This is a genomic window from Achromobacter sp. 2789STDY5608615, from assembly GCF_001298995.1.
In the GTDB taxonomy this organism is placed as follows: domain Bacteria; phylum Pseudomonadota; class Gammaproteobacteria; order Burkholderiales; family Burkholderiaceae_B; genus Achromobacter; species Achromobacter insuavis.
On record NZ_CYTY01000017.1, the window covers coordinates 1 to 54,709 of the forward strand.

At 68.3% G+C, this 54,709-nt stretch carries 56 protein-coding genes, 1 tRNA gene and 1 pseudogene (1 of these 58 cut by a window edge); 38 read left to right on the forward strand and 20 right to left on the reverse strand.

Going from position 1 to position 54,709, the window contains the following annotated elements:
- Positions 1-374 precede the first annotated feature (374 nt).
- From rplM to erpA, 5 genes are all read left to right on the forward strand, one after another.
- Positions 375-803 carry a 50S ribosomal protein L13 gene (gene rplM, locus AOZ49_RS16185; protein ID WP_006217309.1) on the forward strand — a complete coding sequence of 143 codons (429 nt, stop codon included), beginning with the start codon at positions 375-377 and terminating at the stop codon, positions 801-803.
- A gap of 9 nt (positions 804-812) precedes the next feature.
- Positions 813-1,205 (forward strand): 30S ribosomal protein S9, encoded by a 393-nt coding sequence (gene rpsI, locus AOZ49_RS16190; RefSeq protein WP_006388641.1) that lies wholly within the window; start codon positions 813-815, stop codon positions 1,203-1,205.
- A 188-nt stretch (positions 1,206-1,393) separates the two neighbouring features.
- The gene (gene argC, locus AOZ49_RS16195; RefSeq protein ID WP_054432815.1) at positions 1,394-2,458 is read left to right on the forward strand and encodes an N-acetyl-gamma-glutamyl-phosphate reductase; all 1,065 of its coding nucleotides are present in this window, start codon (positions 1,394-1,396) and stop codon (positions 2,456-2,458) included.
- 41 nt (positions 2,459-2,499) lie between these two features.
- Positions 2,500-3,246 (forward strand): DUF6776 family protein, encoded by a 747-nt coding sequence (locus AOZ49_RS16200; RefSeq protein ID WP_054432855.1) that lies wholly within the window; start codon positions 2,500-2,502, stop codon positions 3,244-3,246.
- A gap of 86 nt (positions 3,247-3,332) precedes the next feature.
- Positions 3,333-3,704 carry an iron-sulfur cluster insertion protein ErpA gene (erpA, locus tag AOZ49_RS16205; RefSeq protein WP_006388644.1) on the forward strand — a complete coding sequence of 124 codons (372 nt, stop codon included), beginning with the start codon at positions 3,333-3,335 and terminating at the stop codon, positions 3,702-3,704.
- 86 nt (positions 3,705-3,790) lie between these two features.
- Here erpA and AOZ49_RS16210 read toward each other — a convergent pair.
- Positions 3,791-4,900: pseudogene (locus tag AOZ49_RS16210) on the reverse strand (anhydro-N-acetylmuramic acid kinase).
- Between the two features lie 79 nt (positions 4,901-4,979).
- Positions 4,980-6,395, reverse strand: coding sequence for a M23 family metallopeptidase (locus AOZ49_RS16215; protein WP_054476527.1), 1,416 nt, complete (start codon positions 6,393-6,395; stop codon positions 4,980-4,982).
- A gap of 259 nt (positions 6,396-6,654) precedes the next feature.
- Here AOZ49_RS16215 and tyrS point away from each other — a divergent pair, with 259 nt between their 5' ends.
- Positions 6,655-7,884, forward strand: a complete 1,230-nt coding sequence (gene tyrS, locus AOZ49_RS16220; RefSeq protein WP_054432812.1) for a tyrosine--tRNA ligase — start codon at positions 6,655-6,657, stop codon at positions 7,882-7,884.
- 72 nt (positions 7,885-7,956) lie between these two features.
- Entirely contained in the window at positions 7,957-8,613 is a 657-nt protein-coding gene (locus tag AOZ49_RS16225; protein ID WP_054432854.1) for a YbhB/YbcL family Raf kinase inhibitor-like protein, read from the forward strand.
- A 79-nt stretch (positions 8,614-8,692) separates the two neighbouring features.
- Here AOZ49_RS16225 and AOZ49_RS16230 read toward each other — a convergent pair whose 3' ends face one another.
- Complete coding sequence (locus tag AOZ49_RS16230; RefSeq protein WP_054432811.1) at positions 8,693-9,331, reverse strand: LysE family translocator; 639 nt, start codon at positions 9,329-9,331, stop codon at positions 8,693-8,695.
- Between the two features lie 205 nt (positions 9,332-9,536).
- On the opposite strand from AOZ49_RS16230, the gene glyA reads away from it, so the two are divergent.
- Together glyA and nrdR are read left to right on the forward strand one after the other, a co-directional pair.
- Positions 9,537-10,787, forward strand: coding sequence for a serine hydroxymethyltransferase (gene glyA / locus AOZ49_RS16235; RefSeq protein WP_054432809.1), 1,251 nt, complete (start codon positions 9,537-9,539; stop codon positions 10,785-10,787).
- Positions 10,788-10,993: 206 nt separating this feature from the next.
- Positions 10,994-11,473: a transcriptional regulator NrdR gene (nrdR, locus tag AOZ49_RS16240; RefSeq protein WP_006392798.1), complete on the forward strand. Its 480-nt coding sequence runs from the start codon at positions 10,994-10,996 to the stop codon at positions 11,471-11,473.
- 61 nt (positions 11,474-11,534) lie between these two features.
- Here nrdR and AOZ49_RS16245 read toward each other — a convergent pair whose 3' ends face one another.
- Positions 11,535-12,494 carry a GlxA family transcriptional regulator gene (locus AOZ49_RS16245; protein ID WP_054432805.1) on the reverse strand — a complete coding sequence of 320 codons (960 nt, stop codon included), beginning with the start codon at positions 12,492-12,494 and terminating at the stop codon, positions 11,535-11,537.
- A gap of 11 nt (positions 12,495-12,505) precedes the next feature.
- Positions 12,506-13,075 carry a cysteine hydrolase family protein gene (locus tag AOZ49_RS16250; RefSeq protein ID WP_054476529.1) on the reverse strand — a complete coding sequence of 190 codons (570 nt, stop codon included), beginning with the start codon at positions 13,073-13,075 and terminating at the stop codon, positions 12,506-12,508.
- A gap of 204 nt (positions 13,076-13,279) precedes the next feature.
- Between AOZ49_RS16250 and ribD the strand changes: the two genes are divergently transcribed.
- Complete coding sequence (gene ribD / locus AOZ49_RS16255; RefSeq protein ID WP_054476653.1) at positions 13,280-14,449, forward strand: bifunctional diaminohydroxyphosphoribosylaminopyrimidine deaminase/5-amino-6-(5-phosphoribosylamino)uracil reductase RibD; 1,170 nt, start codon at positions 13,280-13,282, stop codon at positions 14,447-14,449.
- 19 nt (positions 14,450-14,468) lie between these two features.
- Here ribD and AOZ49_RS16260 read toward each other — a convergent pair whose 3' ends face one another.
- Positions 14,469-16,967 carry a hypothetical protein gene (locus tag AOZ49_RS16260; RefSeq protein WP_054476530.1) on the reverse strand — a complete coding sequence of 833 codons (2,499 nt, stop codon included), beginning with the start codon at positions 16,965-16,967 and terminating at the stop codon, positions 14,469-14,471.
- Complete coding sequence (locus AOZ49_RS16265) at positions 16,954-18,177, reverse strand: DUF3142 domain-containing protein (protein WP_231690362.1); 1,224 nt, start codon at positions 18,175-18,177, stop codon at positions 16,954-16,956. The genes AOZ49_RS16260 and AOZ49_RS16265 overlap by 14 nt, the downstream gene beginning before the upstream one ends.
- 845 nt (positions 18,178-19,022) lie before the next feature.
- Between AOZ49_RS16265 and AOZ49_RS16270 the strand changes: the two genes are divergently transcribed.
- The 4 genes from AOZ49_RS16270 (at position 19,023) to AOZ49_RS16285 (ending at position 24,018) form a co-directional block, all read left to right on the forward strand.
- Positions 19,023-20,939 carry a PrkA family serine protein kinase gene (locus tag AOZ49_RS16270; RefSeq protein ID WP_369815811.1) on the forward strand — a complete coding sequence of 639 codons (1,917 nt, stop codon included), beginning with the start codon at positions 19,023-19,025 and terminating at the stop codon, positions 20,937-20,939.
- 12 nt (positions 20,940-20,951) lie between these two features.
- Complete coding sequence (locus AOZ49_RS16275; RefSeq protein WP_054432798.1) at positions 20,952-22,211, forward strand: YeaH/YhbH family protein; 1,260 nt, start codon at positions 20,952-20,954, stop codon at positions 22,209-22,211.
- Positions 22,208-23,758 carry a SpoVR family protein gene (locus AOZ49_RS16280; RefSeq protein WP_082380476.1) on the forward strand — a complete coding sequence of 517 codons (1,551 nt, stop codon included), beginning with the start codon at positions 22,208-22,210 and terminating at the stop codon, positions 23,756-23,758. The genes AOZ49_RS16275 and AOZ49_RS16280 overlap by 4 nt, the downstream gene beginning before the upstream one ends.
- Positions 23,759-23,927: 169 nt before the next feature.
- Positions 23,928-24,018 (forward strand) — tRNA-Ser (locus AOZ49_RS16285).
- Between the two features lie 178 nt (positions 24,019-24,196).
- Here the strand turns inward: AOZ49_RS16285 and AOZ49_RS16290 are convergent.
- A complete protein-coding gene (locus AOZ49_RS16290) occupies positions 24,197-25,054 on the reverse strand; it encodes a LysR substrate-binding domain-containing protein (RefSeq protein ID WP_054476533.1) in 858 nt (285 codons plus the stop codon).
- An 83-nt stretch (positions 25,055-25,137) separates the two neighbouring features.
- On the opposite strand from AOZ49_RS16290, the gene AOZ49_RS16295 reads away from it, so the two are divergent.
- The 3 genes from AOZ49_RS16295 (at position 25,138) to AOZ49_RS16305 (ending at position 27,378) form a co-directional block, all read left to right on the forward strand.
- On the forward strand, positions 25,138-25,518 hold the full coding sequence (locus AOZ49_RS16295; protein ID WP_054432851.1) for a tautomerase family protein: 381 nt from the start codon (positions 25,138-25,140) through the stop codon (positions 25,516-25,518).
- Positions 25,519-25,865: 347 nt separating this feature from the next.
- Positions 25,866-26,642 (forward strand): putative nucleotide-diphospho-sugar transferase, encoded by a 777-nt coding sequence (locus AOZ49_RS16300; RefSeq protein ID WP_231689804.1) that lies wholly within the window; start codon positions 25,866-25,868, stop codon positions 26,640-26,642.
- An 85-nt stretch (positions 26,643-26,727) separates the two neighbouring features.
- Complete coding sequence (locus AOZ49_RS16305; RefSeq protein ID WP_054432793.1) at positions 26,728-27,378, forward strand: DsbA family oxidoreductase; 651 nt, start codon at positions 26,728-26,730, stop codon at positions 27,376-27,378.
- Positions 27,379-27,484: 106 nt separating this feature from the next.
- Here the strand turns inward: AOZ49_RS16305 and AOZ49_RS16310 are convergent, their stop codons facing one another.
- Entirely contained in the window at positions 27,485-28,759 is a 1,275-nt protein-coding gene (locus tag AOZ49_RS16310; RefSeq protein WP_054476535.1) for a hypothetical protein, read from the reverse strand.
- Positions 28,760-28,782: 23 nt separating this feature from the next.
- A complete protein-coding gene (locus AOZ49_RS16315; protein ID WP_054476536.1) occupies positions 28,783-29,775 on the reverse strand; it encodes a Bug family tripartite tricarboxylate transporter substrate binding protein in 993 nt (330 codons plus the stop codon).
- 144 nt (positions 29,776-29,919) lie between these two features.
- On the opposite strand from AOZ49_RS16315, the gene AOZ49_RS16320 reads away from it, so the two are divergent.
- Positions 29,920-30,825 (forward strand): LysR substrate-binding domain-containing protein, encoded by a 906-nt coding sequence (locus tag AOZ49_RS16320; RefSeq protein WP_054432787.1) that lies wholly within the window; start codon positions 29,920-29,922, stop codon positions 30,823-30,825.
- Positions 30,826-30,983: 158 nt separating this feature from the next.
- A complete protein-coding gene (locus AOZ49_RS16325) occupies positions 30,984-32,462 on the forward strand; it encodes a glutamate-cysteine ligase family protein (protein WP_054476538.1) in 1,479 nt (492 codons plus the stop codon).
- A gap of 35 nt (positions 32,463-32,497) precedes the next feature.
- On the opposite strand, the gene AOZ49_RS32985 is transcribed toward AOZ49_RS16325, so the two are convergent.
- Both AOZ49_RS32985 and AOZ49_RS32990 read right to left on the reverse strand, forming a co-directional pair.
- On the reverse strand, positions 32,498-34,291 hold the full coding sequence (locus AOZ49_RS32985) for a patatin-like phospholipase family protein (RefSeq protein ID WP_054476540.1): 1,794 nt from the start codon (positions 34,289-34,291) through the stop codon (positions 32,498-32,500).
- Positions 34,288-35,202 carry a hypothetical protein gene (locus AOZ49_RS32990; RefSeq protein ID WP_054476542.1) on the reverse strand — a complete coding sequence of 305 codons (915 nt, stop codon included), beginning with the start codon at positions 35,200-35,202 and terminating at the stop codon, positions 34,288-34,290. Before AOZ49_RS32990 ends, AOZ49_RS32985 begins: the two co-directional genes overlap by 4 nt.
- A gap of 166 nt (positions 35,203-35,368) precedes the next feature.
- Here AOZ49_RS32990 and AOZ49_RS16340 point away from each other — a divergent pair, with 166 nt between their 5' ends.
- A complete protein-coding gene (locus AOZ49_RS16340; protein ID WP_231689805.1) occupies positions 35,369-35,812 on the forward strand; it encodes a CesT family type III secretion system chaperone in 444 nt (147 codons plus the stop codon).
- Between the two features lie 21 nt (positions 35,813-35,833).
- Here the strand turns inward: AOZ49_RS16340 and AOZ49_RS16345 are convergent, their stop codons facing one another.
- Genes AOZ49_RS16345 through sctW form a run of 8 tightly spaced genes read right to left on the reverse strand, consistent with a single transcriptional unit; the run spans position 35,834 to position 42,150 of the window.
- Positions 35,834-36,100, reverse strand: a complete 267-nt coding sequence (locus AOZ49_RS16345) for an EscF/YscF/HrpA family type III secretion system needle major subunit (RefSeq protein WP_054432779.1) — start codon at positions 36,098-36,100, stop codon at positions 35,834-35,836.
- Positions 36,101-36,110: 10 nt separating this feature from the next.
- Positions 36,111-36,383, reverse strand: a complete 273-nt coding sequence (locus AOZ49_RS16350) for an EscE/YscE/SsaE family type III secretion system needle protein co-chaperone (RefSeq protein ID WP_054432778.1) — start codon at positions 36,381-36,383, stop codon at positions 36,111-36,113.
- 25 nt (positions 36,384-36,408) lie between these two features.
- Complete coding sequence (sctD, locus tag AOZ49_RS16355) at positions 36,409-37,743, reverse strand: type III secretion system inner membrane ring subunit SctD (protein ID WP_054476544.1); 1,335 nt, start codon at positions 37,741-37,743, stop codon at positions 36,409-36,411.
- Positions 37,744-37,768: 25 nt separating this feature from the next.
- Positions 37,769-39,862 carry a type III secretion system export apparatus subunit SctV gene (gene sctV / locus AOZ49_RS16360; protein ID WP_054432775.1) on the reverse strand — a complete coding sequence of 698 codons (2,094 nt, stop codon included), beginning with the start codon at positions 39,860-39,862 and terminating at the stop codon, positions 37,769-37,771.
- 8 nt (positions 39,863-39,870) lie between these two features.
- Positions 39,871-40,230 carry a type III secretion apparatus assembly chaperone SctY gene (locus AOZ49_RS16365; protein ID WP_054476659.1) on the reverse strand — a complete coding sequence of 120 codons (360 nt, stop codon included), beginning with the start codon at positions 40,228-40,230 and terminating at the stop codon, positions 39,871-39,873.
- Between the two features lie 8 nt (positions 40,231-40,238).
- A complete protein-coding gene (locus AOZ49_RS16370; protein WP_054432774.1) occupies positions 40,239-40,646 on the reverse strand; it encodes a type III secretion apparatus assembly protein SctX in 408 nt (135 codons plus the stop codon).
- Positions 40,647-40,669: 23 nt separating this feature from the next.
- A complete protein-coding gene (locus AOZ49_RS16375; protein ID WP_054476546.1) occupies positions 40,670-41,050 on the reverse strand; it encodes a type III secretion system chaperone family protein in 381 nt (126 codons plus the stop codon).
- A complete protein-coding gene (gene sctW, locus AOZ49_RS16380; protein WP_054476548.1) occupies positions 41,047-42,150 on the reverse strand; it encodes a type III secretion system gatekeeper subunit SctW in 1,104 nt (367 codons plus the stop codon). Before sctW ends, AOZ49_RS16375 begins: the two co-directional genes overlap by 4 nt.
- 279 nt (positions 42,151-42,429) lie before the next feature.
- Here sctW and AOZ49_RS16385 point away from each other — a divergent pair, with 279 nt between their 5' ends.
- The 18 genes from AOZ49_RS16385 to sctS all read left to right on the forward strand — a co-directional run.
- Positions 42,430-43,098 (forward strand): hypothetical protein, encoded by a 669-nt coding sequence (locus AOZ49_RS16385; RefSeq protein ID WP_231689806.1) that lies wholly within the window; start codon positions 42,430-42,432, stop codon positions 43,096-43,098.
- A 145-nt stretch (positions 43,099-43,243) separates the two neighbouring features.
- Positions 43,244-43,846 carry a hypothetical protein gene (locus AOZ49_RS16390; protein WP_156350356.1) on the forward strand — a complete coding sequence of 201 codons (603 nt, stop codon included), beginning with the start codon at positions 43,244-43,246 and terminating at the stop codon, positions 43,844-43,846.
- A 40-nt stretch (positions 43,847-43,886) separates the two neighbouring features.
- Positions 43,887-44,183 carry a Btc22 family type III secretion system chaperone gene (locus AOZ49_RS16395; protein WP_054476551.1) on the forward strand — a complete coding sequence of 99 codons (297 nt, stop codon included), beginning with the start codon at positions 43,887-43,889 and terminating at the stop codon, positions 44,181-44,183.
- 29 nt (positions 44,184-44,212) lie between these two features.
- Complete coding sequence (locus AOZ49_RS16400; RefSeq protein ID WP_054432763.1) at positions 44,213-44,725, forward strand: SycD/LcrH family type III secretion system chaperone; 513 nt, start codon at positions 44,213-44,215, stop codon at positions 44,723-44,725.
- A 51-nt stretch (positions 44,726-44,776) separates the two neighbouring features.
- Positions 44,777-45,655, forward strand: a complete 879-nt coding sequence (sctB, locus tag AOZ49_RS16405) for a type III secretion system translocon subunit SctB (protein WP_054476553.1) — start codon at positions 44,777-44,779, stop codon at positions 45,653-45,655.
- A gap of 25 nt (positions 45,656-45,680) precedes the next feature.
- Positions 45,681-46,907, forward strand: coding sequence for a type III secretion system translocon subunit SseC family protein (gene sctE, locus AOZ49_RS16410; protein ID WP_054476555.1), 1,227 nt, complete (start codon positions 45,681-45,683; stop codon positions 46,905-46,907).
- Positions 46,908-46,942: 35 nt separating this feature from the next.
- On the forward strand, positions 46,943-47,404 hold the full coding sequence (locus AOZ49_RS16415) for a tetratricopeptide repeat protein (RefSeq protein WP_054476557.1): 462 nt from the start codon (positions 46,943-46,945) through the stop codon (positions 47,402-47,404).
- A 72-nt stretch (positions 47,405-47,476) separates the two neighbouring features.
- Positions 47,477-47,851: a hypothetical protein gene (locus AOZ49_RS16420; protein ID WP_231689807.1), complete on the forward strand. Its 375-nt coding sequence runs from the start codon at positions 47,477-47,479 to the stop codon at positions 47,849-47,851.
- 46 nt (positions 47,852-47,897) lie between these two features.
- Positions 47,898-48,314: a type III secretion system inner rod subunit SctI gene (gene sctI, locus AOZ49_RS16425; RefSeq protein WP_054432758.1), complete on the forward strand. Its 417-nt coding sequence runs from the start codon at positions 47,898-47,900 to the stop codon at positions 48,312-48,314.
- Positions 48,315-48,391: 77 nt separating this feature from the next.
- Complete coding sequence (sctJ, locus tag AOZ49_RS16430) at positions 48,392-49,156, forward strand: type III secretion system inner membrane ring lipoprotein SctJ (RefSeq protein WP_231689812.1); 765 nt, start codon at positions 48,392-48,394, stop codon at positions 49,154-49,156.
- Between the two features lie 2 nt (positions 49,157-49,158).
- Entirely contained in the window at positions 49,159-49,815 is a 657-nt protein-coding gene (locus AOZ49_RS16435) for a SctK family type III secretion system sorting platform protein (RefSeq protein WP_054476559.1), read from the forward strand.
- On the forward strand, positions 49,785-50,423 hold the full coding sequence (locus AOZ49_RS16440; RefSeq protein ID WP_054476562.1) for an HrpE/YscL family type III secretion apparatus protein: 639 nt from the start codon (positions 49,785-49,787) through the stop codon (positions 50,421-50,423). The genes AOZ49_RS16435 and AOZ49_RS16440 overlap by 31 nt, the downstream gene beginning before the upstream one ends.
- A 2-nt stretch (positions 50,424-50,425) precedes the next feature.
- Positions 50,426-51,757, forward strand: coding sequence for a type III secretion system ATPase SctN (sctN, locus tag AOZ49_RS16445; RefSeq protein ID WP_054432754.1), 1,332 nt, complete (start codon positions 50,426-50,428; stop codon positions 51,755-51,757).
- Positions 51,754-52,260: a type III secretion protein gene (locus AOZ49_RS16450; protein ID WP_054476564.1), complete on the forward strand. Its 507-nt coding sequence runs from the start codon at positions 51,754-51,756 to the stop codon at positions 52,258-52,260. Before sctN ends, AOZ49_RS16450 begins: the two co-directional genes overlap by 4 nt.
- Entirely contained in the window at positions 52,257-52,817 is a 561-nt protein-coding gene (locus AOZ49_RS16455) for a hypothetical protein (RefSeq protein WP_054476566.1), read from the forward strand. Before AOZ49_RS16450 ends, AOZ49_RS16455 begins: the two co-directional genes overlap by 4 nt.
- A gap of 12 nt (positions 52,818-52,829) precedes the next feature.
- Entirely contained in the window at positions 52,830-53,909 is a 1,080-nt protein-coding gene (sctQ, locus tag AOZ49_RS16460; protein WP_054476568.1) for a type III secretion system cytoplasmic ring protein SctQ, read from the forward strand.
- Positions 53,906-54,574, forward strand: coding sequence for a type III secretion system export apparatus subunit SctR (gene sctR / locus AOZ49_RS16465; RefSeq protein WP_054432750.1), 669 nt, complete (start codon positions 53,906-53,908; stop codon positions 54,572-54,574). Before sctQ ends, sctR begins: the two co-directional genes overlap by 4 nt.
- Positions 54,575-54,581: 7 nt before the next feature.
- Positions 54,582-54,709: the 5' portion of a type III secretion system export apparatus subunit SctS gene (gene sctS, locus AOZ49_RS16470; RefSeq protein ID WP_006392849.1), read on the forward strand. 139 nt of this gene lie beyond the right edge of the window; only the first 128 of its 267 coding nucleotides appear in the window; it begins with the start codon at positions 54,582-54,584; the stop codon falls past the right edge of the window.

The following is a 54,709-nucleotide window of genomic DNA, read 5'->3' on the forward strand; positions in this document are numbered from 1 at the left end:
GGGGGGGGCAGGAGCGCGCGGGCAGGGTTGCCGGCAGCGCGCGCTTGCGTCCCTTTTAAAAATGCGACAGTCGTTCCCCGGAAACGGCTGTCCATTCGCCTGGATTCGGCCACGGCTGCCCATTTTTTGAGCATCCGTGGTAGAATTTCAGGCTTTCCCTCATTTTGACCATTGCACGGGCGGGTAATAACGCTTAGGCGGGACGTCGATAGGGACAAAGGATCGGCTTAAACCCGATCGGCTTAAACCCGATCGGCTGAAACCCGGCACTGAAACCCAGTTGCTGGAAAGATGCCGGCTCCATTGTCTAGTTGAGGGAAAAAGCCTGGCTGGATCGTCCAGTCAGAGACCATTTTTCATATCTAGGAACCATCATGAAGACCTTTGTGGCCAAGCCGCATGAAGTCCAACGTGACTGGTTTGTGATCGACGCCAAGGGCAAAGTCCTCGGTCGTGTGGCCAGCGAAGTCGCACGTCGTCTGCGTGGCAAGCACAAACCTGAATTCACGCCGCACGTTGATACCGGCGATTACATCGTCATCATCAACGCTTCCGATATCGTCGTTACCGGTACCAAGGCGAAGGACAAGAAGTACTTCCGCCACACCACGTACCCGGGCGGTATCCGCGAAACGAACTTCGAGAAGATGCAAGAGCGTTTTCCCGGTCGCGCCATCCAGAAGGCCGTCAAGGGCATGCTGCCCAAGGGTCCTCTGGGCTACGCCATGATCAAGAAGCTGAAGGTCTATGCCGGTGCCGAGCACCCGCACACCGCCCAGCAGCCCAAGACGCTGGATATCTAAGGAAACGCCATGATCGGTAACTGGAACTACGGAACCGGCCGTCGCAAAACTTCGGTGGCTCGCGTTTTCATCAAGAAGGGCACCGGCAAGATCGTCGTCAACGGCAAGCCCGTCGACGAGTTCTTCGCTCGTGAAACCGGCCGCATGGTCGTGCGCCAGCCGCTGGAACTGACCGGCCACCTGGAATCGTTCGACATCAAGGTCAACGTGCACGGCGGCGGTGAAACCGGCCAGGCCGGCGCAGTCCGTCACGGCATCACGCGTGCCCTGATCGACTACGACGCGACCCTGAAGCCCGCACTGTCGCAAGCTGGTTTTGTGACCCGCGATGCCCGCGAAGTCGAACGCAAGAAGGTCGGCTTCCGCAAGGCGCGCCGTCGCAAGCAGTTCAGCAAGCGTTAATCGCTGCGAAAAAAGCCCGCCTCGTGCGGGCTTTTTTTTACATCCCGGGGCCCAGGCCCCGCCCAGGCCCGCGGAACTCCGCGGGCTTCGTCCGGTCGGACAGCGGTCGCCGCGCGCTTTCAAGCGTGGCGGCAAGGCCGGTTGTCCGAGCGATACAATCGAGCCTCGTTCTACGAAGAGCACACATCATGGCCCAAGCATCGAACTCCCGTATCAAGGTTGGTATCGTCGGCGGCACCGGTTACACCGGCGTCGAACTGCTGCGCTTGCTGTCGCAGCATCCCCATGTGGAATTGACCGCCATCACGTCCCGCAAGGAAGACGGGCTGCCGGTGGCCGACATGTACCCGAACCTGCGCGGCCGCGTGCGGATCGCTTTTTCCTCGCCGGAAAAGGCCACGCTGACCGACTGCGACGTGGTGTTCTTCGCCACGCCCCACGGCGTGGCCATGGCCCAGGCCCAGGAACTGATCGCCGCCGGCACCAAGGTCATCGACCTGGCCGCGGACTTCCGCCTGCAGGACGTGCCCACCTTCGAACGCTGGTACAAGATTCCCCATACCTGCCCGGACATCCTGGCTGAATCCCAGTACGGCCTGGTCGAGCTGAACCGCGAAGCCATCTCCAAGGCGCGCGTCATCGGCAACCCGGGCTGCTACCCGACCACCGTGCTGCTGGGCTTGGCCCCGCTGCTCGAAGGCGGCAAGCAGCTGGTCGATGCGCAGACCCTGATCGCCGACTGCAAGTCGGGCGTGTCGGGCGCCGGCCGCAAGGCCGAAGTCGGCTCGCTGTTTTCCGAGGCCTCGGACAACTTCAAGGCCTACGGCGTGGCCGGCCACCGCCACCATCCCGAAATCGTCGCCCAGCTCGAGAAGATCGCCGGCGGCAAGGTCGGCCTGACCTTCGTGCCGCATCTGGTGCCGATGATCCGGGGCATGTACTCGACCATCTACGCCCGCATCAAGCCCGAGGCGCGCGACACCGACTTCCAGGCCCTGTTCGAGCAGCGCTACGCCGACGAAGCGTTCGTCGACGTCATGCCCGCCGGCAGCCTGCCCGAGACGCGCTCGGTGCGCGCCTCGAACAACCTGCGCATCGCCCTGTCGCGTCCGGGCGGCGGCGACCAGCTCATCATCATGGTGGTGCAGGACAACCTGGTGAAGGGCGCGGCCGGCCAGGCCGTGCAGAACATGAACCTGATGTTCGGCTTCCCCGAGACCGTCGGTCTCGACCAGGTCGCGATCCTGCCCTGATGCCGCGCCGGGTCGGCGGCAAGCCCGCCGGCCCGCTTTTCATGTCCAACGATTCCTCCGCGACACCTCGAACCTCCCGCCCCGGCCTCGGCCTGCGGGTCGCCGCCGGCGTGCTGGCGGGCGTACTGGCGGGTGGCGCGGCCGGCTATTACTACGCCCGCGGCGTCTACCAGCCCAAGGACGCGGTGGTCCTCAGCGCCGACCAGGCCGAGGCGCGCGACGAGGCGATGCGTCAGCAGGCGGTCCAGCTGCGCTATACGCGCGGCCAGCTCGACACCGCCGACGGCGAGCTCGTGATCGAGCGCTCGGCGCGCCAGGAGCTCGAAACCCAGCTGCATGCGGCGCAGGCCGAGGTTGGCCGGGTGCGCGATCAGCTGGCGTTCTATGAGCAATTGCTGCCGCCGGGGCCGGAAGGCACCGTGGACATCCGCGGCGCCCAGATCGATCGCGAAGGCGGGGGCCTGCGCTACAAGGTGCTGCTGATGCGCAGCGGCCGCAATGGCGCGGCCCCGTTCGCCGGCACGCTGCGGTTCCAGGCCACCGGCACGCTCAAGGGCGAAACCGTCACCGTCGACCTGGCGCCGATGCAGGTCAAGGCGGAAAGCGGGCCGGTGCCCGCCACCGGTGAAACCACGACAGCGGCATCGCTGGCCTTGCAGTTCGACCAGTACCAGCGCAGCCAGGGCGTCCTGGCAGTGCCCGAGGGATTTGTCCCCGAAAGCGTCACCATCAGCATCCTGGAGGGCGATGTGGTCCGTGCCTCCCGCAGTGTCAAGCTCGAACTTTGAGTCCGGGCGGCGCCTGCGCTATAGTGACTACATGCGAGTGGCGCAGCCGCTCATCGGAATACGGCCCCAGCGGCCAGGAGTGAATCATGAATGCAGTGACCGAAACCGTCGACCTGCAGGCCGCCCCGCCTGCTCCCCTGGTGTTCACCGACTCGGCAGCCGCCAAGGTCAAGGACCTGCTGGCCGAGGAAGGCAACCCCGAGCTGAAGCTGCGCGTGTTCGTGCAAGGCGGCGGCTGTTCGGGTTTCCAGTACGGTTTCACGTTCGATGAAGTCGTCAACGAAGACGACACCGTGCTGGACAAGGCTGGCGTGCAACTGCTGGTGGACCCCATGAGCTTCCAGTACCTGGTCGGCGCCGAGATCGACTACAAGGAAGACCTGGAAGGCGCGCAGTTCGTCATCCGCAATCCCAACGCCAGCACCACCTGCGGCTGCGGTTCGTCGTTCTCGGTGTAATCCGCGCGCGGCCTCGCGCCGATCGTCCGCCCGACAAAAAAGCCCTTCGGTTTTCCGAAGGGCTTTTGCTGGGCGCGCGGCGCGCGTCAGGCGGGGTACAGCGCGCCCAGGATGCGCGGGCCGCGGGCGCCGGTGACGCTGGGCAGGCCGGCGGGCTGGCGCGCCAGGAAGGCCTGCGCCAGCCAGGCGAAGGCCAGCGCCTCGACCTGCTGCGCTGGAACACCCAGCGCGTCGGTGGCATGCACCGGGCGCTGCAGGCAATACGTCAGCTCGCGCATCAGCCCCGGGTTGTGGGCGCCGCCGCCGCACACGTAGAGCTCGCGCACGTCGTCGCCGGCTGCGTCGATGGCGTTGGCCACGGTGCGGGCCGTCAGGCGCTGCAAGGTGGCCTGCACGTCCTGAGGGGCCGGCCTGGCGCCGTCGAAGGCGGCCAGCCGGTCGTCCAGCCAGCGCATGTTGAAGAGGTCGCGGCCGGTCGACTTGGGCGGCGGCAGCGCGAACCAGGGTTCGCTCGCGATCAGTTGTTCCAGCAGCGGCGCCAGCACCTGGCCGCTGTCGGCCCAGCGGCCGTCGGCATCGTAGGGCTGGCCCAGGTGCCGCTGGCACCAGCCGTCCAGGAAGACGTTGGCCGGGCCGGTGTCGAAGCCGCGCGGCGCCTGTCCCGGCGCCAGCAGGGTGACGTTGGCGATGCCGCCCAGGTTGAGCACGGCGCGGCCCTGCGGCGCGCCGAACACGGCCGCGTGGAAGGGCGGCACCAGCGGCGCGCCCTGGCCGCCGGCGGCCACGTCGCGGCTGCGGAAGTCGGCCACCACGTCGATGCCGGTCAGCTCCGCCAGCAGGGCGGGCGCGTTCAATTGCACGGTGTATCCGCTGTCGGGACGGTGGCGCACCGTCTGGCCATGGGCGCCGATGGCGGCGATGTCCTGCGCCCGCAGGCGGGCGCCGACCAGCAGGTCGGCGGTCACCTACGCGTACAGGCGGGCCAGTTCGTTGGCGGCCAGCGCGGCGCGGGCCAGCTCGTCGTCGCCGGCCTGGTTCAGCGCCAGGAATTCGGCGCGCAGCGCGGCCGGCATCGACAGGCTGGCGCTGGCCAGCACCTGCGGCGGCTGGCCGTCGCGCAGGCGCGCCAGGACGCCGTCGACGCCATCCACGCTGGTGCCGGACATCAGGCCGATGAAATGCTGGGGGGTGGTCATGTCGGGTGCCGCCTGGAAAAAAAGCGGCCCGGCATCGAGATGCGCGGGCCGCCTTGCGGGTGCGTCATGCAGGTCCGCCTTAGCGGCTGGCCACGTTGGTCAGCGCGTCGGGGAGAGTCTGCTGGAATTCGGTCAGCAGCTGGATCTGCTGCTTGTACGGCGCCACGGCCTGGTTGAAGGCGCGGATCTCGGCGGGCTCCAGGGCGCGGGCGACGGGCAGGTCGACCGACAGCGGGTCGATCGGCTGGTTGTCGACGCGGAACTCGTAGTGCAGGTGCGGACCGGTGGCCCAGCCGGTGGCGCCGACGTAGCCGATCAGTTGGCCCTGCGAGATCTTGCTGCCCTTGGTGATGCCTTCGGCGATGCGGCTCTGGTGGGCGTACAGCGTCGAGTACTTGCCGTGGTGCTTGATGATGACCACGTTGCCGTAGCCGTTCTGCCAGCCCGAGAACTCCACCGTGCCATCGGCCGTGGAGTGGATCGGCGTGCCCGAGGGCGCGGCGTAGTCCACGCCCTTGTGGCCGGTCCAGGTCTTGTGGATCGGATGCATGCGCATGCCGAACGTGGAGCTGATGCGGCTGAACTTCAGGGCGGTGCGCAGGAACGCGCCGCGCAGGCTGGTGCCATCGAAGTCGTAGTACGAGCCGGTCTTGTTGTTGTCGGCGCTGAACCAGACGGCGGAGTAGGTCTTGCCGCCGTTGATGAACTCCAGGGCCAGCACACGGCCGGCGCCGGCGTAGCGGCCGTCGTGCGAGCGCACTTCGTAGACCACGCGGAACTGGTCGCCCTGGCGCAGGTCGCGCAGGAAGTCGATCTTGGCGCTGAGGATGTCGGCCATCTGCATGGTGACCGAATCCGGGATGCCGGCGGCATCGGTGGCGCCGAACAGCGAGGAGCGGATCGTGCCCACGGCGACGCGGGTCTGGCGATCGGTGCTCTCGGTGATTTCCTCGGCCTTGTAGCCGTTGTCGGTGCGCGCCACGTGCAGCATGCGGGTGACGACCTGGCCGTCTGCCTCGTTGCCGGGGGTGTGGATGTAGCGCAGCCAGATCAGGTTGCCTTCCGCGTCGGTCGCGGCCTGCACCGAACGACCCGGGTACAGCTTGTAGATGCTGCGCGCGCTGGCGTCGTGGGTGAGGAAGGTCTGCAGATCCGGGGAATCCAGTTCCAGGCGCTGCAGCACGGCGGCCAGCGTGTCGCCCGCGCGGATGCGGGTTTCGCTGATGTACGGCGCGGCGCTGGGCGTGCTGACTTCGACCTGTTCGGTGGTCAGCGGCAGGATGCTCTGGATGACGCGGGTGGGGGGGGGGATTTCGCTGCGGTCGGGTTGCTGCACCATGCCCAAGGCGGCGGCGCCGGCAAACAGACCCATGGCGGTGACGAGAAGAGTGCGACGGAGAAGTCCCGAGCGATGGGGCTTGGGCTCGACGGGCGCAAACACGGCAGCAACTTTGCGCTTGATGCTACTCGCCAGGTCGTGGAGGCCACGATTCATCGTGAAGATACCCTCTCAGGTGGCATGAGCTCGCAGGGTGCGTGACACGAACGGCCCCCGCGCGCCACGTTTTCCGGGGCAAGGGCTGGCGCGGGGCGCAACTTGTGAACAACGGGTGGTAACCGGACGCGCAACTGCGTATATATGACAGTTGCGTATGATTAGGGCGGTATCCTAGCTGATTCGGCTAGAATTTTCGATAGTTTTCGTCACTTTTTACACCTTTTTATCGGCTGAAGCCGTCGCGGCCCCCCTAAAAATGTCACCCTCAGAAGCCCCCATCACCCCCGAAGTCGAAGCCGATCTGCGTATTGCCAAGCGCGGATGCGATGAACTGCTGGTCGAAGCCGAATTCGCCCGCAAGCTGGCCCGCAGCCGCGCCACCGGCGTGCCGTTGCGGATCAAGCTGGGGCTGGATCCGACCGCGCCGGACATCCACCTGGGCCACACCGTGGTGCTCAACAAGATGCGCCAGTTGCAGGACCTGGGCCACGAGGTCATCTTCCTGATCGGTGACTTCACCTCGACCATCGGCGATCCCAGCGGCCGCAACAGCACCCGCCCGCCGCTGACGCGCGAGCAGATCGAGGCCAACGCCAAGACCTACTATGCGCAGGCCAGCCTGGTGCTGGATCCGGCCCGCACCGAGATCCGTTACAACTCCGAGTGGTGCGACCCGCTCGGCGCGCGCGGCATGATCCAGCTGGCGTCGCGCTATACCGTGGCGCGCATGATGGAACGCGAGGATTTCACCAAGCGCTTCAAGGGCGGCATCCCGATTTCGGTGCATGAATTCCTGTACCCGCTGATGCAGGGTTACGACTCGGTGGCGCTGAAGTCCGATCTGGAGCTGGGGGGCACCGATCAGAAGTTCAACCTGCTGGTCGGCCGCGAGCTGCAGAAGGAGTATGGACAGGAGCCGCAGTGCATCCTGACAATGCCGCTGCTGGTCGGCACCGACGGCGTCGAGAAGATGTCCAAGTCCAAGGGCAACTACATCGGCATTTCGGAGTCGCCCGATTCGATGTTCGGCAAGCTGATGTCGATTTCCGACACACTGATGTGGCGCTACTTCGAGCTGCTGTCGTTCCGCTCGCTGGAAGACATCGCCGCGCTCCGCCAGGAGATCGAGGGCGGCCGCAATCCGCGCGACGCCAAGGTCATGCTGGCCCAGGAAATCATTGCGCGTTTCCACTCGGCCAAGGCGGCCGACGACGCGCTGGCCGCTTTCGAAGCGCGTTTCCGCGACGGCGCGATTCCGGAGGACATGCCCGAGGTCAGCATCGGCGGCGCGCCGGTCGGCATCCTCAAGCTGCTGCGCGAGGCCGGGCTGGTCGCATCGGGTTCCGAGGCCCAGCGCAACGTCGAGCAGGGCGGGGTGCGCGTCAATGGCGACCGGGTCGAAGACAAATCGTTGCAACTGCCTGCCGGGACTTACGTCGTCCAGGTGGGCAAGCGCAAGTTCGCGCGTGTTAAGTTGAACCCATAATCGCGAAGATTTTGATACGCTGGAGGGACGTTCAAGGCTGGAATGCCTTCGCAGCACTTCAAGGAGCACGACATGAAACTTTCGAGTTTGTCTTTTTCCGATCACGAGTCGATTCCGGAGCGCTACGCCTTCGGCAAGATCGATGCGCAATCGCACGTCGCGCTGGCTGACAACTTCAACCCGCAGTTTTCCTGGGACGACGTCCCGGCGGGCACGCAGTCGTTCGCCTTGATCTGCCACGACCCGGACGTTCCGTCCAAGCCCGACGACGTCAACCAGGAGGGCCGCGAAGTCCCGGCCGACCTGCCGCGGGTGGATTTCTTCCACTGGGTGCTGGTGGATCTGGCCGCCGACATGCGCGAGATCGACGAAGGCGCCTTTTCCAGCGGCATCACGCCGCGCGGCAAGGGCGGCCCGCTGGCGCCGCTGGATGCCCGCCAGGGCATCAACTCGTACTCGTCCTGGTTCGCCAACGACCACGACATGAGCGGCGACTATTTCGGCTACGACGGCCCGTGCCCGCCCTGGAACGACGCGCTGGTGCACCGTTACGTGTTCACGCTGTACGCGCTGGACGTCCACACGTTGAACCTGCAAGGGGCGTTCACTGGCGAAGACGCGCTGCGCGCCATCCAGAAGCACGTGCTGGCGCAGGCGTCGCTGACGGGCACCTACACGCTCAACCCGGCGCTGGCGCCCAAGCAGATCGGCGCGACCTCCGCGTCCTGATCGCCGCGATCAGCAAAAAGGGCCGCATCAATGCGGCCCTTTTTTTATTTCCGGCGCATTCGCCGGACGCGCCGCGCCCTCAGACGCCGGCGCGCTTCAGGCGCAACAATGCCACGCCGAAGGCGACGAACACCGAACCCACGGCCCGGTTGATCCAGCGCACCGCGCGCGGCTGCTGGAACAGGCGGCGGGCACGGCGTGCCAGCAGGCCGTAGGCCAGCAGCGAGGGCAGCGACAGGCCCATGAAGATGCCCGTCAGGATGAAGAACTGCGGCAGCAGCGGTTCGGCCGCGTTCAGGAACTGCGGGAACAGCGCGGTGAAGAACAGGATGGGCTTGGGATTCAGGCCGGCCACGAAGGTCGCTTCGAGATACAGCGCCAGCGCGCCGCGCGGCGGGCGGCCGGCGCTGTCGGGCGGCGGCGCGGCCACGCTGCTGCGGCCCAGCAGGTGGCGCAGGCCCAGGTAGATCAGGTAGGCGGCGCCGGCGATCTTGAGCGCGGCGAACAGCAGGGCGGACGATTGCAGCACCACGCCCAGGCCCAGCATGGCGGCGGCGGACAGCAGGAACAGGCCGGTGACATTGCCCAGCGACGATGGCAGCACCGCGCGCAGGCCGCCGGCGGCGCCGTTGCGCATGGCCAGGATGCTGGCGGGGCCGGGGGTGACGACGCTGACGGCGGCGACCAGGGTGTACGCGACCAAAGTCTGGGTTTGCATGAAAGTTTCTCAAGTCGGGTTGAGCGCGTTTTCCAGCCATGGACGGATGCCGGAATTTTCGCGCCCTTGGCGGGAATTTTGCCGCCATTCGGGGCATTTTGGCGACAGGGGAAGCGGCGGTACGCGGTAAACTATTCGTCATTATCCGGGTTTACCCACCCGGGCGCAGTTTCCTCCTCTCTTACCGCCTCAGGAACCCCCCGTCATGTTTGACCGCAACCTCACCCTCTCCAAGGCTGACCCGGACGTCTGGGCCGCCATCCAGAAGGAAGACGTTCGCCAGGAACAGCACATCGAGCTGATCGCTTCGGAGAACTACGCCAGCCCGGCCGTCATGGAAGCCCAGGGCACGCAGCTCACGAACAAGTACGCCGAAGGCTACCCGGGCAAGCGCTACTACGGCGGTTGCGAATACGTCGACGTGGTCGAGCAGCTGGCCATCGACCGCCTGAAGCAGATCTTCGGCGCCGAAGCCGCCAACGTGCAGCCCAACTCGGGTTCGCAGGCCAACCAGGGCGTGTACATGGCCGTCCTGAAGCCGGGCGACACCGTGCTGGGCATGAGCCTGGCCGAAGGCGGCCACCTGACGCACGGCGCGTCGGTCAACGCCTCGGGCAAGCTGTACAACTTCATCTCGTACGGCCTGGACGAAAACGAAGTCCTGAACTACGCCCAGGTCGAACAGCTGGCCAAGGAACACAAGCCCAAGCTGATCGTCGCCGGCGCCTCGGCCTACGCCCTGCACATCGACTTCGAGCGCATGGCCCGCATCGCCCACGACAACGGCGCGCTGTTCATGGTCGACATCGCCCACTACGCCGGCCTGGTGGCCGGCGGCGCCTACCCCAACCCGGTGCCGCACGCCGACTTCGTCACCTCGACCACGCACAAGTCGCTGCGCGGCCCGCGCGGCGGCGTCATCATGATGAAGGCCGAGTACGAGAAGATCGTCAATTCGGCCATCTTCCCCGGCATCCAGGGCGGTCCGCTGATGCACGTCATCGCCGGCAAGGCGGTGGCCTTCAAGGAAGCGCTGGAACCCGAATTCAAGACCTACGCGCAGCAAGTGGTCAAGAACGCCAAGGTGCTGGCCGACACGCTGGTCAAGCGTGGCCTGCGCATCGTCTCGGGCCGCACCGAAAGCCACGTCATGCTGGTGGACCTGCGCTCCAAGGGCATCACGGGCAAGGAAGCCGAAGCCGTGCTGGGCCAGGCCCACATCACGGTCAACAAGAACGCCATCCCGAACGATCCGGAAAAGCCCTTCGTGACCAGCGGCATCCGCCTGGGCACCCCGGCCATGACCACCCGCGGCTTCACCGAAGCCGAGGCCGAGCTGACCGCCAACCTGATCGCCGACGTGCTGGACAACCCGCGCGACGAAGCCAACATCGCCGCCGTGCGCGCCAAGGTCAACGAACTGACCTCGCGCCTGCCGGTGTACGGCAAGAAGTAATGCGACGGCGGATTTTTTCCGCCCGCATGTGACACGGACGGCTCCGCAAGGGGCCGTCCTTTTGTTTTCAGGCCAATGGCGCTTGCGCGCCGGCGGTCATCGTGGCAAAAATATTAGGGACGAATTTGTCATAGTCGACGCGGACAGACTGTCGCATCGTTACAATATCGGCGAATTATTGCTTTCCGTGTTTTCAGGGATCACACATGCGGTGTCCATTTTGCGGCAATTCCGAAACGCAGGTCGTCGACAGCCGTGTCTCGGAAGAGGGCGATGCGATCCGCCGCCGGCGTCGCTGCCAGTCCTGTGACAAGCGCTTCACCACCTACGAGCGGGTGGAGTTGGCGCTGCCTTCCGTGGTCAAGCGCAACGGCAGCCGCAGCGACTACGATCCCGCCAAGCTGCGCGCCAGTCTGAGCCTGGCGCTGCGCAAGCGCCCGGTCAGCACCGAGGACGTGGACGCGGCCGTGGCCCGCATCGAGGAACAACTGCTGGCCAGCGGCCTGCGCGAAGTGGCTTCCGGGCACATCGGCGAACTGGTCATGAACGAGCTGCGCAAGCTCGACAAGGTGGCCTACGTGCGCTTCGCCTCGGTCTACAAGAGCTTCGAGGACATCGGCGAATTCGTCGAGGCGATCCGCGAGATGCAGGGACCGGTGCTGCCCGGCAAGCTGCGCAAGGAATGAGGCCGCGGCCCGGCCTGTCGGCCGCCGCCGTCGCGCTAGCGGCGGGCAGCCGCCCGGCGCGTCAAAGCGCCACCGTCCGCGCCATGCTGGGCGTCTGCGGCTGGAACCGGCGCCACACGCGGCGCAGATGCTGGGCCGAGCCGAAGCCGGATTTCTCCGCCACCAACTCCAGGTTCAAGCGGGTCTCGCGCAGCATGTCGCGCGCCAGCGCCACGCGTATCTGATACAGGTAGTCCATCGGCGTGCAGCCGGCATGCTCGCGGAACAGCCGCGTCAGGTGGCGGGCGCTGGTGTGGGCCTGCTCGGCCAGCGATTGCGCCGACCAGGGCGCCGCGGGGTTGCGCACCACCGCGTCCTGCACCCGGTGCACGCCCGGATGCATGTGGTTGCGGTGCTCCAGCCAGGGTGACAGCGCCGAGTCGGTGCCGGCGCGGCGCTGGTACACCACCATGTCGCGCGCCACTTCGCTGGCCACGCGCGGGCCGCAATGGCGCGCCACCATGTGCAGCGCCAGGTCGATGCCGGCGGTGATGCCGGCGCTGCTGACCAGGTTGCCGTCTTCCACGAAGATGCGGTTGTCGTGCAGCCGGGCGCTGGGATCCAGGTCGGCCAGCTGCGCCAGGCAGCTGTGGTGCGTGGTGCAGTCGCGCTGGCGCGTCAGGCCTGCCGCGGCGGCGAACAGGGCGCCGGCGCAGACGGTCATCAGGGTGAAGCCGTCGGCCGGATGGCGCGCCGCCAGCCAGTCGATGATGACGCGGGCCTCGGGCTCATCCAGGCGGATGTGCTTGCCGACCACGCCGGACACGATCACCAGCGCCTCGGGCGGCAGTTTCTCGGGCAGCGGCTGGATCCGGGCCAGGTGCAGGCCGGGAATGCCGCTTTCGACTTCGGTCGACGGGCCGCAGAAATGCTGCGAGAAGGCGTCCGGGCACAGCTTGTTGGCGACCCGGAAGGCCTCGGCCGGCCCGGCCACGTCGAGCAGCACGATTCCCCTGGGCAATACGAAGTGCACGGGAATCATGGCTGGTCGCCTTATTGCGCGTCCGCGAAGACGTCGGCGGCGCGGGCGATGCGGGCGAAGCGGCCCTGCAGCACCAGCTCGGCGGCGTCGCGGATCTCGGCCGGCGTGTAGTGCTTGCCGGACGGGCTCTGCATCGCGAAGGTCAGCGTGGCGTCGGTCGGGAACACCACCTTGAAGCCGTCGTCGCTGGCGTGGCGGGTGGTGGTTTCGCAGCACTGTTCGGTGCGGATGCCGCTGACGATGACGCCTTCGATGCCGTGCTTGCGCAGCCATTCCTGCAGCGTGGCGCCGTCGGCGTCCTTGGCGTAGAGCGAGGAATGCACGGTCTTGTGGAACACGGCGTCGGGGGCGATGCGCAGTTCCTTCAGCGTCTTGACGTGGCCGGAGGCCAGCGAAAACGGGTTGGCCGGGTCGTTGGCGGCGCTGATGTGGAACACCTGCAGCACCGGGATGTCGCGGGCGCGGGCGGCGTCGATCAGGCCCTGCAGTTGCGAGACGAATGCCGGGTATTCCGATTCGTCCCAAAACGGACGCTGGCGGAAGGAATCCTGGACGTCGATGACGATCAATGCTTGTTTCATGGCGGCGGGCTCCGTGCCGTGGGATTTCAGGAGGTACGTGGCGTATTGTGTGCCTGCCCCGGCTCCCGGGCGAGGCCGTCTCCAGACCTGCGTCGGCCTAAAACGGACATCCATTTCAGGCCGCTGCGGCCATCATAGCGCCTCCGCCGGCGCCGGCGGGCGCGGCGTGCCGCGGGCCCGCCGCGGACATACAATTTGGCCATGATGATGAATTCCAGCCCGACCCCCGGCCAAGCCGACGACCTGTCCTGGATGCGGCGCGCCCTGGCCCTGGCGCAGACCGTCATGTATTCGACCGCGCCCAACCCGCGCGTGGGCTGCGTGATCGTGCGCGACGGCCGGGTGCTGGGCGAGGGCGCGACCCAGCCGCCCGGCGGCCCGCATGCCGAAGTCTGCGCGCTGCGCGATGCCCAGGCGCGCGGCGAATCGGTGGCGGGCGCCACCGTCTACGTCACGCTGGAACCCTGCAGTCATTTCGGCCGCACGCCGCCGTGCGTGGATGCGCTGCTGGCGGCCGCGCCGGCGCGCGTGGTGGTGGCGATCGGCGATCCCAATCCGCTGGTCAACGGCAAGGGCCTGGCGCGGCTGCGCGAGGCCGGCATCGCCGTCACCACCGGCATCTGCCGCGAAGAGGCGCTGGCCCTGAACGCGGGCTTCATTTCGCGCATGAGCCGCGGGCTGCCCTGGACCTGGCTCAAGATGGCGGCGTCGCTGGACGGCCGCAGCGCGCTGCATAACGGCCTGTCGCAATGGATCACCGGCCCGGAGGCGCGCGCCGACGGCCATCGCTGGCGCGCCCGCAGCTGCGTGGTGCTGACCGGCATCGGCACCGTGCTCAAGGATGATCCGCAATTGACCGTGCGCAGCGTCGAGACGCCGCGCCAGCCGCGCCGGGCGGTGGTCGACGGCCGCTTCGAGATTCCCGAGGACGCGCGCCTGTTCGACGGCGGCGAGGTCATCGTGTTCACGGCCCGCGCCGACGCCGCCAAGCAGGCGCGGCTGGAGGCCAGGAACGTGCGGGTGGTGGCGCTGCCCGCCGAGACGCCCGACCGGGTCGACCTGCCGGCCATGATGCGCTGGTTCGCCGCGCAGCAGTTCAACGAAGTCCACGTCGAGGCCGGCGCCGGCCTGAGCGGCGCGCTGGTCGCGGCCGGCTGCATCGATGAGCTGCTTATCTATATGGCGCCGATGCTGCTGGGCGACGCCGCCGGCGTGGTCAAGCTGCCCATGCTGGAACGGCTGGACGCCGCTCCGCGCTACGAATTCATCGAGGCGGAGCGGGTGGCGGCCGACCTGCGCCTGCGCGCCCGGGTGCCGGAGCACTGGCGAGGGTTGCTGCGGCGGGTCGAGTTGCCCGCCGCCGGGACGCCGTAGCGCCCGTGCGGGGCGCTTTTTACGCCAACGGATCCTGGCGTTTCTTGCCGTTGCCGGCCGGCGCGCCATTGCGCCAGGCCCACAGGCCGGCGCCAAGCGCCGCCAGCGCCAGCAGGCCGGCGGCCAGCAACACGCCCGGATGCTGCTTGCGGACACGTTCCCAGGCCTTCCATGCCTGGATATAGTGAAAGCGCGAAGCCGACTGGAAGTCCGGTTCCGGGCATTCGCGGCCGAACGTGCCGCTGAAGGGCACCTGGGCGCCCTGATCCACGTAGCGTAGATAGATGGCGGTGGCGCGCTCCGGCGTGTCGTCGATCACGTAGCGGGCGCCGCGGCAGAGGGTGGCCGCAAAGGCCTGCGAGCGGGTCGGCAGTTCGTCGGCCGCCTTCAGCGCGTAGTCGGCGGCGATCTGGCGGTAGTGATAGCGTACGTTGGGGCGCGCCTCGCTGGCCGCGTAGCGCACGCGTTCTTCCTGCGTTACGAAGGGGCCAGGCAGGTCCGCCTCGGCGCGCTGCCGCGGCGTTTCCATCGGTACGCCGGCATCGGCGCGGGCCTCGCGCCACCAGGGGTTGGCGTCGCGGCCGGCGCCGGCGGAGTAGTTGCCCTCGTAGACGGCGTAGTCCGGTCCCTGTTCGTAGCCCATGATGCGCATGCCGTCGCGGCGCGCCAGCGTGGCGGCGGTGTACCAGGCTTCGGCGCGGGTGGTGCGGCCCCAGGCGTTGCCCGCGGCCTGCAGCGCGTCGCCGTACTGGGCGGCGCGCTGGCGGACATCGGACTCCCGGATCTTCCAGTTGCCGTTGTCGTAGTCGAGCGAGGCGAAGCGGGGATCGGAATCCGCGGGAAAGTACGGCAAGGCCTCGGCCACCCGGTTTTCCCGCACCAGCCGCCGCGCCAGCAGCTGGCGCAGGCGGTCATGGACGGGCGGCTGGTTCAGGCGGCTCCATTCGTAGAACTGGTCGGTCGTGTAACGGCTGAAGCCCGACGGCCGCGACGGCGCGGGCGGGGGCGGCGGCAGCCGGTCGACATAGGCCTTGAGCTCATCGGTCGTCAGTACGCGTTCGGCCACGTAGGCCGCGTCGTTCCAATAGGGCGAGAGCGGCCAGCCCTCTTCCGGCGGCGGGGCGCCATCGCCTGCCGCCGCGGCCCGGTACAACTGGTCCAGGGCTTCGACGTATTGGCCGCGCGACAGCGACAGCACGCCCTGTTCGCCCTTGAGCAGGGCGCCGGCTTCCGCCTCGACGCTGCCGTCACCGCGCGGGAACGCCTCCGCCGCGCGGGCGTAGGCCTGGGCGGCGAGCTCGTTGTCGCCGCGGCGGATCGCCAGCTTGGCGCGCACCCACCAGGCCAGCGCCGTGTCGAGCCGGTCGGCCAGCTCTTGCGCCAGGTCGTAGCGGCCGACGCGGTAGGCCAGCGCCGCGACCCGGTCGGCGTCGGCGATCCGTCGCGGATCCTGCGTCTGCAGCGCGGCCACCAGCGATTGCAGCGCGGGGTTGGGCGTGACGTTGGGCGTGCCGTCGGCGGCGTCGGCCAGGCTCAGGCGGCCGGTGGCCTCGAAGTTGGCGAAAGGGTCGCGCGCGCTGTCGGGCTTGCCGTCGACGATGTCGCCCAGCCGGGCCAGGCCGTACGCCACCAGCAGGCGCTGGCCGACCGGGTCGTCGATCAGGCGGATGGCGCGCGTCGGCGCGGCCAGCGCCCAGTCGGCCATCAGGCGCAACGATTCGCGGCCGCTGACCGACTCGCGCGCGGCCTGGGCGGCATACAGGCGCACGGCCCGCTGCAGGTCGGCCGGCGCGATCGCATCCATGCAGGGCGAGGCGTTGAACAGGTCTTCGTAGGCGCATTGGCCCAGGCTGCCGGACAACGACAGGCGCGCTTCCTGGCCATAGCTGGCGACGGCCAGGCCCAAGGGGTCGGGCGCGCCTTGCCGCGCCAGTTCGCGCACCTGGGCGTAGGCTTGCGCCGGGTGCTCCGTCGCCGGCGTGGTTCCGATGTCCCCGATTTCGGCCAGCAGGTAGGCGGCCCAGACGCTGCGGGTCGCGGCCTGTTCCGCCGGCAAGGCCAGGATGGCCAGCAGGCGCTGGCGCGCGCGTTCCAGGCGCGGTTCGTCCGGCGCCTGGGCGGCGCTGCGGTAGTCCACCGCGGCGGCGACGTAGAGGCGCGCGGCTTCCGGCAGGCCGTCGCCGGCGGCGTAGGCCTGGTCGCCGTCGGGACGGGCGCGCATCGCCCGAGCCTGTTGCCGTTGCGCCGGCGTCAGCGTCGCGTCGAACGCTTCGGGGATGGCGTCGGAGCGGTACGTGCCGTCTGGCAGCAGCGGCGATTCGTTGGCCCGCAGCGCGTCCGTGGCCGGCATCAGCCGCGCCGCCTCGTAGGCGAACGAGTTGGCGGGCGTGCCCTGCAGCGTGCCGGCGCGGTCGTCCAGCAACTGCGGCGGGAAGTCCGGGCCGCAGGCGATGACGATGCCGGCGCCGGCGGCGCAGGCCAGCGCCAGCGCGGCGGCAAGCGATTTACGGTTGTACATGGAAGCTCGGGGTTGCGGAGTCACAGCGGATCCATCCAATGGCGCGTTCGGCGCCGGCGCGCAGCAAGCCATCCTGCGCGCGGCGAAGATACCTGCCCTCGCGATCGTATTCAAGGGTGTAGCCGTTGATGCCGTCGGCGGCGCCGCATGTGGCGTCGAGCCGGATGGTGAACGGGAGCGCGGTGTCGGCGTTGCCGCGGTTGGCCAGTCGCACGTCGCGCGCGCCGCCGGCGCCGGGCGCGGCGGCGATCACCTCCAGTTGCGGCGTCAGCGGTTGACGCGCCAGCACGGCGCGCCAGGTCGGCAGGCTCCAGGCGCGCGTGTCGGCCTGGGTCGGCAGGCGGAACCAGACGATGCCGCGCAGCCCCGACGGGCGATCGCGATCGAGCGTGGCGACGAAGGCCGCCATGGCGTCGGGCGTGACCAGCAGCTCGGCCGAGCGGCCGCCCGGCATCAACGCCGGGCGTTCGCTTTCGACCGCGGCGATCCGGCCATGCTCGTCCCAGGCGACGCGGCTGCCATAGGAAGGCAGCGCCACGCGCCAGGGTTTGCCGGTCTGGCGCGCGTAGGCATCGAGCCAGGCGCGGGCCCGCTTGGCGTCGAACAGGCCTTGCGTGGGGTTCTGCACGGCGTGGACCTGCAGCACGGTTTCGTCCGGCACCGCCAGCAACGCGGGCAGCGCGGGACTGTCGAGCCAGGTGGGCAGGGCGGTGATCGACAACGGCAGGCTGGCGCCGAGGTGGGTCTTCAGCGTCGCCAGCAATGCGCGATAGGCCGGCAGCTTGGAGGTGGCGCAGTCGTAATCGATTTCCAGGCCGGCCGGCGTGACGCCGGCCTGGCGCCAGGCCGCCAGCGCGGCGATGGCGCGATCGGCGATGTCGGTGTCGCGCAAGTCGTTGACGCGGCCATCCAGCCGCAACACCAGCACCACGGGTCGTTGTGACGCGGCCAGCGCGGCGAGGTCGGGCGCCGCGTCGAACCAGGCGCCGTCGGCGCGCAATTCGGCCGCCAGCACCCGCCATGACCGCACCGCATCCGCGCCCTCGGTCAGCGCGCTGACCAGCGCGGGCGTCCATTGCCGTTGCCAGACATAGGCGTCGTTGGGCAGGGGCGGGGCGGCGCGTTCGCACGCGGCCAGCAACAGCACGCCGCACGCGGCCGCCAAGCGCCGCCAGCGCATCGGCGCGCGGACGATGCGGAGCCCTTGCATGAGGCGGCGCGAGCGGGGCGGCATGATGGGACGGACGGTGTTTGAAAGCGGTGTCGTACGCGGTTTCGCGGGATGCGTGATTCTATCCTTGACGCCGCAAGGGGTATTAGCACTCTCGATGCCTGGCTGCCAACCCACCGCGTGATAGCCGTGGACCATCGGCCGCATAGCGTTTGCCCGCGCGGCCCGCGGCGTGATGGCAGCAAGTTTGGGAGCGATTCCTGCATGTCCGCGTCGAAGCATCCGACAGCTTTTTTTTACCGCGTGTGCACAAATGAATTGCCACAAAACCGTCAATTGGGCTTAAGCTAGGTCATGACTTGGCGCTACGCGCGCATGGCTTGCTCCACGACCCGCCACGCGCCCTCGTCACCACGGATTCCAGTGTCGCGTACCGGCGCTTTTCACAAACCGGACCGACACGTTGCTGAACGCAGTCGCCTTGCGCCGTTCAGACCGTTCGCTGCCATCGCATAGCGAACGCACCGGACTTGCGTTCCGGATCATAAGAATCCACCGGGATATCTCATCCCTTCAAATCATTGCTGACCATTTCGTGCGTGGCTGCGTCATGCGCCCGTTCTACAGCGATATGCTGAAGGCGAACGAGTGAACTTATTCACGTTGGTTGCAATCCCTGACGGAACTTGTGTCTCCAGGGTGCAGCCTAAACGGAAAGGGCCCGATCGTGCTCTTGGTTGATGTGTGGCGAAAGCAACATACGACCGTGCCGAGATTGCTTATAGCGAGATTGACTAGTCACGCTGAAGCACTGAGGCACACAATGGGGACACGTAGGGACGTCATGGCTTTTTCGCGTGTTGTAGGAGGTTTCCGTGCAAAACATCGTCGAAGGCTTCAAGTCGCAGTATGCAAGAGAACAGGAATCAGAGCTTTCCCTAGAGGAATATCTGGACCTCGCCCGACGCGACCCGATGGCATACGCCAGCCCCGCTGAGCGCATGCTGGCGGCGATTGGCGAACCTGAAATCGCGGATACGCGCAACGACCCACGTCTTTCCCGTTTGTTTTCCAACCGGACCATCCGGCGCTATCCGGCGTTCCAGGAGTTCTACGGCATGGAGGACGTCATCGGGCAGATCGTGGCGTTCTTCAAGCACGCCGCGCAGGGACTGGAAGAGCGCAAGCAAATCCTCTATCTGCTGGGGCCGGTCGGCGGCGGCAAGTCGTCCATCGCCGAACGCCTCAAGGTGCTGATGGAGAGCTTCCCCATCTACGCGCTCAAGGGCTCGCCGGTGAACGAGTCGCCGCTTGGCCTGTTCCATCCGGAACGCTTCGGCGACACGCTCGAAAAGGAATACGGCATTCCGCGCCGCTACCTCACGGGCATCATGTCGCCGTGGGCGGTCAAGCGCCTGAAGGAGTTCGACGGCGACATCTCGCAATTCCGCGTGGTGCGCCTGAACCCGTCGGTGCTGCGCCAGGTGGCGATCGCCAAGACCGAGCCGGGTGACGAGAACAATCAGGACATCTCGTCGCTGGTCGGCAAGGTCGACATCCGCAAGCTCGACCGCCATTCGCAGGACGACCCGGACGCCTACAGCTATTCCGGCGGCCTGTGCCTGGCCAACCAGGGCCTGCTCGAGTTCGTGGAAATGTTCAAGGCGCCGATCAAGATGCTGCATCCGCTCTTGACGGCGACGCAGGAAGGCAACTTCAAGGGCACCGAGGGTTTCTCGGCGATCCCGTTCAACGGTTGCATCCTGGCGCACTCGAACGAGTCGGAATGGCAGACCTTCCGCAACAACAAGCACAACGAGGCGTTCCTCGACCGTATCTATATCGTCAAGGTGCCTTACTGCCTGCAGGTCTCGGAAGAGGTCCGCATCTACGAAAAGCTGCTGCATCACAGCTCGCTGTCGACGGCGCCGTGCGCGCCGGGAACGCTGGACATGATGGCGCAGTTCTCGGTGCTGACCCGGCTGAAGGAGCCGGAGAATTCCAGCATCTACTCGAAGCTGCGCGTCTATGACGGCGAAAGCCTGAAGGACGTCGATCCGAAGGCCAAGGCGCTGCAGGAGTACAAGGACTACGCCGGCACCGACGAAGGCATGAACGGGGTCTCGACGCGCTTCGCGTACAAGATCCTGTCCAGCGTCTTCAACTACGACCAGACCGAGGTGGCGGCCAATCCGGTGCACCTGATGTATGTGCTCGAGCAGCGCATCGGGCGCGAGGACTATCCGGAGGAAATCCGCCGGCGCTACCTGGAGTTCATCAAGGGCTTCCTGGCGCCGCGCTACGCCGAGTTCATCGGCAAGGAGATCCAGACCGCGTACCTCGAGTCGTACTCGGAGTATGGCCAGAACATCTTCGACCGCTACGTCACGTTCGCCGACTGCTGGATCCAGGACGAGGAATTCCGCGACCCGGAAACCGGCGAGAGCTTCGACCGCAGCGCCTTGAACGACGAACTGGAGAAGATCGAGAAGCCGGCCGGCATCGCCAATCCGAAGGACTTCCGCAACGAGATCGTGAACTTCGTGCTGCGGGCGCGCGCCAACAACAATGGCCGCAACCCGACCTGGACCAGCTATGAAAAGCTGCGCGAGGTGATCGAGAAAAAGATGTTCTCGAACACGGAAGACCTGCTGCCGGTGATCTCGTTCAACGCCAAGGCGTCGGCCGAGGACAAGTCGAAGCACCAGAGCTTCGTCGACCGGATGGTGGAAAAGGGCTACACGGAGAAGCAGGTCAGGCTGCTGTGCGAGTGGTACCTCCGTGTGAGGAAGTCTTCCTGAGCGAGGTGAATCATGAATTCACTGATCGATCGCCGTCTTAACGGGCGCAACAAGAGCGCCGTTAACCGGGAGCGCTTTCTGCGGCGTTACAAGGACCAGATCCGCAAGGCGGTCCACGGGATGATCCGCGACCGCTCGATCCAGGACATGGATCAGGGCGGCGAGATCAACCTGCCCGCCCGCGATATTTCCGAGCCGACGTTCCGGCACGGCGCGGGCGGCGACCGGGAAATGGTGCATCCGGGCAATCGCGAGTTCGCCAAGGGCGACACGTTCGACCGGCCTCAGGGAGGAGAAGGCCAAGGCGGGTCCGAGCCCGGCGAGGGCGAGGCGGTCGATCAGTTCACCTTCAGCCTGTCGCGGGCCGAATTCCTCAACCTGTTCTTCGAAGACCTGGAACTGCCTCACCTGGCGCGCACCCAGCTGGGCGAGGTCAGCCAGAAAAAATGGCAGCGCGCCGGCTACACCACCACCGGCTCGCCCAGCATGCTCAGCATCAGCCGCACGCTGAAGTCGTCGCTGGCGCGGCGGGTGGCGCTGAGCGTGAAGGCGCGCGCCGACCTGGAAGACGCGGAAGAGCGCCTGGCCAAGGCCAAGGCGGCGGGCGAGCCCGCCGACCAGATCAAGGCCCTGGAGCAGGACGTCGAGGACTGCCGCGAGCGCCTGGCGCGCGTGCCGTTCCTGGACGACCTGGACCTGCGCTACCGCAACCGCGTGTCGGTCGCGATCCCGATGGCGCGCGCGGTCATGTTCTGCCTGATGGACGTGTCCGGCTCGATGGACGAGGGCAAGAAGGACCTGGCCAAGCGCTTCTTCACGCTGCTGTACCTGTTCCTGTCGCGCAAGTACGAGCACGTCGACCTGGTCTTCATCCGCCACACGGACAATGCCGAGGAAGTGGACGAGCAGACCTTCTTCTACGATCCCAAGAGCGGCGGCACCATCGTGCTGTCGGCGCTGGAGCTGATGCGCGAGATCGTCGAGAAGCGCTATCCGCCCACGGCCTGGAACGTGTATGCGGCACAGGCCAGCGACGGCGACTCGTTCGGCGCCGACGCGGGCAAGAGCGCGCGCTTCCTGGCCGAGCACCTGCTGCCGGCCACGCGCTACTTCGCCTATATCGAGGTTCCCGACTCGCAGGAGGCGCGCAAGAGCAGCCTGTGGGCGGAATATGAACAGAAGCTGGCGCCGCATTTCGTGATGCGGCGGATTTGCGATCGCGGGGAAATCTATCCCGTGTTCCATGACCTGTTCAAGAAGGAAACCGCATGAATGCCATCCTGGGCGCACTCGTGGAGCCGGAGTCGGCCGGCAGCCCCCGGCCGCTGTCGCAAGGTTCCGAATGGACGTTCGAACTGATCCAGTCCTATGACGACGCGATCTCGCAGGTCGCGCGCGAGTACGGGCTGGACACCTATCCGAACCAGATCGAGGTCATCACCTCGGAGCAGATGCTGGACGCCTATGCGTCGGCGGGCCTGCCCATCGGCTATCCGCACTGGTCGTATGGCAAGGAGTTCATCCGCAACGAGCAGTTCTATCGGCGCGGCATGCAGGGCCTGGCCTACGAGATCGTGATCAACTCCAACCCCTGCATCGCGTATCTCATGGAAGAGAACTCCATGACGATGCAGGCGCTGGTGATCGCGCACGCCTGCTACGGCCACAACTCGTTCTTCAAGGGCAATTACCTGTTCCGCCAGTGGACCGACGCCGATGGCGTGCTGGACTACCTGGTGTTCGCCCGCAAGTACGTGATGGATTGCGAGGACCGCTACGGCATCGACGCGGTCGAGGCGCTGCTGGATTCCTGCCACGCGCTGTCGCACCACGGCGTGGACCGCTACAAGCGGCCGACGCCGATCTCGTACAAGGAAGAGGCCGCGCGCCAGGCCGAGCGCCAGGAGCACGCGCGCCTGCAGTACAACGACCTGTGGCGCACCCTGCCGCGGCTGGAGGCCGACAAGGACGAGCGGGTGGCCGCGTCGGTGTTCCCGCCCGAGCCGGAAGAGAACCTGCTGTACTTCATCGAGAAGTATTCGCCCAAGCTGGCGCCGTGGCAGAAGGAGCTGGTGCGCATCGTGCGCAAGGTCGCCCAGTACTTCTACCCGCAGACCCAGACCAAGGTGATGAACGAAGGCTGGGCCACGTTCTGGCACTACACCATCCTGAACCGGCTGCACGAGAAGGGGCTGGTCAACGACGGCTTCATGATGGAGTTCCTGCAGAGCCACACCAACGTCGTCAGCCAGCGCGGCTTCGACGAGCGTGGCTACGGCGGCATCAACCCGTATGCGCTGGGCTTCGCGATGATGTCGGATATCCGCCGCATCTGCGAGAAGCCCACCGACGAGGACCGCCGCTGGTTCCCCGACATCGCCGGCGGCGACTGGCTGAAGACGCTGGACTTCGCCATGCGCAACTTCAAGGACGAGTCCTTCATCTCGCAGTACCTGTCGCCGCGCCTGATCCGCGAGTTCCGCTTCTTCGCGATCTCGGACCACCAGGCCAACCCCAAGCTGGAAGTCGCCGCCATCCACGACGACGACGGCTACCGCGACATCCGCCGCTTGCTGGCCGCGCAGCACAACCGCGACAACCAGGTGCCGGACATCCAGGTGGTGCGCTTTAACCGCGACACCGATCGCTCGCTGGTGCTGCGCCACCTGAAGAGCCGCGGCCGGCCGCTGGCGGCCGAGGACGCCGAGCAGGTGATGAAGCACCTGGCGCGGCTGTGGGGCTTTCGCGTGAGGCTGGAGGAAACCGAGCCGGACGGCACCGTCGGTTCGTACCGCGAGCAGGATCCGCCCAACGCGTGAGGGGGCGGCGGGCGGCCTCGGCGCCGCCGTCGCGCGGCAGGCCGGGAGGCTCGTGGCAAAAAGGGGACGCAATCGCGTCCCCTTTTTCTTTTGCCGCGCCGCCAATGCAGCTTTCTTGCCGATCTGCTAGAATCGCGGATTCGCATTTTTCGGAATGCGTACCAGATCAGGACAGGTGGCCGAGTGGTTGAAGGCGCACGCCTGGAAAGCGTGTATACGTCAAAAGCGTATCGGGGGTTCGAATCCCCCTCTGTCCGCCAAGAATTTCACAAGCGTTGCCGCGCGGTCGCCCGCCATCAGCTTGCCCCAAAACCCGCATGGACATTGGTCCTGCGGGTTTTTTGTTTTCCGGCGAGGGTGCCGCGGTAAGCGGCGTTCCCTTGAGGGCTCAAGTGGCCCGCGACCCGCGACACCGCTTGACCGATCCGGCTTTGGCGATCAGCTTCGCACCGCGCCGCGAAAGGCCGCCGAGAGCGCGGCCAGCGCGTCCTGCGCGCGGCTGTCCCTGACCCGGGTATGCAGCAGGATGGGCAGCCGCGGCAGATCCGGTAGCCCCAGCCTGGGGCCGACGTCGACCGCGCCGAACGGCACCATGCGCGGGGCCAGCGCGGCCACCCCAAGCCCCGCCATGACGGCGGCGGCGACCGTCATCACGCCGCCGCCCACGAACACTTCGGTCCAGGGTATGCCGGCCTCATCGAGCAGTTGCCCGGCCAGGGCGCGCACGCCGCAGGGCTCGGCCATCGTGGCCAGCGGCAGCGGTTCTCCCGCCCGATGTTGCCAGCCGGGCATGGCGAACCAGCCGAACTTTTCTTCGGCGAGGATTTCCCCATCGCCGCGGCCCGCCTGGAAGCGGACGATCACCGTATCGAGCTCCCTGCGGTCGAAACGTTGCAGCAGCTCGGCCGACGAGCCGATCCGGATTTCGATCAGCAGCCGGGGATCCTGCGCGTTCATGCGTGCGATCAGCGCCGGCAGTTCCGGACCCGCGACATGGTCGCTGATGCCGATGGCGAGACGCTGCCGCGTTCCCGCGACGACCGAGACCGCCCGGTCGTGCGCCTCGATGAGCTTGCGCGCGTGCTCGAGAAAAGTCGCGCCGTGGGCTGAAAGCTCCACGCGCCGGGGCGTGCGTTCGACGAGCCTGAAATCCAGCCGGTCTTCAAGCCGCTTGAGCTTCAGGCTGATCGCCGCCTGGGTGGTCTGCAGCGATTCGGCGGCGCGGGTGAAACTGCCCAGCTCGGCAATGCGGATGAAGGCTCTGACCGCCTCCAGGTCGAGGGCGCGCTTGGTCATTTCAAAACTTTATCGTTGAAATAAAAATGCATACGTTATCAGAATGGATAATGGGCAGCGGGACCACAAAGGAGGAACTTCCCATGCCGTTCGCTCATATCTCATTGCGCTCCGGAAAGCCGGAGGCCTATAGGCAAGCGATCTTTGACAGCGTTTATCGCGCGCTGCGCGAGACATTCAATGTTCCCGAGGATGACCAGTTCATGGTCATGACCGAGCATGAGGCCGCGAATTTCCGCTACGGGGCGACTTACCTCGATATCGCGCGAAGCGACGATCTGGTGTTCATCCAGATCACCGCGAACAACACGCGTAGCTTGGAACAGAAGAAGGCGTTGTTCCGGCGGATTGCGCAATTGCTTGGCGAAAATCCCGGCCTGCGGCCCGAGGATGTGTTCGTGAACCTCGTCGAGGTGCTGAAGGAAAACTGGTCGCTGGGAGGCGGCCTCGCGCAATACGCCTGAGCCGGCTGGCAACAGCACTCACGCCGTCGGAATTTTCCCGACGCGCGGCAAGCCCTGCCCGGAAAGCCGGTTGAAAGTTCTGTTGGGCCTGGAACGGCGCTTCAGAGGGAGGCCGCGCGAAGAATTATTTCAGCGTGGCGATTTGAATTTCGACTGATTGCAATTGCGTCGACGCGTATCGCGTCGATCCATAAACTCTGCCTGCGCTTCGATCCCGCGCCTGTACCGCCCGCACCATCGTGCGTCGCGTTACGGCGGGAGAAGCGTTGTGCGAGCCTGCCTCCGCGCTGTCGACATGACGTTGCCGGTATGCCCGCTGTACCTGATCTTGAATAGCGTGGCGCATCATGTTCGATTGGTTTCGACGCAGGTGGTTCGGCTGGTCCGCGGAGCAGGCGCGAGGGGTTCCGAGCTTTCCGGGGCCGGACAAGGTGGCGCCGGGCGGGCGACGAGGTAGTGCCACGGGCATGGTGGTGGCGTTTTTCACCTGCGACAGCATTTACGAGGCGGAAAAGAATCGCCTGCTGCGCTCGGCGGAACGGCTGGGGCTTGCCGTCGACGCCGAGCCGATCGAATCCGCCGGGTCCTGGGTGCGCAATGCGTCCATGAAGCCATCGGTGCTGGTTGCCATGCGCAAGAAGCACACGGGGCCACTGCTGTATGTCGACGTGGACGCGGTGTTTCATCGCGATCCGTGGCCGACGCTGGCCGCGTTGGACTGCGATATCGCCGCCTACCATGAGCCCGACGGGCACTTGCTGAGCGGCACGTTGTTCATCAACCATACGCCGGCCGCCGCCGCGCTGTTGCAAGCCTGGGCGCAGGCCTGCGCGGAGAATCCCGACGAGTGGGACCAGCGGGTGCTGGAGCGCCTGCTGGCCCGCGACGCCTTGTCCGCCGAGCCGCGTTACCGGCAGGCGCGGCTGCCCGTTGCCTATTGCTGGATCTTCGACAAGACCGACAATGCGTCGTGCGACGAGGTGTTCATCGAGCATCTGCAGGCCAGCCGGGAAGCCACGCAGCGCAAGCGCGTGTTCGGCAGGCCGGTGCGCGCGGTCAGGCGGCGCCGGGATAGGGTGCGGGCGATCGAGCGGATCCTGTTTGGTCGGAACGCGGCGCGCTAGGCGTCGCGGCCCTGGCGCGTCCAGGGTTTCTTGGCCGTGGTGCCGTGCTTTGGTCTACGCTAGCTCTCTGTTCCCGGAGAGTTCCATGTCCAAGATCACTGTTGATTTCGTGTCCGATGTCGCCTGTCCCTGGTGCGCGGTCGGGTTGGGCGGCCTGCTGACCGCGATCGAGCGGGTGGGCGGCGAGGCCGAGGTCGAGCTGCATTTCCGTCCGTTCGAGCTGAATCCCGACATGCCCAAGGGCGGGCAGAACACCATTGAGCGCCTGATGGCCAAGTATGGTTACAGCCGCGAGCAGGTGCAGGCCAATCGCAAGGTGATCAGCGAGCGCGCCGCGGCGGTCGGCATGCGCATGCGCATGGGCGACGACAACCGTTCGTTCAATACCTTCGACGCCCATCGCCTGTTGCACTGGGCCGGCCTGGAGGGCCAGGGCAGCCAGACGGCGCTGAAAAAGCGCTTGCTGGAGACCTATCACTACGACAACCAGGACACCAGCGACGTCGAGGTGCTGGTGCAGGCGGCGGCGGACGCCGGGCTGGATGCGGCCGAGGCGCGCGCGGTGCTGGCCTCGGGCCGCTACAGCGAAGAGGTGCGCAAGGAAGAGGCCGAATGGCGCGACCGCGGCATCACCTCGGTGCCGTCGGTGATCCTGAACGGCAAGTACCTGGTGTCCGGCGGCCAGCCGGCCGACGTGTTCGAGCAGGCGCTGCGCCAGGTCGCGCGCGAGGGGTGAGCGGCGGGCGGCGCCATGGGCGCCGCGCCGCGATCCGCATGACCGCGAGGCCGCCGCGTCGTTGCCGCGCGACGGCGGTCCCGGGCTTGTCCATGCGGCGGCCGGCTCAGGCTTTCACGATCGGCGCGACATCCAGCACGTACATCTGGCGTTCGCCTTCGTGCACCGAATCCACGCACACCTGCGTGCCGTCGCGGCTCCAGCGCGGGTGCAGGTCACAGCGGTTTTCCTTGGACAGCGAAGGATCGGCGTAGAAGCTGCCGAGGTCGTGGCGCTGCCCGGTGCGCATGTCGTACAGGAACAGGATGCGTTCGTGGGTGACCGGATCGGGATAGGTGTCGCTCAGCAGCCAGCGGCTGTCCACGGGTGAAAACGTCATGTGGCCGTTCTCGGTGAGGACGCCGTCGCCCACCACTTGCACTTGGCCGCCGTCGGCATCTTCGTACAGGTGGTAGTGGATGCGGCCGGCATGCGGTCCCCAGACGATGATCGAGCGGTCGTCGCGCCACAGCGGGTGCGAGATCTGGTATTCCGATTTCTCGTAATCGAAGGTGCCGACGGCGGCCGGATCGAAGTCGTCGGCCAGCTGCGGCAGCGGATGATCGGAACATTCCAGCAGGCGCATGTCGCTGCCGTCCGGGTTCATGGTGATGAGGCGGTGCAGGAAGCAGGTCTCGTCCTCGACGCGCTCAGTCCAGCGATGCAGGAACAGGATGCGCGTCGACGAGGGGTTGACCTCGATGTGGCTGACCCAGTGGATGGCGCGTTCCATCGAGGCGCGCGGATGGAAGTTGCGCAGGTCGGCGTAGCTGACCAGCAGGCGGTGGGCGCCGCTGTCCAGGTCGAGCGTGTGGATGCCGTCGTCGGCCGGCGCGTTGGCCACCGGCGCGGGCGCGTGTTCGCTGTAGCCGATGGTCTGGTGCGTGATGTAGAGCCGGCGGTAGTCCACGCACAGCGCGTAGCGGCTGTCGGGGGCGGCGACGTAGATCGGCAGCGGCAGGTAGCGCGTCTGGCCGGTGACGAGGTTGTGGACCGCCGAGCGGAATCCGGGATAGAAGCCGCCATCGTCGTCGCGCCGGCAGTTGTAGATCAGCTGCGGCTCGGCCTGGCCGTCCAGCCACTGCAGCTGGCAGCCCATCTGCCAGTTCCAGGCGGTGGTGGCGCCGACGGCGTGGTAGCGCTCGCCGTCGCGCAGGTCGAAGTAGCCGACCTCGGCGCGCAGCCCGGGCGTGAGCACGGCGTCCTTGACCGGCGCGCGGTTGGCCAGCAGATAGCGGCCGCCGCGATGCCAGACGGTCTTGTTGTAGTAGCCGAAGAAATGATGGCCCGGCGGGCCGCCCAGGCGGCGGCAGGCGATGGCGGGAGTGGTCATGCGATTCATCAATGAAGGAAGGGGAAGGGCGTTCAGCCGGCGCTGATGTGTTCGGTTTCGATGACCTTGTTCCAGCGGGCGCGCTCGCGCTCGACGAAGGCGCGCGCCTCGGCCGGGCTGTTGCCCACCGGCGTCATGCCCAGGTGCTCGAGGCCGGCGCGGAATTCCGGATCGGCGTAGACGCGGCGCAGGTCGGCGCTGAGCTTGTCGATCAGCGCGTCGGGCACGTCCTTGCCGGCGGCCAGGGTGGTCCAGGAGGTCACGGTCAGGCCGGGCAGGCCGGCCTCGGCGGCGGTGGGCACGTCGGGCAGCGCGGCCGAGCGCGTGGCGCCGGTGATGGCCAGCGCCTTGAGCTTGCCGGTCTGGATGTAGCCGATGGTGGTGGGCACGTTTTCGAACAGCAGCTGGATCTGGCCGCCGATCAGGTCGTTGATGGCGGCCGAGCTGCCGCGATAGGGAATGTGCGCGATCGGGGCCTGCGCGGCCATTTTGTAGAGTTCGCCTACCATATGCACCGAGGAGCCGACGCCGGCCGAGCCGAAATGCAGGTTGTCGGGGTTGGCCTTGGCCTGGGCGGTCAGTTCGGCCAGGGTGTTGGCCTGGAGCGTCGGGCTGGCGACGACCACGTGCGGCATCTCGGCGACGATGGTGATGACCTTGAGGGCCTCGGCCGGGCGGTAGTTCAGGTGCTTGTAGACGCCGTAGGTGGCATGCAGGCCGATGGAGCCGAGCAGCAGGGTGTAGCCGTCGGGGTCGGATTCGGCGACGAATTTGCCGCCGATGTGGCCGCCGGCGCCGGGCCGGTTCTCGACCACGACCGGCTGGTTGTAGAGCTGGCCCAGGTACTTGGCCAGCAGCCGCCCCTGGATGTCGGAGCTGCCGCCGGCGGTGAACGGCACGATGATCCGTAACGGGCGGTCCGGATAATTGGCCTGGGCCTGGGCGGCGAACGGCAGGGCCGCGCTCGCCAGGGTCAGGCAGAAGGCTTGCAGGACGCGGCGGCGCCAGGGATGGCTTGAACGCATGGTATTTCCCCTACAGCGGTTGGTGTTTCGGTGGGGTGCGGGAGCAGGAGCACCCGAGGAGCCACGAGTGTAGGAGTCGCTAAGTATTTGAAAAAATTCTTTTTTCGGCATAGTCTATGCAAGTTTGCTATACCCTGTGACCCCATGAGCCGACCGCTGAATTTCCGTCAGATCGAAGCCTTCCACGCGGTAATGCTGGCCGGCACCACCACCGGCGCGGCGCAGATGCTGCGCACCACGCAACCGTCGGTGAGCCGCCTGCTGGCGCAGGCGCAGCAGGCCAGCGGCCTGAAACTGTTCGACATGGAGCGCGGCCGCCTGCGGCCGACGCGCGAGGCCAAGGACCTGTTCGATACGGTCAAGCGGCACTTCGTCGGCCTGGAGCGCATCGAGGACCGCGTGGCCGCCATGCGCCGCAGCGGCAGCGGGGTGTTGCGGCTGGCCTGCACGCCGGCGCTGGGCCTGGGCATGCTGCCCGGCGCGGTCGAGGAATTCGCGCAGCGCTATCCCGACGTGCACATCAATATGCAGACCGTGGGCAGCCAGTATCTGCGCGAGGGGCTGCTGCACGGCACCTACGATGTGGTGGTGACGACCGTGCCGCTGGATGGCGCGCACCTGGCGCTGCAAAGCCTGCACGAAAGCGCGGCGGTCTGCGTGATGCGGCCGGACCATCCGCTGGCGGCGCTGCCGGCCATCGGCATCGCCGACCTCAACGAACGGCGGCTGCTGGTGCTGAACGCCGACGATGACGTCTACCTGCAGTTGCGCGGCGCGATGCTGGCGCACCAGGTGCAGCCGGTGTCGGAAATCGAGACCACCTATTCATCGACGATCTGCGCGCTGGCCGCGGCCGGCACCGGCCTGGGGATCGTCAATCCGTATATCGCCGACGTCTTCGCGCAGCAGCTGGCGATACGTCCGTTCACGCCCAAGCTACCCGTGCGGGTCTGCATGGCCTATCCGGCGCAGACCGCGCCGTCGGTGGTGACCGAGGCCTTCGTCGACATCCTGACGCGGCGCTTCGGAGACATGGTCGAGTCCGTCTGAGACCGTCTCGACAGCCGCCGGGGAACGGCGGCGCCATCGGTGTTACTCAGCTTGCGGCGCGTATCGCGCCAGAAGAACAAGGAGACAGTCTTGATGCACGCCGCCACCCTTTCCGTTCCCGATGTCCGGAACCGCCCGCGCGCCGCGGGAGCGGCGCGATGACGCCGCGCGCGGGACGCACGCTGGGGCTGGAGATGGAAATGGCGGTGGCGCGGCGCGATACCGGCGCCAGCCACCCGGTGGGCGGCTACTTCGAGACCTTGGCCGCGATCAAGGCGGCGCGCGGCGAGGCGCCGGACCTGGCGCGCATCGGCGAGCGCATCGTCGGCGTGTCGGTGGCGGCCGGCGAGAGCGGCCTGGACAACGGCTTCAACCTGCTCGAGACCGCGTTCGCGCCGGTCTCGGAGGATGACGGCGGACTGGACGAACTGGCGCGGCGCGCCACGCGTGAACTGCATGACGCCAGCCGCGCGCTGGAAGCGGAAGGCGCGGTGCTGCTGAATGCGTCGGAGCATCCCGACTGCACCCTGGACCCGTCGTGGTACGCGACGGTGCACGTGCCGCGGCCGATCTACCGCGAGCTGGTGGGCCATCGTGAATGGCTGCACCGCGTGGGGATCGACGCCAAGGCGCAGAACAGCCCGTGCACGTCGGTGGACGTGACGCAAGCGGCGCGTGCGCTCAACGTGGTGCTGGCGCTGGCGCCGGCCAGCATCGCGATCTTCGCCAACAGTCCGCTGGAGAACGGCCGCGCGACCGGCCTGAAGGAGAACCGGCTGACGGTGTGGGACCGCATGTTCCGCCACTCGCGCTATGCCGGCGACTATCACCTGCAGCGCCTGCCCGAGCGGCCGTTCGTGGACCTGGGCGATTACTTCCGCTGGATGTTCGCGCCCGGCACCGCCAGCCGCTGCCTGCCGCTGGCGACGGACGATGGCTACAAGTCGGCCACCGGCGTGTACCTGCGCGGTTCGCCGTGCCTGTCGGCGTTCCTGGCGTCGGAGGGCTGGCCGGGCCGGCGCTCGGACATCGGCGAGGGCGTCACCATCGCGCCGCAGGGCGCGCATTTCGAGTATTCGCAGTTCGCGCATTTCCTCGACGCGCGCTGGCGCTACCGGCTGGCGACGCCGCCATCGCTGGAGGCGCTGCGTGAAGCCTGGCGGCGGCCGGGCGGCATCGAGGAGCTGTACGCGCAGCTGGGCGCCAGCGGCTACATCGAAGGCCGCGCGCCCGGCGCCGGCTTCGCCGATGCGCAACTGCTGCGCGAGGCGGGACGCGAGGTGGCGGCGACGCTGGTGATGGCGCCGTCGGCGCTGCAACTGGGATTGATGCGCAACCTGCCGCAAGCCGAGGATCTGTTGCGGTCATGGGGCTGGCTGCGGCTGCGTGCCATGCGCGCCGACGCCATGCGCGACGCGCTGCACGATCCCGCGGTGCATGCGCTGGCCGGCGAGGTGCTGGCGGTGGCCGCGGGCGGGCTGGCGCCGCACGAGCGCCATTGGCTCGGTTATGCGCGCTACGCGGTCGATGCGCGCAGCAGCGGCGCGGACCGCCTGCTGCGCCTGTGGCGCGAACTCGATGGCGATCCGCGCCGCCTGGCCAAGGTGTGCGAGGCCAGGGCAGTGGTGCCGCTCTGAATCGCCCGGCCGGCCCCGTGCGGGGCCGGCATCGTTCAGGCCAGTTGCGGCATCGGTCCCAGGCCGGGCGGCGGAACGTTGTCGACCAGCGCCAGCAGTTGGCGTTGCAGGCCATCGGGCGCGGCGCCGGTGCGCAGCGCCTGCTTTTCGCCGTCGGTCAGCAGGCCCGCCAGGTCCGCCAGGCTGTCGCATTCCATCGAGTAGGCCTGATGCGTGCGCACCGCGATCTGCTCCAGCGACTTCCAGGCCGACAGCATGTGGGCCTGGTGCTGGACCTCGTCGCTGATGTTCGAGGTCAGCGTGCTGATGCCGCCGTGGAACACCGGCAGCGCGTTCGGGCCGGCCGTCCAGATCTTCTGCTTGTCGGCGAAATCGGCGCCGGCCTGGTCGGGGTGGCTGGTGATCAGGTTGACGAAGAACGACTTGATCTTGCCCAGCACGCCCGGCGTCGGCGCCTGGGGCGGGCCGCCGTGCATGATCTGGTAGGCCTTGCCGTTTTCGTCGAAGGTCAGCAGCAGGGTGCGGGCCTGCGTCTGGCCGAGCGCGTCGCCGGTCAGGGCGGTGGGCACGCCCTGCGCGTCCTTCGGATGGGTGAAGACCTCGGACGGCATGTTGCTGCCGATGCCGCCATCGGCGTAGACCTTCTTGCCGCCGTCGGCCGTCTCCACCGACACCGCCTTGAACGCGATCGGGAACGACATCGACATGCGCGCGGCATAGGCGATCGGCATGTCCGGCGCGCTGTCGGCGTCGAAGTATTCCTCGACCTGATCGGTCTTGTTCCAACCGGTGAGCGTCAGCTGCTTGAACTTGTCGGGCGCCAGCGTGTTCAGCAGCTTCAGGTCGCCGAACGTGATCATGCTGTCCTTGTGTTCCTGCTCGAAGTCCGGCAGCTGCTGCAGGCGGCTGAGGCGTTCGAGCTGGCGGTCGCTCAGCTGGCCCTGGCCGGCGAGCGCGACCAGCTTGTCCTGGAACGCATGGGTGTTCCAGTGCGTCGTCAGGTAGTCGTGCACGCTGCGCGAGGTGGTCTGGTCGACTACCTTCAAGGAAGCGACGGCGGGCGCGAGGCCGCCTTCCATCTTCAGGTCGGGATAGATGCGCGCCAGGTCGCCGCCGCCCTTGAGCGCATCGAGCATGCCCGGGCGGAACAACGCGTCGGCCGGCCCCTGTTCGAACTGCGCCGCGCTCAGGCCCGCCGCCAGGCAGGTGGCGGTGAGGGCGCCGGCGGACGAGCCCGACAGGTGCTTGAGTCCGGCCAGCATGCCGGTCTTTTCCATCTGGTCCAGGCCGGCGCTGTAGCCGATGCCCTTGGCGCCGCCGCCGCGCAACGCCATGTTCTCGAGCTGCGGCGCGGGGCGGATGACGACGTACTTGTCGCCGCGCGGGATGATCTGCGGGCGGGTGTCGGCCTGCGGCAGGTTGGACATGAGTTCCGAGCGCGCCGCATCCACCTTGAGCCGGTCCAGCGCCATGGCGGCGGATTTGCCGGCCGACTTCATGGCGCTGGCGAAGTCCTTGCCGTCGACCGAGCCGTCCTGCTTGCGCGGCAGCGCGTCGAAGGAGCGCTGGACGATGGACTCGAAGCGCGTCTGCACGTCGCCGGCGAAGCTCTCGATGCCCTTGGGGCCCATCATGTTGGCGAGCGCGCTGGTCTCCTGCATGAAGTACTGCTCGAGCGAGCGCTTGGCCGCGTCGACGTGGGCGGCGTTGGTGTCGGGCGTGACGAACAGGCCCTTGAGCTGGCCCAGCAGCGAGGTCGGCGCCTGTGCCGGCGGTTGCCAGACGGAGGCGGCGGCGCTGTTCTGGATGGCGCTGGAGATACCGTTCATACCAGCGCTCCCGGCGCGGCGGCGCCCGTGGCGGCGGCCGCCACGCCAAAGGAAATCTGCGCGCCTTCCAGCGCCAGGTCGCGCACCAGCGCGCGCGTGTCTTGCGCCTGCGCCAGCTGGTATTGCAGCCAGCGCGGCCAGGTGTCGTCGTCCAGGCGCTCGAGCGCGATGCGGCCGCTGCCCGTCATGAACTGGCGGCTGTCCAGTCCGACCACGTAGGCGTGGCCGCGCAGCGCGTTCTGGTTGATGAGCAGCGCGCTCTTGATGACGGCGCGGCGCAGGCTGCCCTGCAGCGCGGCGGCGTCGTGCAGGAAGAAATCGATCAGCAGCCGCCGGTTGTCGGGGTGCAGCGTAACGCGGCCGGGCAGGTCGTCGAACAACAGATCGAACTGGCGCGCGCCGCTGGGCAGCGTGTCCAGCCCGCAGGCCAGCGCGAGCCGCGCCAGGTCGCGCTCGGCCTGGCGCGCATCGCCTTGCGGGCCGCGCGGCAGCGCCGCGGGCGGCGTGGCGTCGGGGTGGGGGCCGGCCAGGCGGTCGAGTTCGCGCAGCAGCGTGTCGGCGACGTCGTGCAGGGCCTGGGCGTCGCAGGCCGCGTACAGCGGCAGGCTCAGGCTCGGGCCCAGCTCGGGCGAGATGCCGCCGATCAGGCCCGCGCCCAGGCGCGTATCGAAGCCGCGGCGCAGCAGCGCTTCGCCCTGCGGGTCGTCGAAGCCGGGCGCGTCGTTGAAGGCGTGACGCCAGGCGGTGAGCACCACGCTGCCGTCGTGCGCGTTGCGCGCCATGCCCAGTTGATGATGGTCGTCCAGCGGGACGGCCCATTGCGCGGGCTGTTCGGTGTCGCCGGTATGGAAATGCGCCTGCGCGTACTGTGCGGCGGCCTGCGCGATGTCGGAGAGGGAGTTGAACGCCATGGAAAGCTCGCGGAGTGGGAATCACCCCTTGAGTAACAGCAGCATGCCTTCCGGTTCCCTGCCGGGGCCTGGGATTCGCGCGGCGCGGGTGCCATAATGTGGCCTCGTCCATCTCGCGCTGCGGGCGGCCGCGCCCGTTCGCGCCCGCATCGCCACTTTCGTTACCGTGTCAGACCCTCATTTCGCCCAGGTGCTTTCCGAACTCGGCCAGGCGCTGGGCATTCCCGCGCTGGCGCCCGCCGAGGGCGGGCTGTGCCAACTGGCATTCGATGGCCGCCATCTGGTGCAGCTGATGGCGCATGGCGCGCGCGGCCAGATCCTGCTGTCCTGCGCGGTGGGCGGGGGCAAGATGGATGGCGCGCTGGCGTTGCTGGCCGCGCAGGGCAACTTCCTGCAGGCGGGCGGTGGCGTGGTGGCGTGCGCGGCCCCGGATGGCCGCATGCATCTGCAGCTGGGCGTGGCGCGCGAACAATGCGGCGCGGACGCGCTGCTGGCCGCGATCGACGCGCTGCTCAACCAGGTCGAGGCCTGGGAGAAACGCGCCGCGCGCGCGGAGCCGGGCGCGGACGCGCCGTGGCGCAATCCCGCCTTCATGATGCAGTCGGTCTGACCCCGCGCGGGGGAGGCCGGCTCAGCTGGCTTTCTGGATCACGCCCTTGAGCGAGTCCGCGATCTGCTTGGTGATCGTGCTCTGGATCTCGATCAGCATGGTCCACTGCTGCACCTGTTGCTGCATCTTCAGCATGTCCGCTTGCGACACGCTGCCGTCGGCATTGGTGCGCAGGTTGGACAGCGTCGTCTGCAGGTTGCTTTCCTGCGAACGGATGCTGTCGTAGATCGTGCTGTTCACGCTGTTGAAATTCAGGCCGGACGAGCCGGTCAAACCGTTCAAAGCCATGGTGCGTCTCCTAGCGATTCAGGGGAGAAAAAGCGGCGGGCGGCGCGTCGGCGCCATCCCGGGGATCAAGCGGCAGCGCGGCCAGCACCTCGCGCGCGGCGGCGGCAGCCTGCGCCACCGCCTGGTATTGCTGGAAAGCCACCGGCACCAGGCCCGAGTCCAGGCGCTGGTTGGCGCCTTGCTCCAGTTCGGCGAGGCGCTGCGCCAGTTCGGCGCGCAACGCGGCGCCGCCGGGGGCGGCCAGGCGTTGTTCCAGTTCGGTCAGGGCGGTCGGATCGGTCATGGTGTCAGGGGATCTGGGTGAGTGGTCAGCGCGTCACGATGGCGGCGCGCGGGCCTTCGAAAATGATGCGGGTGTTTTCCACGGAGACCAGGCGGTACTTGCGGTAGGCGCCGCCCACCAGCAGCTTGCTGCCGTCCTCGAGCACGATGAAGGGCTGCGGCCCGCCGACCACGCTGCGGATCACGAATGGCACGCTGTCGGCCGTTGGCGAAGCGCTGGCCGCGGCCAGCCGGGCGACGCCGAGGTGGCTCTGGTTGAACTCGTTCAGCACGTCCTGCAGGCGCGCCTGCTGATCGTCGTCGAGCGCGCCGGCCGCGATCTCCAGGTGATCGGGTTTCCAGGCGAGGGTGACGCCGGACAGGCCCGCGTCCACCAGCTGGCTGGACAGGGTGTCGCTCAGCTGCTGCGTCAGCGCGATGGCGTTGCCCAGCACCGTCATGCCGGGCAGTTGCGCGCGCAGCGCATCCAGCGCCGAGGCGCGCTCGCGCGCGCTGCTGGCGATGCCGACGACGTTCAGGCGGCCATCGCCCTCGTAGCGCGGCTCGTAACGCACGTTGAAGGCACGCAGCGCGGCGCGGGCGGTGCGCACCACCTCGTCTTCGTTGCTGATGCGCATGGCGGGCATGGGCCAGATCTGCGACAGCGCCGACGCCACGGCGTCCTGCTCGGCGGCGTTGCGCACCCAGCCGGACACCGTCACCACGCCATCGCGCGCCATCGAGACGTGCAGGCGCGAGGTCAGGCCCATGCGCTCGAACACCGCGGAGATCTGCCCCACGGATTTTTCCGCGGCGGCCAGGCGCGGGTCGACCTGCGGCGCGCGGCTGGCGGTCGATTGCGGCATCAGGGTCAGGACGATGGCGACGACGATGGTGAGCACCACCGCGGCCAGGCCCAGCGCCATGGGCCAGGAGTCGCGCTTGCGGCGCCGGCCCTGCGCGGGCGGCAGCGGCAGGCGCCGTTCCAGCTGGCGGTCTTCGTCGCTTGGCGCCGGCGCGACGGCGGGCGTCGCTTCGGGCGCCGCTGCCGGTTCGACCGCCGCGCGCGCCAGCGCGTCGTTGGCGGCATCGGGCGCGTTGGTCCAGGGGTCGCCGCGACGGGCCACGGTGATCCAGACCGGGCCCAGCGGCACCGGCCGGTTGAACGGCGTGCCGGGCTGCGGGTTGGGCGCGGCACCGTCCAGCGCCAGGTCCCAGCCGCCCTCGCCGATGCGCACGCGCGCGGCGCGCGGGCCCATGCCGTCGTCGGCCAGCACGATGTCGCAGGCCGGGTCGGCGCCCAGCACCGCGCCGTCCGCGACCTGGCAGCGCGCATCGCGATGCAGGCCGGACAGCACGCGCAGTTCCAGCGCTTCGCTCATGAGGGGGCTCCGGTTGCGGGCGTGTTCACAGGTCCACCCTGGCCAGCGGCTGTACGTTGATTTCCTGGGTCAGCTCCTGGTAGGACAGCACCGGCAGCTCGTACAGGTCCTGCTCGATCATCTTGCGCAGGTAGCGGCGGATGTCCATCGAGGTCAGCAGCACCGGCTTCTGCGCCGCGGCGGTCAGGTCGCCGGTGGCGCGCTTGATGTTGTCCACCAGCTTGCGCGAGGCGTTGGGGTCGAGCGCCAGGTAGCTGCCCGCCGAGGTCTGGCGGATGGCGCCGCGCACCGTCTCTTCGACGTTGGGCGCCAGCAGATAGGCGGGCAGGATGTTCTGGCCGCTGGAATACTTGTAGCTGATGTGGCGCTTGAGCGAGACCCGCACGTACTCGGTCAGCAGCACCGAGTCCTTTTCCTTCTGGCCCCATTCGATCAGCGCTTCCAGCACCGCGCGCAGGTTGCGTACCGAGATGTCCTCGGACACCAGCCGCTGCAGGATCTCGGCGATCTTCTGCACCGGCATGACGCGCAGCGCTTCCTTGACCAGGTCGGGGAAGCGGTCTTCCATCGCCGTCAGCAGGAAGCGGGTTTCCTGGATGCCGATGAAGTCCGACGAATATTTCTTCAGCACGAAGGCCAGATGCCAGGTCAGCACCTGGTGCGGGTCCAGGAACGGGATGCCGGCGGCCGACAGGGTCGGCGCCAGGCTCGCCTCGACCCACAGCGTGGGCATGTTGGGCAGGAAGCGCTTGTCGGTTTCGTAGGGCACCTGCAGCGCCTGCAGGTTCTGCTCGGTATCGCGCACCAGCACCGCGCCGGGCCGCAGCTTGCCCTGCGACACCGGCACTTCGGACAGCAGGATGTTGTAGGTGTCCGTCGGCAGGGCGTCGTTGAAGCGCAGCTGGATGCCGGGGAACGGCACGCCCAGGTCGAAGTACAGCGCGCGGCGGATCTTCAGCAGCTCGTCGTTCAGTTCGTCGGCATCGAAGCTGCGTTGCAGCGCGGCGGCCACGTCGATCATCAGCGGCAGGGTGGGCGCGAATTCGGCGCTGCCGTCGGCGCGTGGCCTGGCCTGCGGTTTCTGGCCATCGGCCGCCAGCGCCGGGATCTCGGTGATCTCGCCCGTCTTTTCGTCCACCACCTTGCGCGTGCCGCGCAGCAGCACGAAGCCGATGGTGCCCACCACCGCGGCCAGCGCCAGGAAGGTCAGGGTCGGCATGCCCGGGATCAGGCCCATGCCGACCGCGATAGCGGCGGCGATCAAGAGCGCGCGCGGCTGCGCCAGCACCTGGGCGCCGATGTCCTTGCCGACGTTGGAGGGGCCGTCGCCGGTCTGCACCCGGGTCACGATGATGCCGGCGCAGATGGCGATGAAGAGCGCCGGGATCTGCGCGATGAGGCCGTCGCCGATCGTCAGGATCGAGTACACCTGCACGGCTTCGCCGGCGGTCAGGCCGCGCTGCATGGTGCCGATCAGGATGCCGCCGAGCAAGTTGACCGCGACGATGATGAGGCCGGCGATGGCGTCGCCCTTGACGAACTTCATGGCGCCGTCCATGGCGCCGTAGAGCTGGCTTTCCTTTTCGACCACCGAGCGGCGCTTGCGCGCTTCGTCCATGTCGATGGTGCCGGCGCGCAGGTCGGCGTCGATCGACATCTGCTTGCCGGGCATCGCGTCCAGCGAGAAGCGCGCCGCCACTTCGGCCACCCGCTCGGCGCCCTTGGTGATGACCACGAACTGCACGATGGTGAGGATCAGGAACACCACCAGGCCGACGATCAGGTTGCCGCCGACCACGAAGTTGCCGAAGGTCTCGATGATGTGGCCGGCGTCGCCCTGCAGCAGGATCAGGCGGGTGGTGGCGATCGAGATGCCCAGGCGGAACAGCGTGGTGACCAGCAGCACCGACGGGAACGACGAGAACGCCAGCGGCGACGGCAGGTACATGGCCACCATCAGCAGGATCGCCGACAGCGTCATGTTGGCGCCGATCAGCACGTCGACCAGGGTCGTCGGCAGCGGCAGGATCATCATGAAGATGATCGAGACGATCAGGACCGCCAGGACGATATCGTTGCGGCTGGTGGCGGCGGCGACGACGCGGTTCAGGGCTTGCATGGGGCGGCTCAAGTCGTTTCTGCTTCGGTGGGCGCGGCCGCCGCGGCGGGGCGCAGGGCAACGTAGGCGCGCATGGCCGCGGCGGCCTCGTCGCGACGCTCCAGGGCCAGCAGGGCCTGCGAGCGGATCAGGTGGAAGGGCGCGTCGACGCCGCCCTGCATGGCCAGCTGGTCCAGTGTCGACAGGGCCGCGTCGGGCTTGCCGGCGCGCAGTTGCGCCAGCGCCAGCGTGGCGAGCTGGCGAGGGTCGGCCAGCCCCAGCGTGCGCAGCGCGTTCAGCACCACGGCGGTCTTTTCGGGGCGGTTGTTTTCCAGGTAGACATAGGCCAGCAGGTTGAGCAGCTCGCGGGCGTCGGGCGTCAGGGGCATGGCGGCGGTCATCCCTGGTACAGCGCGCTGCGGTACATGGCGACCAGCTCGCGCAGGCCGGCCTCGTCCTTGAGCAGCCGCACCGCGCGGTTCAGCGCGCGGGCGTCCTCGGGATTGCGGTCCTGGCTCTGCTCGGCCGCGGCGGACAGGCCATCCAGCGTCGCCTGCAGGGCCTGGGCGAACTTGCCGGGCAGCAGCAGGTCGCGGTTGGCGACCGTGGGGCGCAGCTGGCTGTCGAGGTAGCGGTCGATGTTCGGCGTGTCGAGCAGCTGGGCCAGCTGCGCCTTGACGCCGTCGGCCGGCGGCGCCAGTTCCTGGCGTTCGGGCAGGTGCTGGCCGGCGGCCTCGCGGCCGGCGTAGGTGATGCCGTCCAGGCCCCGGTCGAAGGCGAAGCCGCTGATGCGCATATCGGACATGGTGTGGGGTCTCCGTTCCGGGGTCAGTCGGCGCGCGCGTCGTCGAGCCAGCGCGCCAGCGTGTCCGCCGCGCGCCGCAGCGCGGCGGCGTCGGCCTGGTCGGCGGGCAGGCGGGTCAGCGCCAGCAGCCGGGGAATGCCGTCCTGGTCGCGCAGGGCGGTCTGCACCGGATAGCCGGCCAGGCGCGAATGGTGCGCCCGCCGCCAGGCCTGCAGCAGGCGCGTCGGGGCGTCGTAGGGCACCGGATCCGAGACGTAGACCAGCACCTCGGTGTCGGCCGCCTCGATGGCGACCCGACGGCCCGAGTCCAGCTGCAGCGCCAGGTTGCCGCCGGGCCCCAGGGCCAGCCGGTCCAGGCCGATGGTCTCGCCGAAGGCGCCCAGGGCGCGATCCAGGCTGTTCATTCGTATTCCTCGTCGATGGCCGCATCCAGGGCCAGTTGCGCCGCGCCCAGGACGGACTGGCGGGCATCCGCGTCGGGGTACATCGGCAGCGGCAGGTCCTTGAGCACCGCGCGCACGCCGCCCAGGAAGGTGATGCGCGCGGCGACGCTGTCGGCGCCGTGGCTGGCCGCCAGGGCCGCGAAGCGCGATTCGGAGATCCACTTCTCGTTGCTGACGTTGACCAGGTCGCGCATCAGTTGATCGGCCGCCAACGGCTTGCCGTGTTCCCGCGCCATCTTGTCGCCCAGTTCGCCGCAGCCATCCAGCACGGTGACCGCCACGCCCAGCTGATACAGATCCTGCATCAGCGCCTGCAGCCGGTCCGGGCTGGTGGACGGGCGCGCCGCCGCCAGGTCCTGGCCGAGCGCCTGGATCAGCTGCTGCAGGCCGCGGCCGACGTCCTTGCCGCCGAAGCGCTCCAGCGCCAGCGCCAGGGTCTTGGCCAGCGACGCTTCGCCCAGCACCACGTCCTGGTAGGTGCGCTGGAAGTCGGCCACGCCGCGGGCGTCGCCGGCATAGCCGGCGGCCGCGCCGATGGTGTTCAGGCTGGCGCGTATCTGCGGGCCGCTTTCCAGCTCCAGGTCGGCCAGCGCTTCGCGCAGGCCGTCCAGCACGTCCTCGGGGGGGGCGCCGTCGCGTTCGCCCTGGCGCAGCGCGTACTGCAGGCCGAGGTACTGGCCGGCGGCATCGCCGAAGGCGCGGGCGGCGGCCTGGCGCGGATCGGCGCCGCCGGCCAGCAGGTGGCGCGCCAGTTCGATCAGCTTTTCCTGGGCGTCGGCGTCGTGCGACTCGGCCAGGTAGGCCACGATGGCCTCGGCGCTGAGCAGCTGCAGCGGGGCGTCGCGGCCGATCTTGCGTTCGGCGTGGTGCTTGTCCTCGGTCTTCTCGGCCATGTGCAGGCTGAGTTCCTCGGCCGAATCCGCCAGCGAGATCTCGCCATCCACCGCCACGGCGGCCTGGCCCAGCATCGTGCCGACCTGCTGCTGGCCGCTCTGGGGGGCGGCTTGCGAGGTCGTGGACGAGAAAGCGGAAGGGGGCAGGCCGGCGTCGATACGGTTCATGAAGGCGCGAGGAACGGCGGACGAAGGCCGCGCACAGTCAGGGGTAGTAACGGTTGGGCGGGGAAAGTTCCATCGTTCGTCGATGGAACCGTGGCGAGGCTTTCGTTACCAACACGGCAAGCAGGCATTCCAGGGCGATGGGCGCCGGGGGTGTGGTTTTTTCAGGGTTAACCCGGGTTACCGCCCCGCGCGGCGGGCCCGTCGGTTCAAGGAGAAGGGAAGATGTCCACGGTGACCGGTGCGGGTGCGAGCAATATTGGGGCGATGGACTTGAAGGGCATGGATCTGGAGACTGCCCTGCTGGCGGTCCAGAACCAGCGGGCGCGGCTGCTCGAGAATTCGCTGCGCGATCAGCTGGAGTCGGTCAACGCCCGCAATACGCAGATCGCGGGCTTGAACGAGTCGATCACCGCGAAGGGCGCCGAGAACAACAAGCTCGAAGCGTCCAGCCTGTCAATGCAGCAGCAGATCGCCGAACTGAAGGACCTGCAGGGACGGCTCGCGGCCAGCAAATGCCCCAACCCCGAAGGTTGGTACGGCCTGTCCTGGGGGCAGGGCGACGACAAGGCGCTTTCCCACGCCACCCTGGACCAGATCAAGCAGGCCGGGCTGACCGTGCCGGGCGGCGCGGATGCGCCGCGCGACGTGGATGGCAACGGCACCATGGACGCCAAGGGCCGCGTGGTGCAGGGCTGGGTGGATCAGATCGCCAGCAAGGTGGCCGGTCTCGAGGCCAGCGTCAAGGCGAATGCCGCCGCCATCGAGACCAACAAGAGCGACATCGCCAACGCCAAGAACCAGGTGGACGCCCTGGGCAATACCCAGCAGATGGAGATGTTGCGCCTGCAGGGCCTGACCAACAAGCGCAACGAGGCCTTCGACGTCATGACGAATTTCGTCAAGAAGATGCAGGACAGTCGTTCCTCCATCATCGGCAACATGCGCTGAGGCGCGCCGGGCAAAAAAACGGCGACGGCGTGGAACTCGCGCGCCGGCCCGGTTACTCAAGCGGCATGGGGACCGGAAGCACGCGGTCTCAGGGGAAACCCGAAGGCCTTGGCCGACGGAACCCTCTCACTAATTGGAGATAGGCATGAGCGGACCAGTGGGCGGCGCGAACGGCGCCGGCAACATCGGCGGTATCGACATATCCAGCATGGACCTGGAAACCGCCCTGATGGCGGTGCAGAACGAACGCGTCAAGCTGCTCGACGCCCAGCTGCAGAACCAGATCAAGGAAGTGCAGAACCGCAACGAGCAGATCGCCAAGCTGAATGACGCCATGAACAGCCTGAATGCACTGGTCGGCCTGTTCAAGTCCGGCAAGGACGGCGCCACCAAGATGCAGGATGGCGGCATCCCCGACTGGAACAAGGCGGGCACGGAGAACGACAACCGCTACAACCAGATGCGCGATTCCATGTGGAAGGCGATGGGCGAGGCGGGCGTCGACCTGAACACCGACAAGTACCAGCTGCAGGTGGATGGCGGCATCAGCAAGGTCACCAAGGGCAGCCTCGATACGGCCATCCAGGCCATCAAGAACAAGGTGGACGCGCTGTCGAACACCCAGCAGATGGACATGACTCGCCTGCAAGGCATGACCAACAAGCGCAACGAGGCGTTCGACGTCATGACCAACTTCATCAAGAAGATGCAGGACAGCCGTTCGTCCATCATCGGCAACATGCGTTGATCGTCCCCTTCCCATCCTCCCTCTCAGCCAGAACCGCGCCATGAGCTCCAACAAGACCGCCGAACAGATCCACGCCGACGCCGAACGCGCGCTGGAGGACGCCCGCCGCGCCCTGGCGCAGGCCGACGACTTCTACCGCGACCAGGGACTCGATCCCGACAAGGTGCGGGCCGTGGCCGACGCGCGCCTCGGCCCGCAGGAACTGGCTCAGGCAGAAGCCCTGGTGCGCCAGGACATGGAGGCCATCGAGGCCGAGGTCGCCCAGGAAATGGCGCGCCAAAGCTTTGCCAATGCGCCCGTCTCGGGCGGTGTGAAAAAAATGCGCCCGATGGTGTGAGCCTCGGAACGCCGCAGCAGGAGACCTCGATGAGTTTGACCCCGGAAGAGAACGCCGCGCTGGCCCGGAACCTGACCGCCGCCATGGACGAGGCGACCGGCGGCCTGGCCAGCTACCTGCGCGAGGGCGGCAAGCTTGGCGACGTGCTCGGGCTGACGTCCGCCGAATTGGAAGCGATGTATTCGCTTGGCCACGCGCTGTACGAGCAGCAGCGGTACAGCGAGTCGTTCAAGGTGTTCTCTGCGCTGGTCACCTATGACCACACCGAGCCGCGCTACGGCCTGGCGCTGGCGGCGGCCAACCGCATGCTGGGCCGGCACGAGGACGCGCTGCGCCAGTACCTGCCGGCCATCATGGCGGACCCGCTCGATCCCGCGCCGCTCTACTACAGCGCCGAGTCGCTGGTGGAAATGGGCCGTGGCGAGGAAGCCATCGAGGCGCTGGACACGGTCGAGGCCCTGTGCGAAGGGCAGGACAAGTACGCGGCGCTGGCGGCGAGGGCCCGGATGCTGCGCGGCGCGCTGGCGGGGCCGCAGGCCTGAACCCCACGAGGCGCCTGGCGGCGTCCGGACAATCGTTACGGGAATCCATTCATGAACATCAATTCAGCAGGCGCAGGCGGCATCAACCCGCCGGCCAACCTCGACGATCTGATGAAGGCCTCGTCGCCCGAGGTCATCAAGACGGTCCTGGAAAATGCGCAGAAGCTCGCCTCCGAGAACGAGGCGCTCAAGCAGAAGCTGCTGGGCGCCATGGGCGCCGCGGGCCAGATGGATGCCAAGGATCTGGCGCTGCTCAGCGCGGAGATCGGCCAGAAGCTGCAGGACGCCATCGGCGGCGTCCGCCACCTGCAGGTCCCCGAGACCTTCCAGGGCGCGAATGCCGGCTCCGCGCAGGAAGCCTTGTCGCGCCTGAGCGAGCAGGATGTGCAGACCGACATCTATGCGTTTATGGCGCTGTTCCAGCAGTTGGCGCAGACCATGCGCACGTCGGCGCGCGAGACCCGCGCCAGCGAACTGCAGGCCCAGGTCGACACGCTCAAGAACGCGGCGCAGGAAATCCGCGACGCCGCCAAGGAACGCATGATCGGCGCCATGACGCAGGGCGCCTTCCAGATCGCGGGCGGACTGTCGCAGATCGGCGCCGGCGCCATGCAGATGCGGGTGATGAGCCAGGGCGGTGCCGGCGCCGAATCGCGGGCGCGCAGCATTTCGGACACCGGTGGCGGCCTGTCGGGCGTGGCCGGCGGTATCGGCACCATGATCAACGCGGCCCAGGAGCAGAAGGCGTCCGAGCATGACGCGCGCCGTTCCGAGCTGGAGGCCCAGGCCAAGGTGCATGACTCGGGCATGCAGCAGGCCAGCGAAATGGCGCAGCAGATGATGGACGTGATCCGCGACGTGCGCGACAAGCTCGCCGCGATCGAACAATCGCGCATGGAAACCAACCGCGGCATCGCTCGCAACATCTGAGCTCGCGAACCATCGGGAATTGCATATGACCTCGATCTCTTCTAATCCCGCGGGCATCGGCGGCGCGCCGTTGCCTGGCGGCGGCGACCTGCCGGCCGACGCTGGCGCCCAGGCGGCCCAGGCGACCGCGCGGGTGCGCGAACTGCTGGATGCCTTCGTTGGCATGGCCGGCACGTTGCCGACGGGCAAGGCGGCCGGGCAGCAGGCCGGTGCCGACGGCTTGTTCAACGGCAACGGCGCTCCGGCGTTGGAGCCGCCGGCGCAGTCATTCTCGGCCAACGACATGATTGATCTGCTGCGCAGCATCCGGTCCAAGTCCGACGAGGCGCAGATTTCCAGCGCCAAGGAAAACCTGGCGACGGCGCGCACCAAGATGGAAAAGAACAACGAGGCGCAGCTGCAAAAGATCCAGGACTACGTCAAGAAGTGCGAAGAGGCCGCCAGCAAAGGCATCCTGGGCAAGATCTTCGGCTGGATCGGCAAGATCGCCGCGCTGGTCTTCTCGGCCATCGCGGTGGCCGTGCTGGCCGCGGGCTCGGTCGCGTCCGGCGGCGCCGCCACGCCGCTGCTGGCGCTGGCCGTGATGGCGCTGGTCAGCTCGACGATCTCGCTGGCGGATCAGATCTCGAAGGAATGCGGCGGCCCGGAAATCAGCCTGGGCAACCTGATGACGACCATCGCCAGCAAGTTCCTGCAGGCCTGCGGCGTCGACGAGGAAACCGCGCAGCGCATCGGCAAGGTGGTGGCCGGCGTCGTCGGAATTGCCTCGCCGGCCTTGCTGCTGGTGGAGCCTGGCCTGCTGGGCAACCTGGCCGGCGGCATCGCCGAACTGGCGGGCGCGGACAAGAGCACCACAATGGCCCTGACCATGGCGTTCTCGCTGGCGGCCACGATCGCGCTGGGAGCCATCACCATCGCGGCGTCGGGCGGCGCATCTGCGGTCAGCACCATGTCGCGGGTGGTCAGCGCGGCCGGCCAGATCACCCAGGGCGCGACGCAGGTGGCGCAGGGGGCGGTCAACATCTCGGTGGCCAAGACCAAGAACGAGGCCGAGAACATCCAGGCGGACAAGAAAGAGATGGACGCCTACACGCGCAAGCTCCAGGCCCGGATGGAAGAGGCTCAGGAAGAGATCACCAAGGTGATCAAGCAGATGGAAGAAGGCTTGCGGATGGTGTCGCAGATGATCAACGGCGCCGCTGACAGCATGTCGCAGATCACCGCCAATATCGGCAAGCGGATGGCGGTCTGATGACGCCGAAACCGAGCACGCACCAAGGAAAGGACATGGCAGACAACGTGGTGGCGCGGGACGAGTTTGGCGAGGCATTGCTCAACGGGTTGCAGGCCCTGCCTTCCAATGGCCGTCTGACGCCAGAGCAGCTCGAAGTGATCTACGCCCTGGCGTACGCCCACGTGGCCCAGGAACAGTACGCGCAGGCCCTGCCGGTGTTCGCGTTCCTGGCGCAGTACGGACCTGCCCGCAAACACTATCTGGTCGGCCTGGGTGTCTGCCTGCAGATGCTGGGCAGACACGAAGAGGCGATCTCGATCTATTCGCTGGTGCTGACCCTGTATCCCGATTCGCTGCCGATCGCCCTGCGCGTGGCCGAATGCCAGCTTGCCGCACGCCAGACCGACGAGGCGCAGCGCACCTTGCGGCTGGTGGAAGCTTCCGACGCGCCGGTGGACGTGCGCGCGCGGGCCGAGGCATTGTTGCATCTCTCTTCGCGCGAGGCCGCGTCATGACCCATGAACAATAGCGCCGTTCAAGCGGCGCCGAACGCAGCGCAAGAGGCCGTCTCCCAGGAGACGGCTGTTGTGCTTTCGGCGGACGATGCCCGCCTGCTGGCCGAGGTCGGGTTCCTGGCCGCCGGCGCGGGCGACGCGGCGCGCGCCGAGATCATTTTCAACGCCTTGCGCCGCCTGCGGCCCGACCGTGCCTATCCGGTCGTCGGGCTGGCGGTGGCCTGGATGAACGCCAACCGCGCGCACGACGCCGTGCGCCTGCTGGAAGGCACGGTGGCGCCGGATCCGGCCGACCGGGCCTTGCTCGACGCCTGGCGCGGCTTCGCCCTGCAACTGTCGGGCCGGCGCGCGGAAAGCGTGCGCCTGCTGGAGACGCTGGCCACGGGCGAGAGCGAGGGGGCGCGCCTGGCGCGCGGCCTGCTGGGCATGCCGCAGGTCAACGGCTGAGGCGCCGGGCCACGGACGATAGATAGAGACACTGGAGCTAGGGAACATGGAAATCACAGCGCTCGCGGCCGCCTTGCCGCCGGTCTTGTCCACGCCGGCGGCGCCGCCGGCGCAACTGGCCGCCGAACGGTTCGCGGCCATCATGGCCGCGCCCGAGGCCGGCGCGCCCGCGCTCACCGGCCTGCAGTCCGCGCTGCAATCGGCCTTCACGCCCGCGGTCGACGCCGCCCCGGCCACGCTCGGCAACCAGATCCTGGCCAGCCTGCGCAACACCACCACCGAGTACTCGGAGAAGTGGCAGAACATCTCGGGCCGCCTGGACGCCATGTCGTCGCAGCCGGCCATCGCCGACATGCTGCGGCTGCAGGCCGATCTGGTGCAGGTGTCGGTGCAGTACGAGCTGGTCGGCAAGGCCGTCTCGCGCACCACGCAGAACATCGATTCGCTCGTCAGGATGTCCTAATGCACGCCGTCGCGACACCGTCTTTTCCCCTTGCGGGAACCCGCCGCGTTTCGCCGCTGGGACGCCTGCGCTGGCTGATGCTGGGCCTGGCGCTGCTGCTGGCCGCGTGCGGCTCGCGGGTGGAGCTGTTTTCCGCCGCCAACGAGAGCGAGGCCAACGAGGTGCTGTCGGTGCTGCTGGATGCCGGCATCGCCGCGCAGAAGGCCACCACCAAGACCGGCGTGGCCGTGTCGGTGGACGGCCAGCAGGTGGCGCGCGCGCTCGACATCCTGCGCGCCCGCGGCCTGCCGCGCGAGCGCTTCGATGGCATGGGGCAGATCTTCCGCAAGGAAGGCCTGGTGTCGTCGCCGCTGGAAGAGCGCGCCCGGTATATCTACGCGCTGTCGCAGGAGCTCACCAACACCCTGTCGCAGATGGACGGCGTGCTGGCCGCGCGGGTGCACGTGGTGCTGCCCGAACGCGGCGGCGTCGGCGAGAACACCACGCCGTCGACCGCGGCGGTGTTCATCAAGCACCAGGCCGGCTACAACCTGGACGCGCTGCAGCCGCAGATCCGCAAGCTGGTCACGCACGCGATTCCCGGGCTGACCGAGGACCGCGTGTCGATCGCGCTGGTGTCGGCGCAGCCCGCCGCCGCGGCCTCTGCCGCCGGCCAGGCCACGCGGCAGGTGCTGGGCATCGAGGTGGGCGAGGGCTCGTCGGTCACGCTGCTGGCGTGGCTGGCGCTGCTGATCCTGCTGGTGCTGGCCCTGGCCGGCGCGTTGGCCTACGTGCTGTGGCGCTACGGCGTGCCGGGCCGCGCCCGGCCCGAGCGCCGCGAACCCGTGTCCGAGGCCCGCTGACGATGACACCCGCATCGGCGGCGCTGGACCGCAGGCTGGTTGAATTCAACCAGCTGCCCAGCCGCACGCTGCACCCGAGCCGCCACGCGGCCTATGCGCCGCCGGCCGCGCTGGCGGCGATTGCCGCCGCGCCCGGACTGGCGCCGGCATGGCACCGGCATTGGTCGCGCGAGATCCTGGACGCGCTGGGCCTGTGGCAACGCCCGGTGACCGATCCGGACCGCCCCGAACTGGCGCTGGCGCTGCTGGCGCCGGACGCGCTGGCGCAGTGCGCCCGCCGGCTGGGCGCGGTGCTGTGCGGTCCGCGGCTGCGCCGCGCCATCGCCGGCGACGAGGTGCGGGCGCTGATCGCGCATCTGGGCGCGGACCTGCTGGATTTCACCCGCCGCACGGCCGCGGGCCTGCACGACGGCCTGGCCGACAGCGCGGCCTGGACGCTGGCCGAAACCACCGCCGCGGTGGACACGCTGGGCCTGGGCGCGCTGCGCGCGGCCCTGAGCGGCGCCGGTCCCGAACTCGCGCAACGCGCCGAACTGAAATTGCCCGACCTGCCCGCGCCATCCGCGCCCCTGCCCGCACCGCAGGCGCTGGCGCTGGGCCTGTCGCTACTGAAGAAAACGGAGCCCGCATGGCTTTCCTCATTCCCCGCGATCCGCTGACGCCGCGCGCCGCGGCCGGCCGCATCGATCCCGCCGCGCGCGTGCTGCGCGGCGCCGAGCTGGCGGCGTGGGCCGACGCCGAACAGTTGCTGGCGCAGGCGCGGGCGCGGGCCGACGAGATCGTCGGCGGCGCCCAGGCGGCGTTCGAGGCCGAGCGTCAGCGCGGCTACGAAGAGGGCCGCGAAGCGGCGCTGCTGGACCAGGCCGAGAAGATGATCGAGACCGTCGGCCGCACGGTCGAGTACTTCGCCGGCGTCGAGAACGAAATGGTGGAACTGGTGATGTCGGCCGTGCGCAAGGTGGTCGATGGCTTCGACGACCGCGAGAAGGTCATGGTGGTGGTGCGTAACGCCCTGGCGGTGGTGCGCAACCAGAAGCAGATGACCCTGCGGCTGAATCCGGCCGAAGTCGATACGGTGCGTGAGCAGATCAACGACCTGCTGGCCGCCTATCCCGGCGTGGGCTATCTCGACATCCTGGCCGATGGCCGGCTGGCGCGCGGCGCCTGCATCCTCGAAAGCGAGATCGGCATGGTCGAGGCCAGCCTGGAAGGGCAGATCCAGGCGTTGCGCCAGGCCTTCCAGCGCACCTTGGGAAGCCGGGTATAGCGATGCGCCAGTTCGACTACATCTCCGAAATGATGGAGCTGGCGCTGCAGGACACGCCGACGCTGCGCATCAAGGGCCGCGTGACCCAGGTGATCGGCACCATCATCAAGGCGGTGGTGCCGTCGGTGAAGGTGGGCGAGGTCTGCATCCTGCGCAATCCGGGCGAGAACTTCGAGATGAAGGGCGAGGTGGTGGGCTTCGCGCGCGACGCCGCGCTGCTCACGCCGATTGGCGACATGTACGGCATCTCCACCGCCACCGAGGTCATCCCCACCGGCCGGGCCCACATGGTGCCCGTGGGCCCGGGGCTGCTGGGCCGGGTGCTGGACGGGCTGGGCCGGCCGCTGGACGAGGCCGAGCTGGGGCCGCTGGAGGCCAGCAAGTTCTACCCCGTGTTCGCCGAGGCGCCGGACCCGCTCAAGCGCCGCATCATCTCGCAGCCGCTGGAACTGGGCGTGCGCGCGCTGGACAGCGTGCTGACCTGCGGCGAAGGCCAGCGCATGGGCATCTTCGCGGCAGCGGGCGGCGGCAAGTCGACCCTGATGGGCATGCTGGTCAAGGGTGCGGCGGTGGACGTGACCGTGGTGGCGCTGATCGGCGAGCGCGGTCGCGAGGTGCGCGAATTCCTGGAACACGAACTGGGCCGCGAGGGCCGGCGCAAGAGCGTGATCGTCTGCGCCACCAGCGACAAGTCGTCGATGGAGCGCGCCAAGGCCGCCTACGTGGCCACGGCCATCGCCGAGTATTTCCGCGATCAGGGCAAGCGCGTGCTGTTCCTGATGGACTCGGTGACGCGCTTTGCCCGCGCCCAGCGCGAGATCGGCCTGGCCGCCGGCGAACCGCCGACCCGCCGCGGCTATCCGCCATCGGTGTTCGCCACGCTGCCCAAGCTGATGGAGCGCGCCGGCATGAACGAGCATGGCTCCATCACCGCGCTGTACACGGTGCTGGTGGAAGGCGATGACATGACCGAGCCCATCGCCGACGAGACCCGCTCGATCCTCGACGGCCACATCGTGCTGTCGCGCAAGCTGGGCGCGGCCAACCACTACCCGGCCATCGACGTGCTGGCCTCGGCCAGCCGCGTCATGAACGCGGTCATCACGCCGGAGCACAAGCGCGCCGCCGGCCGCCTGCGCGAGCTGATGGCCAAGTACCAGGAGGTCGAGCTGCTGGTGAAGATCGGCGAATACAAGCGCGGCGGCGACGCGGTCACGGACGAGGCCATCGACAAGATCGCCGCGATCAACCAGTTCCTGCGCCAGCGCACCGACGAGCGCGCCACGCTGCCGGATGCTCTGGCGCAGATGAGCGCCATCGTGGGGACGGCATGAGCGTCTTTGACGAACTGCTCGCCATCAAGCGCTTTCGCGAAGGCCAGGCCGAGATCGCGGTGTCGCGCCAGCGGCTGCGTCACGCCGAGGCCGATGCCGCGCGCGAGGCCTCCGAGCGGGCGCTGGCGGACTTCCGCGATGAATCCGAGCGGCGCGAGCGGGCCATGTACCACGACCTGTGCAGCCGCGTGGTGCGGGTGCGCGAGATCGAAGACGTGCTGCAGGGCGTGGCCGGCCTGCGCGAGGGCGAACGCCAGCACGAGCAGGCCGTGGAACAGGCGGCCGAGCGCCTGCGCGAGGAACACCAGGCGCTGGCCGAGCGCCGCGTCCAGCACCAGCAGGCGGTGCGCCTGACCGGCAAGTTCGTGGAGCTGGCCAGCATCCACCTGGCCGAGCACCTGAAGGCGCTGGAGCACAAGGAAGACATGGAAATGGAAGAGGCCGCATCGCTGTCGCGCGACCGCGAGGACTGGGAACAGCACGAGGAGTTCGAGCCGGCATGAGCATCGACCGCCGCATCGGCCTGGATACCGCGATCGCGCAGGGCTCGGGCCTGGCCCAATCGGATGCGCAGGCGTCCGGCCGCCAGGCCAGCGACGCCGACAGGCAGGCCTTCGAGCAGGCCATGGCGCGCGGCAGGGACGAGCCGCCCGTCGCGCCGCCGGCCGCGCCCTCGCCGTTCTCGCTGTTCGGCGCGGCCCGGACCGATGCGCCCGCGCCTGCCGACGCGACGTCGCAGGCCCTGGCGCTTGCGCTGCAAGGCAGCGCCGAACAACTGCTGGTGGCCGACGGCAGCCAGGGCCGGCGCCAGGTGCGGGTGGAATTGAAGGACGACGTGCTGCCCGGCGTCAGCGTGTCGGTCTATGAAGACGGCGGCCGTGTCATCGCCGACTTCGTCTGCGCCAATGAAACCTCGCGTGAGCGCCTCGCCGCGATGGCGCGACCGCTGGCCGAGCAATTGGCCGACAGCCTGGCGCGGCCGACGCGCGTGCGCGTCGGCACCGATGACCCGGAAGACCCCTGCCTGGCGGAAACCGACGCCGATGCGCCGGTCCGTTGATCCCTGGAACCCATGACTGCCAGTACGCTTCTCTCTTCCTCCCCGCTATCGCTGCCGCGCCTGTCCGGCAACGAGGCCCGCGCCCGCACGCTGATCGCGCGCCATGGCGCCGATCTGGCGGTCACGCTCGCGCCGCTGGCCGGCGTCGACGCCGAGCCCGCGCAGTGGCGCCTGGGCTTCACGCCCGGCGTGGCCGAGGCCCTGCGCCAGGCGGCCACGCTGTCGGCCGACCTGGAATGGGCCGGCGCGCGGCTGCGGCTGGGCCTGCCGGCCAGCGCCGCCGATGCCTGGCTGGCGGCGCGCCTGCCGGACGTTGACGCTGGCGCGCTGCCGCCGGCCCTGGTGTCGACCGCCATCGAGACGCTGTTGGCCGAGGTGGTCGCGGGCCTGGCCGAGGTGTCGCCGGGCGGTCCGCTGCGGGTGGTTGGCCGCGATGGCCCGGCCCCGGCCCTGGCGCATGGCTGGACCGTGGCCGCGCGCCATCCCGCCAACGGCGCCGCGATCTACGCCACGCTGGACACCGACGGCCTCGGCCTGATGCTGCTGGCCGGCCTGGTCGGCCGCGCCGCGCCGGCGGCCAGCGAGATCGACCTCGATGCGGTGCCGGTGCGCATCCGCGCCTGCCTGGGCTGGACCCACCTGGCCGCGGCCGAACTGCGCGGCCTGGCGCCGCGCGACACCCTTTTCCTGGACCACTGCCTGGTCTCGCCCGACGGCGAACTGTGGCTGGGCGCGGACGGCCAAGGGCTGCGCGTGCGCCGCCAGGGCTCCTCATACCTCGTTACCCAAGGCTGGACTTCCCTCATGACCGAGACGCCGCAACCGCCGCTGGATGCCGAAGCGGGCGCCCAGACACCGCTCGATATCGACGCCATTCCCGTCCGACTGACCTTCGAACTGGGCGAACGCCTGATCACCCTGGGCGAGCTGCGGCAGCTGCAGCCCGGCGAAACCTTCGATCTGGAACGGCCGCTGGCCGACGGCCCGGTGCTGGTGCGCGCCAACGGCGCGCTGGTGGGCAGCGGCGAACTGGTCGAGATCGACGGCCGCATCGGCGTGACGCTGCACCGGCTGGGCAAGGCGGGCGCATGAACGGCGCGGATCCGATCAGCCTGGCGGTGGTGCTGGCGCTGCTGGCGCTGGTGCCGCTGGCCGCCGTCATGACCACCTCGTTCCTGAAGATCGCGGTGGTGCTGACGCTGGTGCGCAATGCCCTGGGCGTGCAGCAGGTGCCGCCCAACATGGCGTTGTACGGGCTGGCGCTGATCCTGTCGGCCTACGTCATGGGGCCGGTGGTGATGCAGATCGGCGACGAGCTGCGCGCGCCGCCCGCGGTGGTGGCGCCCGGGGCGGCGCAGCCGGACCGGCTCGAAGGCATTCTCGACGCGGTGGCGCGCGGCGCCGAGCCGATGCGCGGCTTCATGCTCAAGAACAGCCGCCCCGAGCAGCGCGATTTCTTCCTGCGCACCGCGCGCGGGCTGTGGGGCGAGCAGCAGGCCCGCAACCTCAAGGAAGACGACCTGCTGGTGCTGATCCCGTCGTTCCTGCTGTCGGAGCTGACCGCCGCGTTCCAGATCGGCTTCCTGCTGTACCTGCCGTTCGTCATCATCGACCTGATCGTCTCCAACATCCTGCTGGCGATGGGCATGATGATGGTGTCGCCGGTCACGATCTCCATGCCCCTGAAGCTGTTCCTGTTCGTCATGGTCGACGGCTGGACGCGGCTGATCCAGGGCCTGGTGCTGTCCTACACCTGAGGCCGCCATGGGAACCGTCGACCTCGTCTCGTACATGACCCAGGCGCTCTACCTGGTGCTGTGGCTGTCGCTGCCGCCGATCGCCGTCGCCGCGATCGTGGGCACGCTGTTTTCGCTGTTCCAGGCGCTGACGCA

Coding starts and splice junctions, on each gene's coding strand:
- rplM (WP_006217309.1), top strand. CDS start 375: ATGAAGACCTTTGTGGCCAAGCCGCATGAAGTCCAACGTGACTGGTTT.
- rpsI (WP_006388641.1), top strand. CDS start 813: ATGATCGGTAACTGGAACTACGGAACCGGCCGTCGCAAAACTTCGGTG.
- argC (WP_054432815.1), top strand. CDS start 1,394: ATGGCCCAAGCATCGAACTCCCGTATCAAGGTTGGTATCGTCGGCGGC.
- AOZ49_RS16200 (WP_054432855.1), top strand. CDS start 2,500: ATGTCCAACGATTCCTCCGCGACACCTCGAACCTCCCGCCCCGGCCTC.
- erpA (WP_006388644.1), top strand. CDS start 3,333: ATGAATGCAGTGACCGAAACCGTCGACCTGCAGGCCGCCCCGCCTGCT.
- AOZ49_RS16215 (WP_054476527.1), bottom strand. CDS start 6,395: ATGAATCGTGGCCTCCACGACCTGGCGAGTAGCATCAAGCGCAAAGTT.
- tyrS (WP_054432812.1), top strand. CDS start 6,655: ATGTCACCCTCAGAAGCCCCCATCACCCCCGAAGTCGAAGCCGATCTG.
- AOZ49_RS16225 (WP_054432854.1), top strand. CDS start 7,957: ATGAAACTTTCGAGTTTGTCTTTTTCCGATCACGAGTCGATTCCGGAG.
- AOZ49_RS16230 (WP_054432811.1), bottom strand. CDS start 9,331: ATGCAAACCCAGACTTTGGTCGCGTACACCCTGGTCGCCGCCGTCAGC.
- glyA (WP_054432809.1), top strand. CDS start 9,537: ATGTTTGACCGCAACCTCACCCTCTCCAAGGCTGACCCGGACGTCTGG.
- nrdR (WP_006392798.1), top strand. CDS start 10,994: ATGCGGTGTCCATTTTGCGGCAATTCCGAAACGCAGGTCGTCGACAGC.
- AOZ49_RS16245 (WP_054432805.1), bottom strand. CDS start 12,494: ATGATTCCCGTGCACTTCGTATTGCCCAGGGGAATCGTGCTGCTCGAC.
- AOZ49_RS16250 (WP_054476529.1), bottom strand. CDS start 13,075: ATGAAACAAGCATTGATCGTCATCGACGTCCAGGATTCCTTCCGCCAG.
- ribD (WP_054476653.1), top strand. CDS start 13,280: ATGATGAATTCCAGCCCGACCCCCGGCCAAGCCGACGACCTGTCCTGG.
- AOZ49_RS16260 (WP_054476530.1), bottom strand. CDS start 16,967: ATGTACAACCGTAAATCGCTTGCCGCCGCGCTGGCGCTGGCCTGCGCC.
- AOZ49_RS16265 (WP_231690362.1), bottom strand. CDS start 18,177: ATGCAAGGGCTCCGCATCGTCCGCGCGCCGATGCGCTGGCGGCGCTTG.
- AOZ49_RS16275 (WP_054432798.1), top strand. CDS start 20,952: ATGAATTCACTGATCGATCGCCGTCTTAACGGGCGCAACAAGAGCGCC.
- AOZ49_RS16280 (WP_082380476.1), top strand. CDS start 22,208: ATGAATGCCATCCTGGGCGCACTCGTGGAGCCGGAGTCGGCCGGCAGC.
- AOZ49_RS16290 (WP_054476533.1), bottom strand. CDS start 25,054: ATGACCAAGCGCGCCCTCGACCTGGAGGCGGTCAGAGCCTTCATCCGC.
- AOZ49_RS16295 (WP_054432851.1), top strand. CDS start 25,138: ATGCCGTTCGCTCATATCTCATTGCGCTCCGGAAAGCCGGAGGCCTAT.
- AOZ49_RS16300 (WP_231689804.1), top strand. CDS start 25,866: ATGTTCGATTGGTTTCGACGCAGGTGGTTCGGCTGGTCCGCGGAGCAG.
- AOZ49_RS16305 (WP_054432793.1), top strand. CDS start 26,728: ATGTCCAAGATCACTGTTGATTTCGTGTCCGATGTCGCCTGTCCCTGG.
- AOZ49_RS16310 (WP_054476535.1), bottom strand. CDS start 28,759: ATGAATCGCATGACCACTCCCGCCATCGCCTGCCGCCGCCTGGGCGGC.
- AOZ49_RS16315 (WP_054476536.1), bottom strand. CDS start 29,775: ATGCGTTCAAGCCATCCCTGGCGCCGCCGCGTCCTGCAAGCCTTCTGC.
- AOZ49_RS16320 (WP_054432787.1), top strand. CDS start 29,920: ATGAGCCGACCGCTGAATTTCCGTCAGATCGAAGCCTTCCACGCGGTA.
- AOZ49_RS16325 (WP_054476538.1), top strand. CDS start 30,984: ATGACGCCGCGCGCGGGACGCACGCTGGGGCTGGAGATGGAAATGGCG.
- AOZ49_RS32985 (WP_054476540.1), bottom strand. CDS start 34,291: ATGAACGGTATCTCCAGCGCCATCCAGAACAGCGCCGCCGCCTCCGTC.
- AOZ49_RS32990 (WP_054476542.1), bottom strand. CDS start 35,202: ATGGCGTTCAACTCCCTCTCCGACATCGCGCAGGCCGCCGCACAGTAC.
- AOZ49_RS16345 (WP_054432779.1), bottom strand. CDS start 36,100: ATGGCTTTGAACGGTTTGACCGGCTCGTCCGGCCTGAATTTCAACAGC.
- AOZ49_RS16350 (WP_054432778.1), bottom strand. CDS start 36,383: ATGACCGATCCGACCGCCCTGACCGAACTGGAACAACGCCTGGCCGCC.
- sctD (WP_054476544.1), bottom strand. CDS start 37,743: ATGAGCGAAGCGCTGGAACTGCGCGTGCTGTCCGGCCTGCATCGCGAT.
- sctV (WP_054432775.1), bottom strand. CDS start 39,862: ATGCAAGCCCTGAACCGCGTCGTCGCCGCCGCCACCAGCCGCAACGAT.
- AOZ49_RS16365 (WP_054476659.1), bottom strand. CDS start 40,230: ATGCCCCTGACGCCCGACGCCCGCGAGCTGCTCAACCTGCTGGCCTAT.
- AOZ49_RS16370 (WP_054432774.1), bottom strand. CDS start 40,646: ATGTCCGATATGCGCATCAGCGGCTTCGCCTTCGACCGGGGCCTGGAC.
- AOZ49_RS16375 (WP_054476546.1), bottom strand. CDS start 41,050: ATGAACAGCCTGGATCGCGCCCTGGGCGCCTTCGGCGAGACCATCGGC.
- sctW (WP_054476548.1), bottom strand. CDS start 42,150: ATGAACCGTATCGACGCCGGCCTGCCCCCTTCCGCTTTCTCGTCCACG.
- AOZ49_RS16385 (WP_231689806.1), top strand. CDS start 42,430: ATGGATCTGGAGACTGCCCTGCTGGCGGTCCAGAACCAGCGGGCGCGG.
- AOZ49_RS16390 (WP_156350356.1), top strand. CDS start 43,244: ATGAGCGGACCAGTGGGCGGCGCGAACGGCGCCGGCAACATCGGCGGT.
- AOZ49_RS16395 (WP_054476551.1), top strand. CDS start 43,887: ATGAGCTCCAACAAGACCGCCGAACAGATCCACGCCGACGCCGAACGC.
- AOZ49_RS16400 (WP_054432763.1), top strand. CDS start 44,213: ATGAGTTTGACCCCGGAAGAGAACGCCGCGCTGGCCCGGAACCTGACC.
- sctB (WP_054476553.1), top strand. CDS start 44,777: ATGAACATCAATTCAGCAGGCGCAGGCGGCATCAACCCGCCGGCCAAC.
- sctE (WP_054476555.1), top strand. CDS start 45,681: ATGACCTCGATCTCTTCTAATCCCGCGGGCATCGGCGGCGCGCCGTTG.
- AOZ49_RS16415 (WP_054476557.1), top strand. CDS start 46,943: ATGGCAGACAACGTGGTGGCGCGGGACGAGTTTGGCGAGGCATTGCTC.
- sctI (WP_054432758.1), top strand. CDS start 47,898: ATGGAAATCACAGCGCTCGCGGCCGCCTTGCCGCCGGTCTTGTCCACG.
- sctJ (WP_231689812.1), top strand. CDS start 48,392: ATGCTGGGCCTGGCGCTGCTGCTGGCCGCGTGCGGCTCGCGGGTGGAG.
- AOZ49_RS16435 (WP_054476559.1), top strand. CDS start 49,159: ATGACACCCGCATCGGCGGCGCTGGACCGCAGGCTGGTTGAATTCAAC.
- AOZ49_RS16440 (WP_054476562.1), top strand. CDS start 49,785: ATGGCTTTCCTCATTCCCCGCGATCCGCTGACGCCGCGCGCCGCGGCC.
- sctN (WP_054432754.1), top strand. CDS start 50,426: ATGCGCCAGTTCGACTACATCTCCGAAATGATGGAGCTGGCGCTGCAG.
- AOZ49_RS16450 (WP_054476564.1), top strand. CDS start 51,754: ATGAGCGTCTTTGACGAACTGCTCGCCATCAAGCGCTTTCGCGAAGGC.
- AOZ49_RS16455 (WP_054476566.1), top strand. CDS start 52,257: ATGAGCATCGACCGCCGCATCGGCCTGGATACCGCGATCGCGCAGGGC.
- sctQ (WP_054476568.1), top strand. CDS start 52,830: ATGACTGCCAGTACGCTTCTCTCTTCCTCCCCGCTATCGCTGCCGCGC.
- sctR (WP_054432750.1), top strand. CDS start 53,906: ATGAACGGCGCGGATCCGATCAGCCTGGCGGTGGTGCTGGCGCTGCTG.